This is a genomic window from Streptomyces sp. NPDC025618 (assembly GCF_055558795.1).
The window spans coordinates 1-50,495 of record NZ_JBVHLW010000041.1 but is presented as its reverse complement, the minus strand read 5'-3'; the positions used below and the strand labels follow the sequence as shown (position 1 = coordinate 50,495).

Sequence of the window (50,495 nt, the reverse complement as noted above, 5' to 3'; positions counted from 1 at the left end):
CCCCCCCCCCCCCCCCCCCCCCCCCCCCCCCCCCCCCCCCCCCCCCCCCCCCCCCCCCCCCCCCCCCCCCCCCCCCCCCCCCCCCCCCGCGCCCGGCCCCGAGGTCTCGCAGCTCCAGCAGTCCCGCGACCTGCTCCGCACGGAGTACGCCGACCCGTCCGTGCGGGCCGCCGCCGAACTCATCATCGACCGGCTCGGACTCGGGCTCGCCGGGCTGGTCAACATCCTCAACCCCGACCGCGTCATCCTCGGCGGACTCCACCGCGACCTGCTCGAGGCCGACCCGGACCGGCTCCGCGCCGTCGTCGCCGACCGCAGTCTGTGGGGCCGCAGCGGCAGCGTGCCCATCCTGCCCTGCACCCTCGACCACAACAGCCTCATCGGCGCGGCGGAGGCGGCCTGGCAGCCCGTACTGGACGACCCCTTGGCCGCCCTCGGCTGACGGCGCGCACGCGCGGTCGGCCGCCCCCGCCGCCTGCGCGCACGCGCGTAGAGAGCCGAAAACACCCGTGGGGAGTACGCCGCACGCTCCTCGTACTCCCCACGAGGCAGGTGTGCGGCCGTCGGCCGTACGACGACGTGGGCACCCGCGGCGACCAGGCTCGGAGATGACGAGAAACCGTCACTACCGAGGAGCTGGAACCCCATGAACACTCTCGCGCAACCCTGGGCCCACGGCGGGCCCGGCCCCTGGATCCTCTTCTTGCCGCTGATCTGGGCCGCCGTCGTAGTCGGCGTCGTCACCCTGCTGCGCCGCACCGTATGGCGCGGCCGTCGCGGCCCCTGGCACGTCCGGCCGGCAGCGGCCGAGAACTCGCCGACGGCCGTTCTGGGCCGCCGGTTCGCCGCCGGTGACATCGACGAGGACGAATACTGGCGCCGGATGTCCGTCCTGGAGGAGCACTTCGGCACCGGAGGGAAACGCGGCACGCCGTGATCTTCCCGAGAACGCCCCCTGCCGCACGGGTTCGTCGGCGCCGTCGAGGCGCGGGCACCTGTGCGCTGAGGCGTCCGGTATGGCCGTTGAGTACGGGCTCGGCCCGCCCGGCGGGCGGCGCGCTCACAGGTGCCGCGCGCCGCTCCCGCTGGAATGGCTGCCCCTGCCGAGCAGCCGGGAACGCTGGATCAGACAGGGGAACGGTCGCGCAGCGGCGCCGTCCGGACCGTCACCAGGGATTCGTCGAAGACGGGTTCCTGGAGCACCGGCGGCTGGAGCGCGGGCAGTTCGAGAGCGGGCTGTTCGAAGGCGATCGTCGTCCGGTCCGACTGCACCGGCCGGGCCTTGGGGGCGCCGGGTACGGAGAGCGTGAACCACACGACCTTGCCGCCGTCATGACGTTCCTGCACCCCCCAGCTGGCGCTGACCGCGGCGATCAGGGCGAGGCCCCGGCCGTGGGTGCTGGCGGGGTCGGCGCTGCCGAGGCGCGGCAGGCGGGGGTCGTGGTCGCGTACGGAGACGGTCAGTTGGTCCAGCACGAGGTCGATCTCGACCGTGCAGCGCTTGTCCGGTTCCGCGTGCTGGTGCACATTGGTGAGCAGTTCGGTGACGCCGAGGGCGGCCGGGTCGATGAGCGGATCGAGATGCCAGTAGCGCAATTGCGCAGATACGATTCTGCGGACCTGGCCGATCCGCGGCGGGAGAGCCTGTAGCTCTACGGTGCAGTGCTTGTTCGGTCGGCTGATCACGGCTGCGACTCCCTGAAGAAGTAGGGCTAGCCTGATGCAGATAGGCGTTCTTGCACGCGCTGGGTCCGGGTCGGCGGAGGCGGCTGCCGACCCGGTCGACGTCGCGGATCCACAGCGTAGCGGGCCATGAACCCTCGGTGATGCCGGTACGGTCCAGGGTCGGCCCTGATGGTCGCTCGCGCAACTTCTGGGCCGTCAGTCCCCCGCGTCACTGCCCCGGGCGGAGCGGACCGCCTCCAGGAAGCGCCGGACGGCGGACGGGCCCGACTCCTCGGCGGACGGGTCCTCGCCGCCCAGCGTCAGGACGTAGCGGGTCCCGTTCACCCGCGCCCGGGCCCGGTCCCGGGCGGCGAACCACGGGCGGCCCGCCTGGACGGAGTCCACGGGCGCGCTGTCGATCTCCCTGCCGTAGCTCGTCAGCAACTCGAGCCTGCCGTCCTTGATCTTCACCTGGCCGGCCCGGGTGAGAGAGCGCAACGAACGCTCGATTCGCACCCCGGTCGCGTTGAACTCCGGCTCCGCCACGGCAACCGCCTCCCCGGCTGAATCGTGTGCCCAGTGCGCAGTCTGCCTGTGAGGCGGCTCACGCACCAGTGCCCATTTATGATCGAAACGTCCGAGTGCTCCGCATGGGCCCGGATGAACTGCGTGAGGAGCGCCGTGAACAGCACCGTGCAACCCGGGGCGGCGGGCGCGGATCCCGGTGCCGCCGTCCCCACCCTCGACGTGGACCGCAGCGATCCCGCTCACCGCGCCTGGCTCAACGAGGCCGTCCGCAAGGTCCAGGCCGACGCGAACCGCTCCGCCGACACCCACCTCCTGCGCTTCCCGCTGCCGCCCGAATGGGGGATCGACCTCTATCTGAAGGATGAATCCACCCACCCCACCGGCAGCCTCAAACACCGCCTCGCCCGCTCCCTCTTCCTCTACGGGCTGTGCAACGGCTGGATCCGCCCGGAAGCCCCCGTCATCGAGGCGTCCAGCGGCTCCACCGCCGTGTCCGAGGCGTACTTCGCCGGGCTCATCGGCGTCCCCTTCATCGCCGTCATGCCCCGCACCACCAGCCGCGAGAAGTGCCGGCTGATCGAATTCCACGGCGCGCGGTGCCACTTCGTCGACGACCCGCGCAGGATGTACGAGGAAGCGGCCGCCCTCGCCGCGCGGACCGGCGGCCACTACATGGACCAGTTCACCTACGCCGAACGGGCCACCGACTGGCGCGGGAACAACAACATCGCCGAGTCCGTCTACAGCCAGCTCCGCCTCGAACGCCACCCCGTGCCCACCTGGATCGTCGCCACCGCGGGCACCGGCGGCACCTCCGCGACCATCGCCCGCTATGTGCGCTACATGCAGCACGACACCCGCGTATGCGTCGCCGACCCCGAGAACTCCTGCTTCTTCGACGGCTGGCGGAACCACGACCCCCACGCCACCAGCGACTGCGGCTCCCGCATCGAGGGAATCGGCCGGCCGCGCATGGAACCGAGCTTCGTGACCGGAGCCATCGACCGGATGATGAAGGTCCCCGACGCCGCCAGCGTCGCCGCCGTACGCGCCCTCGACCGGACCGTCGGCCGCAAGGCGGGAGGCTCCACCGGCACCGGGCTGTGGAGCGCGCTCAAGATCGTCGCCGAGATGACGGACCAGGGGCGCCAGGGCAGCGTCGTCACCCTCATCTGCGACCCCGGCGAGCGCTACCTCGACAAGTACTACTCCGACAGCTGGCTCGCAGAACAGGGCCTGGACATCGCCCCGTACGCGCGGGCCATCGACACCTTCCTGAGCTCCGGCCACTGGCCCGGCTGAAGGCCCGCAGCCGTTCAGGAAGGACGGCCGTGCATCGCCATGAGACGCCGGTCGAGGCAGTGCACCGCGTCACGGAACGCGTGCCCGAGGCCGGGCCTCGCCAGCGCGGCCGCCAGACGCACCGGCGCGGAGCCGTCGACCGCCACCGTCCACCGGACGACCGTGCCCGTGCCGACGGCGAGCAACTGCCAGTCCTCGGCCATGGCCCGCACACCCGGCGCGTTCGTCACGTCGACACGGTACGTGTAGCGCCGGGGCGGCTCCTCGGCGAGGACCGTCTCCAGGAAGCGCGCGCCACCCAGCAGCCGGATCTCCCGGCCCTTGCCGGCGGCCCGCTCCACGGGACAGGCCGCCGTCACCGCACGGAACCACCGCGCCCAGCCCGGCACATCCTCCGCCAGCGCGGCATAGACCCGCCGGGGCGCCGCCGCCATGTGCGCGACGAACACCAGCCGCAGCGGTGCCGCCTCCACGAAGTCCAGCCCCACAGGGCGGAGTCTGCGCGCCATCGTGCACCCTCTCCGATCGGACGGCCAACGGCGCCGCACACCCTAACCCCTGAGGCCCCGGATGTCTGCGCCGCCTCAGCCCTCGGCGCTGCCCCGCGAACTCTCCGCCACCACCAGCTCCGGCAGCCGCTCCGCGATGTCCAGGCGCGCCCCCGCCGACAGCCCCGCGTCCGTGACCAGCGCGTCCACTTCGTCCAGGGCGGCGAAGGAACTCAGGCCCACCGTCCCCCACTTGGTGTGGTCCGCCACCACCACGACCCGCCGGGCGGACCGCACGAAGTGCCGGTTCGTCTCCGCCTCCGCGAGATTGGGCGTCGACAGCCCCGCCTCCACGGAGATGCCGTGCACCCCGATGAACAGCACATCGAAGTGCAGCGAGCGGATCGCCGCGTCCGCCACCGGCCCCACCAGCGTGTCCGACGGCGTACGCACCCCGCCCGTCAGCACCACCATCGCCGCACCCGGACGTGGCGAGGGCCCCGCGGCCGTCATCGTGCGCTGAGCGCTGTGGAACACATCGGCCGCGCGCACCGAATTCGTCACCACCGTCAGATCCGGGACATCCACCAGCTGCTGGGCCAGGGCGAACACCGTCGTCCCGCCGGCCAGGGCTATCGCACTGCCGTGCGCGGCCATCTTCGCCGCGGCCCGCGCGATGTCCTCCTTGGCGATGAGCTCCAGCGCCGACTTGGCCTCGAAGCCGGGCTCGTGCGCCGTCGCCTCGGCGACCGGCACCGCGCCCCCGTGCACCTTCTCCACGGCACCCTGCCGGGCCAGCGCGTCCAGATCGCGGCGGACCGTCATGTCCGAGACATTGAGCTTGCGCGTCAGCTCGTTGACCCGCACACCACCACGCCGCCGCACCTCGTCGAGGATCAGGGCGCGCCGTTGTTCCGCCAGGAGATTCTGGTTGTCGCTCACCGGCCGGTCCCTCCGCTCAGCACTGCCGAATCCGCGTGTTCATCCTCCCACGCACCTGTGACAACGCCCGTGCCTCACTCCGGCCATCGGATATCCGTAATGCCTCACGGCAGCGCCGGCAGATCCTGCGGATACAGCAGCGTCAGGTCGTCGGTGCTCGGATCGACGAGCTGCGCCACCCGGCCCGCGTGCCGCTCGACCATCGCCTCGAACGTCTGCCGCGCCGTGCGGCCGTTACCGAACGCGGGTCCCTTCGGGATCGCCGTGAAATACGCCAACAGGGCCTCCGTGGCCCCTTCCCCGATCCGGTACTCGTGCTCCTCCGCCTGCTGCTCCACGATGCGCAGCAGCTCGTCCGGGGCGTAGTCCCCGAAGGGGATCGTGCGGGAGAACCGCGACGCCACCCCGGGGTTGATCGTCAGGAAGCGCCGCATCTCCTCGGTGTACCCCGCGACGATCACCACCACCTCGTCACGGTGGTCCTCCATCAGCTTCACCAGGGTGTCGATCGCCTCGCGGCCGAAGTCCCGCCCCGAGTCCTCCGGGCACAGCGCGTACGCCTCGTCGATGAACAGCACCCCGCCACGCGCCCGGTCGAACGCCTCCTGCGTCCGGATCGCCGTGGAGCCGATGTGCTCGCCCACCAGGTCCACGCGCGACACCTCCACCAGATGACCGCGCTCCAGCACCCCCAGCGACGCGAGGATCTCGCCGTAGAGCCGGGCCACCGTGGTCTTGCCCGTACCCGGCGAACCGGTGAACACCAGATGCCGGCGGACGGATGCGGCCTTCAGTCCCGCCTCCTGGCGGCGCCGCCCCACCTCGATCATGTCGGTGAGCGCCCGCACCTCCCGCTTGACGCTCTCCAGGCCCACCAGCGCGTCCAGTTCGCCCAGCACCGTCGCCGCCGGACGGCCGTCCGCCACCGGGGAGGGCACCGCGCCCTCGGGCACCCGCTGGGTGGGCACCGCGACCGGCGGCACCGACAGCAGCGGCACGGTCCGCTCCACGACCGGGACACCGGCCGTCCGCAACGACCCCGCCGAGGACGCCCCCAGCGTGAACGCCGCGCTCTCGTCGCTCGTGCAGCCCTCGCTGACCGTGCCTTCCTCGGCGAATTCGTAACCACCGCGCGCGCACCGCTCCGTACGGCAGCGCGTCAGCGTCGTGCGGCAGCCGTCGATGACGTGGAAGCCGTATCCGCTGCTCCCCGTCACCCGGCAGTCGTGGAAGGAGCCCCGGCCGCCCGCCGACACATAGAAGCCCGCCTCCACCGGCGAACTCACCGTGCACCGCTCGATGACCGGATCCGCGCCCTTGGTGACGATGACCCCCGTGGCCGTCGCGTCGATGGTGCACCCGGCCAGCGAACCCCCGCTCCCGTGGTCCCGGAACCAGGCACCCGTCGCCGCCGCCCGGATCCGGCAGTCGTCCAGCCGCGCGGTCGCGCCGTCGCTCACCGACACCGCGGTGTTACGGACCTGCGCGAGATCGCTGTCGACCACGTCCACCCGCGACCCGCGGTCCAGCACGAACAGCGCGTCCGGCACATCGCGCACCCGGCAGGAGCCGAGCGCGGCGCTCGCCCCGTCACTGACCCACACCGCCGGATAGTCACCCGTGCTGTCGTGGATGTCGCACCGGTCCGCGTCCACCCGCGTCCCCGGATCCCACACGGACAGACCGTTGCGCCCGAACTTGCGCACCGCTGTGCGCGTCATCGACAGCACCGAACGGGACCGCAGGTCCACACCGTTCTCCGGCACGTCGTGGATGTCGCAGTCCACCAGCGTCAGCACGGCATCGGTGTCCAGGGTCACGCCGTCACCGGACGTCCGGTGCACCTGGCAGTCGGACAGATATCCGGCCGCCCGCGACGCCACCTGCACGCCCGCGCCACGGATCTCGTACACCTCGCAGCCGACCGCTTCCAGCGCGCTGCCCTCGCCCGACAGCGACAGCCCCGCGCCCGAGGCATGATGCACCCGGCAGCGCTCCAGGCGCGGATGCGCGCCTCCGTTCACCGTCACGCCCGACCGGCCCGCCGCCACGACCTCGCACTCCTCGAAGACACCGGTCGCGCCGTCCAGCACACTGATGCCGACCCCGCCCGGATTCTCCACCGTGCACCGGCGCACCGTCGGACGCGAGCCGCCGCGCACCTCGATCCCGGCCGCCGAACGCGTCACGATCCGCAGGTCCGCGAGCTCCGGCGCGCCGTCCTCGACCAGCAGGGCGGGCGCCGCCGCGTCCTGACCCTCGATGTGCAGATCCAGCAGCGCCGCGGAGGACCGCACGGTCAGCGCCACCCCCTCGGCCGGCGCGATCCGCACCGCCCCCGGCGAACCCTCGCTGCCGCGCAGCGTGATCGAACGGGTCACGACCAGGTTCTCCCGGTACGTGCCCGGCGCGACGGACAGCACGTCCCCGTCCGCCGCCGCCTCCAGAGCCGATGCGAGGGAGTCGTATTCGCCGGTGCGCCGCCGCCATCGCGCCGTACCGGTGTGCGTCACCTGGACCGAGCCCTGTGCCATCGTGCTGCTGCGCCCCCACCTCGTGCTCTGTTCACCCGGGACGGATGCGTACCGGCCGGTCCACCGTAGCGCGCGTGGGCCAGGGAAGTTGACCGGTCAGCTGCCCGCGCCCGCCCGGCCCCAGGTGTGCCCGGCCTGTTCCCATGCGCGGTCCCACTGGGCGTACCGCCGCTGCACGATCCGCCATACGACCAGCCGGCGGCCCACCTCCACCAGGCCCGCCGCTCCGGCGGCCGCGGCGGCACCGGCGAGCACCGCGTGGACGGTGGCCGTGTCGTTGTCCATGGGGCGGCCCGCGATCCGGCCGCGGTCGTCCGTCCACAGCGGGAACCGCTGCCCCGCGCGGGTCTGTTGCCGGACGGCGACCACGCCGGAGAACTGCCGGTGGCCGTCCGGGGAGGGCCACCGGGCGACCACCCGGTGGTGGCCCTCGCGGCCGGCGGCCGTCTCACGGTCGGTCTCGGTGGCCCTGACCGGAAGATTGCGCAGGGCCGTGGCGGTCACCTGGTGCCGGTGCAGGCGCTGTTCACGGACGGTCTGGCGCAGTGCCTGGTGGGCGAGCGAGCCGGTCACCCAGCCGATGGCCGATCCGGTCAGCAGCATCAGCACCACCGCGACCGCCCCCACCCACGCTTCGAGGACATCGGTGCGGCGGCGCAGCGGATTGAGCCGCCACCGCCGGGCGAAGATCGTCGCGCGCACAGCGCTCACCCCCTTCCGCGTCCGTAAATACCTCACACAGGGCATCGCATGCGGAGGAAGGCGGCGGAGAGAGCAAAATCACCCCCTCCGGAGACCCTTCCTGGCGGCGCGTTGACGGGTGGCGTGCGGAGCGCGCCCCGGGCGGAACGGCGCGCGGCCTGCTCAGTCGAGGATCTCCACGTCGTCACCGACGCGCACCACTCCGGTGTGCTCCGGGATGAGGTTCGTCCCGAACACCAGCGACTTGTCTATCCGGTGGTGCCGCGCGAGCGTCCGCAGCGGCTCCTTGCCGCGCTCCGCCGTGTGCTGGTCGGTGGTGGTCACGATGCACCGTCCGCACAGCTTCACGGCGCGGAAGGTCACCTCGCCGATGCGGACGCGCCGCCAGTCGTCCTCGGCCCAGGGCGCGGTGTTGCCGACGACCACGTTCGGCCGGAAGCGGGTCATGGGCAGCGGGCCCTCGTCCGGGTGGTCGCCCTGGGCGATCAGGGCGTTGAGGGCGTCGAGCGAGGCGAGGGTGGTGGCGAGCAGCGGATAGCCGTCGGCGAAGCTCACGGTCTCGCCGGGATCCGCGTACTCGGGGTCGATCAGGCGGCGCGTCGCCGGGTCGTCCATGTGCAGCAGCCGCGCCGGGGTACCGAGGTACGCGCTGAGCCACGCGTCCGCGGCCTCCCCGGCGGGAACCCCCTCGACCTTGTCCCGGAACAGCTGCACCGTGACCGTGCCCCGCTCGGCGGGGTCGGGCACGGCGACGTCCAGCGGCGCGCGCCCCGGGGCGCTGAGCCGCACCCCGCCGCCGGGCAGCGGCTCGGCGGCGGCCAACGCCACCCGCGGCTGCTGCCGTTGGGTGATCATGTGACCGCTGTCGTCGGCCAGCATCCAGCGGCGGTCCCCGGCGAGCCCCCACGGCTCCACGGTCGCCTCATCGACGGCACGACCCGTCAGCGACTTGACGGGATAGAAGTGGACCGCAGTCAACAATGGCGTGGACATGCGGCCATCTTGCCATCCGGGGCGGGCGGTTGACCGAAGCCCCCCGGTCGGCTCCGCCCGAATCGGAAGTTGTGTCAGTAACCACCCTGATTCGGGTACTGGCGGTTGTTGTACTGGTCGTCGTACGGCGCGGGGGCCGGGCGGGGCGCCACGGGGCGCATCGCCTCGTACCCGGCGGGACTCGCCGAAGCCGCCGCGGGCCGCTGCTGGTACTGCTGCGGGCCCGGATAGCCGCGCGGCGCCGCCTGCTGCGGGATGTAGGGCGCGGGCGCCTGCTGGAGGCCCGAGGGCTGCGGCGCGGGCTGCTGGTACCCGTACTGCGGGGCCTGCCCTGCATAGCCGGTCTGCGGCGACTGCGGGGCCGGTGCCGCGGACGGCCCCGACGGCAGCGCGGGGAGGGCGGGCAGCTGGCTCCCGCCGTCGTACGGCGACGACACCCGGATGGGCGCGATCTGCGGGGTGCCCCGCTCGGCGACGAGGCTGTCGTAGATGGGGGTGTCCGGGAACGACGGCGAGGCGTAGTAGCCGCCACCGTAGGTGCTGCGGGGGGAGGTCATAGCCCATAAGTTAAGCCCACGCCCCTGGCCGGGTCTATGCCAAGGTCCCCGCAACCCCTTTCTGACCTGCAAAGACGCAGGTCAGGACAGAAGCGGCAGGGTGGGACACTCTTATCGGACCGGACGGCCCCGATCCACCCTCCCGGTGGCCCGGGGCCGTTGGCCGTCCGCAGGTCACGCGGCCTTTCTCAGGCCGTGCGCTCCTCGCCGCGGCCGGCGGACCACAGCGTGTGGAACGTCCCCTCGCGGTCCGTGCGCCGGTAGGTGTGGGCGCCGAAGAAGTCGCGCTGACCCTGGGTCAGCGCGGCCGGCAGGCGCTCCGCGCGCAGGGCGTCGTAGTACGCGAGCGCGGCGGAGAAGCCCGGGGTGGGCACCCCGCGGCCGACTGCGGTCGCGACGACCGAGCGCCAGGCGTCCTGGGTCCGGCCCACCTCGTCCGCGAACCCCTTGTCGGCCAGCAGGGTCGGCAGAGCGGGGTCGGCCGCGAACGCGCTGCGGATCCGGTCCAGGAACGCGGCCCTGATGATGCATCCGCCCCGCCAGATGGCGGCCACCGCACCGAGGTCGATGTCCCAGCCGTACTCGGCGCTCGCCGCACTGATCATGTTCCAGCCCTGGGCGTACGAGACGACCTTGGACGCGTACAGCGCCTCCTCGACCCGCGCCGCGAACTCCTCGGCCTCGGCGGGGGAGAGGGTCTCGCGCGCGGGTCCGGGCAGCCCGCGCGCGGCCTTGCGCAGATCGCCGTGCCCGGACACGGAACGGGCGAAGACGGCCTCCGCGATGCCCGACACCGGGGTCCCGAGGTCCAGCGCCGTCTGCACCGTCCACCGGCCGGTGCCCTTCTGCTCGGCCTCGTCGGCCACCACGTCCACGAAGGGCTGCCCGGTGGCGGCGTCGGTGTGGGAGAGCACCTCGGCGGTGATCTCGATGAGGTACGAGTCCAGGCGGCCGGTGTTCCAGGTGCGGAACGTCTCCGCGATCCGCGCGGGTTCGTAGCCGGCGACGTTGCGGAGCAGGTCGTACGCCTCCGCGATGAGCTGCATGTCGGCGTACTCGATGCCGTTGTGCACCATCTTGACGAAGTGTCCGGCGGCGTCGGGGCCGATGTGGGTGCAACAGGGGCTGCCGTCGGGGGCCTTGGCGGCGATGGATTCGAGGAGGGGGCCGAGGGCTTTGTAGGATTCGGTGGATCCGCCGGGCATGATGGCGGGTCCGTTGAGGGCGCCTTCCTCGCCGCCGCTGATGCCGGTGCCGACGAAGTGGATGCCGCGGTCGCGGAGTTTCTTCTCGCGGCGGCGGGTGTCGGCGAAGTGGGCGTTGCCGCCGTCGATGATCATGTCGCCCTTGTCGAGGAGGGGTGCGAACTCGTCGATGACGGCGTCGGTGGGGTCGCCGGCCTTGACCATAATGATCAGGCGGCGGGGCTTTTCGAGGGCGGCGACGAACTCTTCGGCGGTCTCGGCAGGGACGAAGTTTCCTTCGTGTCCGTGCTCGTCGATGAGGGCCGTGGTCTTGGCGTACGTGCGGTTGTGGACGGCGACGGTGTGGCCGTGGCGTGCGAAGTTGCGGGCCAGGTTGCTGCCCATGACGGCGAGTCCGGTGACGCCGATCTGCGCGGTGGCCTTGGGGGAGGGGGTGCTGGGCATGGCGGTGGTCCACTCCTGTCACGTGCGTCGGTGGGGCTGGTGCGAGCGCCGGCGCCGCGGGGTTCGAGGATCTTCCCCGTGGGCGTCCGGGCACTGCCTGGCCATCGTGGCACGCGGTGGTGGAGAGTGGCTGGGTGCGCGCTGGAGATGGCTTCGGCTCTGTCAGTTTTTTCGCGCACGACAGACTCCGCTCTCGCGGTTCGGTTGTGTGATGTGGACAAGGTGCGGTCTGCCCACTGAACGGCCCTCATCGGCGCTCTCCGCCGTGGACTTCGCCAACTCCAGTACCGCAGCGTTGTCATCGAGAGCTGCCTCGCCGCAACAGGACTCACCTTCATGACACCACCCCGACAAAGTCGGTAACGCCTCGGGGGTGCTGGCTCCACCCCTGCGGACAGCGAATGGCGGTCGCAGGTCTATAAATCGGGCGGTGCGCGTGATGAGCTTGCGTCGAACGCATGTGTCCTCAAGGGGAGGATTGTTGAGACGCATACGCACTTTGCTGGCGCTGCGGCACGTGGCCGTCGGCGCTGTCCTGGCTGTTCTCGCGGGTGTGGGGACAGCATCAGCCACCGAGTTACCCTCGGGTCCCAACCCGTCGGCAGCTCCGGTGTCGCGCCCGGCAGCCGGACCGGAGAACGCGGCGGCGGCCGGGGCGCGGCCCGTGTCCGGCAAGAGCCCGTCGGCCGGCCCGCAGTACACCAAGTCCGGCAGCACCTGGCGCGTCATCACCCCGGAGACCGTGCTGCGGAACACGGTCACTGACGCCGACGGCGACACGGTCAATCTCACGTTCGAGGTGTGGACGACAGACGCTGACGGCAAGCCGAAGACGCAGGTCAAACTGACCGACGCCAACCCGTACGGCGTCCTGGTGTCGCCCTTCGTGGCATCGGGGAAAACTGCGCAGGTCACCGTCCCGTACGGCAAGCTGAAGCCGGGCGTGGCGTGACCTATACCTTCCATACCTCCGCCTACGACGGAAGCCTGTATGAGAACGCCTGGTCGCCGTGGGCGAACTTCCGCATCGAGCCCTATGTGACCTTCCCCGCGCCGCAGGCGTCTTCGGCGATCGACCCGGTCGCGCAGAAGGTCACCGAGTTCACGCGCACCGACCCGGGTCCGGCGCTGCCGACCCTGCGCAAGGACGGCACGACCCTCAAGGCCCCCACGAAGAAGCGCACCTGCGGCAAGCCTGATGCACAGGGTAACGAGTTGTGCATCGAGCTGGACCCGCCCTCCAAAAAGGCTCGCCGTGCGGCGGCGCCCGTGGGGCCGGCTGTCGACTTGGTCGGCTGGTGCTACGACAAGCCGTCCGGCCTGGACTACATGACCCGGACCGAAGCCTGCATGAAGAGCATCGGCACCGGCACGCTGATCTTCACCAGCACCGACCCCAAGAAGCCCGCACTGGGCACGGCTACCTTCAACATCGAGCAGCGCATCAAGACCTACCCGAAGAAGGGTCACAGCGGCTCCGACTTCGCCGAGTTCGATCAGCAGATCGTGCTGGTGCCCCAGCACATCGACTCCGAGCTCAAGGGCGTCCGCATGAAGTGGAACGCCGGGTCGACGTGCAAGTCCTGCGTGACGTCGAACATCCGGTGGGCGGACAACCAGAACAATGATGCGGGCGACGCGTACTGGGACGCCGCGACGGCCGACCAGTACAGCGGGCGCTGGGGAACCCTCCAGACCACCTGGTCCGGAACAGGCAAGGAGACCATCGACCTCGGATGGTCGGTCACCGCCACCGTGGACGCCGGCGGCAACCCCGCCACGGCCAACTTCGGCACCAGCGGCGTGCAGTCCGTCCGGGAGCTGGCTCCACGCTGCGACGACATCCTCAAGAGGCCCGCGCCCGGCTGCGTTCTGCCGTTCTTCAAACCCACGTACACCGTCGACACCAACTTGTACCCGGCGGCCGGCGCGTACTACTGGCTGATGCAGGAGAAGGTGCCCGACCACGCCGGTTCGGCGAAATGGGACTCCCTCGCACACTACCTCGGTACGGACACCACGGTGAAGAACAGCAGCGGCCAGCCGTGGTCGTCCAGCGACAGCCGCGGACTGGTATGCCCGAGCGGTTGGACCAAGCACCCGGCCGACGCGTCGCTGGGAACCCTGTCCTGCGACGAATACGCCATGGCCACCACCCACGAGAGCGGCGGCTTCCCCGGCGGCGTCAACAAGGTGACCTCCGGCGACCAGTGCGCCCAGCTCTTCGCCGACAAGATGGGTGACGGCAGCAACAACTTCGGCCTGCTCGCCGACACCAGGACCGCCAAGGACGGGCCCAGCGGCAAGGAACGCTGCGGCAGGGCCTCGATCCCCGACGTCCAGAACTCGGGCGCGTTCCACGATTTCCCGGCCCCGTCCTGGCGGATGCTCGACAATGACGGGTTCGTCGTCAGCAACCCCGGCTTCGAGCACTGCGCGAACGCCAACACCACCTGTGCCTGGCGCAAGGTATAACAGCGCCGTCTGAACACGCCTGTGGGGACCAGCCTCAGGCTGGCCCCCACACCTCGTCCATCGCCGGACAGCTCAGCTGGCTCTGCCACTCGGCGGCGCGCGGATCCCCCGGGGCGCGGGCCGCCCGCGCGAGCTCCGCGGCGCCGAGTTCCAGGTCGTCCTGCCACGCCTCCTCGGAGTAGAACGCGGCCGGGTACGCGGTGACCAGGCGGCCCTTGGGCGCGGTATCGGCCCGGCCGTAGACCTCGGCGGCCTCGTCGAACCGGCGGCGGGCGGACGCGGGGTCGGGGTCCGCCTGGGCGGCGAGCGCGAAGGCAGCCGCGACCCGCCCGGCCAGGTTGGGGCTGATCGGCGCACCGGGCTCGTTGACGCGGAAGACCGGGCGGTTCTTGAGGAGGTGGTCCCGGTGGCCGGGCGTGACGCGAAGGGCGTCATCGGCCTCCGGCAGCCGCCACAGATCGTGGTCGCCGCGAAGGCGGTCGTTGCCCACGCCGAGGCCGACCTGCGCATACAGCGTGCCCGACCGGCCGTCCCACATCCGGTCCAGCCAGCGCACCCCGTACTGAGCCTCGGCCGGCAGTCCCGCGGTGCCGGGCAACTCCCGTGCGGCCAGGAACATCTGGATCACCGAGTAGGAGGCCGTGTGCGTGAACTTCAGGAAGTCCCCGGCATCGAACCAGCCACCCGTCACGTCGACCGGCCCGCCGGCCTGCCTCGGGCGGTCGTCCTCCAGCGAGGCGCCGTCGGAGCTGAAACGGGGCGTGGCGTACACAGTCGCCGTCCGGTCACTCAGGTGCGAGGGTCTGCGGTGCAGGACGCCCGCCGGCGCCTCCGCGCCGTCGCGCTGGGCCCGGAAGAACCGGACGTTCTGCTCGGCCAGGGAAGCCATCAGCTCCCGGGCCGGGGCCACCCGGAAGCGGCGCGAGGTGCCGCTCGCGGTGCCGGTGAGGGCCAGACGGTAGCTGCCGGGTGTGGTGAGCGCGGACAGGTCCACCGTGCGCACGGACTCGAAGTGATGGTTCCAGCTCCCCGTGCGGGGGCCGACCCGGCCGGTCAGCACGGTACGGCCCTGACCGTCGAGCACCACGAAGCCCGCACGGGCCAGTGCGTCGTCCGCTCCCATCACGAAGGCGGCTTTGGACTCGGCCGCGACATAGCCGGCCTGGTTGACCCGGACGGTCACCTCGCTCGCCCCGTGTGCGTCCGGGGCGGCGGTCGGACCACAGCCGACGACGGTGGCCACGGCGAGCGCGGCGGCAACAGGGAGGGCCACCGCGCGGACACGACGAATGAGCATGCGCTCAACTCTGGCAGCCGCAGCGCGAGAAGACGCTGAACGCCGCCCCGGCAGCCGTACGCCGCGTTGACGGGCGGATCGCATGGGAGCCCTGGACGTCGGATCACTCGTCGCACAGTCCCGCAGACTGCATGACATAGGCGTGCAGTCAGCACGACCGCGTCCAGGTGGCGGTCCGTATCCGTAGCGTGGTCCGGGGCGTCACATGGCACCGGCGATCCGCTGCGTTCGTCAGGAATTACCTGGTGGGGCCCGTGGCAAGAGTTTCCACCGGGCCGCGGGGTGTCGTGACGCGGTCCCGGGGCGGGAGCCCGGGGGGAGTGAAATCCGATTGCCGGCCTTGCGATCAGGTGCGTAGTCTGAGGCCGGTCCTGGAGCTGTCCGCTCCGTTCGTTTGTGTCACGAGGTGATGACCTATCTCCCAGGCTTGAGAGCCGCTCGCCATGAGGCTTGACCCCCTGCTCTGTGCAGCAGCGTGCGGTCGTCTCTCGGCAGCGGTCTGCCCTTCGGCCTGGGCGTTGCCGTACCCGGATTCTCCTGTCGCGCAGTAAGCGGGACGGGCATGCCTGGCCTGCCCCTTTTCCCCTTTCTGTCCGCCAGAACAGGAATCGCGTCGTGTCCGCTGACACCAAAGCCCTCCCCTCCCGCTCCGCCCCCACGGGCCACCGTCCCGGCAGTGGTCGCACTGTCATGCTGGTCGTCGTCCTGGTCGCGGAGCTGATGAATGCCCTCGACGGCTCCGTCGTCTACACGGCTCTGCCCGCCATTCAGCAGGACACCGGTGCCTCGGGCGCCGCGGTGCAGTGGATCCACGCCGCCTACGCGCTGACCTTCGCCCTCGGGCTGATCACCGGTGGCCGGCTCGGCGATCTCTACGGCCGCAAGCTGCTCTTTCTCCTGGGTACCGGCGTCTTCACCGCGGCGTCGCTGCTCTGTGGTCTGGCCGGTTCGCCCGCTCTGCTGATCGCCGCCCGCGTCGTCCAGGGGTGCGCCGCGGCGGTCATGGTTCCTCAGGTCCTGGCCACCTTGCACGTCAGCTTCGACGAAGGCTCCCGTGCCAGGGCGTTCAGCCTCTACGGCACCGTCATGTCGCTGGGCAGCGTCGCCGGACCGGTCCTGGGCGGGGTGCTCACCAGCGCCGATGTCTTCGGCCTCGGGTGGCGCCCGATCTTCTTGATCAATGTGCCCATCGGTCTGGCGACCGTGCTTCTCGGCCTGCGGTACCTCCCCGAGTCCCGTGACCTCGCCGCCCGGCGCCTGGACCTTACGGGGATGGCCATGGCCGGCCTCGGCCTCCTGCTGATCGCCTACCCGCTGACCGTCGGTGGTGCGCGTCAGTGGCCGGCCTGGAGCCTTTTCATGATGGCCGGGGGCTTGCTGACGCTGGCGGTCTTCGTGGTGCAGCAGCGGGCCAGGACCGCGCGCGGCCGCGACCCGCTCGTCGTCCTGGCGCTGTTCAAGAGCAGGTCGTTCACCGCGGGTCTGTCCGCGCAACTCGTCTTCGGGCTGCTGTCCGGTGTGTTCTTCCTGGCGTGGACCCTGTTCATGCAGGACGGGCTCGGGCTCTCTCCGCGCCAGGCCGCGACAGGCTTTGTGGCGGCCTCGGTGGGTGAAATGGCCGGCGCCTGGCTGGCGATGAGCCCGGCCGCCCGGCACGGCAGGCGCGCCCCTCAGGCCGGCGCGTTGCTGGCCGCGGCCAGCCTGGCCGGGTACGCGTGGCTGATCGCGGAGCAGAACACCGGGCTTTCCCCGGCGTTGACGGTTCTGCCCATGCCGGCGGTCGGCCTCGGCCTCGGCATGATGGGAGCGGCCTTGGCCGACATGACGCTGAGCCAGGTCGGCCACGAGCACGCCGGGTCGGCGTCGGGGCTCTTCAACACCGCGACCCAGCTCGGCATCGCGCTGGGCACGGCATCGACCGCCGTGGTGTTCTTCGCCCACTCCCCGGCCGGCAGCCACGGCACCACCGTCACTGCCGCGTTCACCGGAACCCTGTGGTACGTCATCGCCGCCCTGCTCGCGATGTGGGCGCTCATGTTCTGGTTGCCCAAGCGCCACGCCACGCACTAGAAGCAGCCCTCTCCGGGGCCCGGACAGCGACGTCCGGGCCCCGGGTGTGCCGCACGGCAGCCGCCTGGACGGCAAGGTCCGCGACCACCGGTCCCGGCCGCTGCTCTCACCCGCCGATGAGTCCGTCAACGAGGAACAACCGCCCCCCCATGATCCGACTGTTGATCGCCGATGGCCTGCGACTGACGCGCGAAGCGCTGTCCGTCGTCCTTGCGTCCGAACCCGGCATGCAGGTGGTCGCGCAGGTGCCACGAGGTGACGAGATCGTGCCGAACGCCCTGCGCACCCGCCCGACGGTGGCGCTGCTCGACACCCACCTCCCCGGCCTGGACGGGCTCTCGGCCGCGGCGCAGCTCAAAGCCGCCCTGCCCTCCTGCCGCGTCGTCATCCTGACCACCCTGGAACGCGCCAGCGCCCTGCGAACCGCTCTGGAGGTGGGGGTCGACGGGTTCATGAGCAAAGGCGTATCGGTCAACGACCTGACCGACTCCGTCCGCAGGGTCGCACGCGGCGACCGCGTCCTGGACCCACGGCTCGTCACTGACGCTCTGCACACCCCCGTCAACCCGCTCAGCGAACGCGAGACCGACCTTCTCCGCCTGGCCGCGCACGGCCACACGCCCCCGGAGATCGCCGAGATCCTGCATCTCGCACCTGGAACGGTCCGCAACAATCTGGCCGCCGTCAACCGCAAAGTCGGGGCACGCAACCGCATCGAGGCGATACGCACCGCCTCCGCCCACGGCTGGATCTGACCGTACTCACCTCCGCCACCGCGCCGCCCGAATGCGATCTGCACGAAGACCCATGCTTTTCACCTTCACCGCGCCCCCGCGACACCTCATCAAGCGTCTATATCCGCTGGTCAGCGCGGTGGCAGCGAAAAATATCGGATCCGGAACCGGTTCGGGGGCCGTCGTGATCTTGGAAGAATCCGAACCGGTCGGCCTTCGGACAAGCCGTTGCCCGCCGTGATCTGAACGAGAAGGAGACATAGTGTCCAGCCGGTGTGATGTGTGCAGCAAGCAGCCCAGCTTCGGCAAGCGCGTGGCCCGCTCCGGGTCCCGCGCCCAGAGCCGGCACGTCCGGGGCCGGTCGAGCCGCCGCTTCAACCCGAATATCCAGTCCGTCCGGGCCGTCAAGGACGGAAGGCCCCTGCGCATGAACGTGTGCACCTCTTGCATCAAGGCGGGCAAGGTGGACCGTCGCGTCTCCGCTTGAACATGAGGAAGAAACTGGCCCCCAGGCTCCTCAGCCGCATCCGCGCTGCGGTGCCTGGTGCCCGGTGCCGGCCGCCGAGGAACGAATTCCCTTGCGATGACTGCGGATTGCCGACCGCCCCCGTCGACGGCCCCGATGAGTGGTACACCGTACTCGACGGAGTGTGGGAACGCGCTGGTGCCGCCGAGGACAATGTCCTTTGCGTCGGTTGCCTCGAAGTACGCCTGAAACGCCGTCTGGAGCACACCGACTTCATCTCGGCAGCCCTCAATGACCCAAACTACGGACACCACAGTGAGCGTCTGCTGAGCCGTCTGCGGCCCGCATCCGAGGATTGATATGTACCGGCCCCGGCCCTCAGCCGCGTTGAACGGAAAGGCGCGCCCCGGGGCCGGAAAGGGGGCGGTGAATCAATGACGCACTCGACGCGGCGAGACGCCGCACCGCCTCGGGCGCAAGCGGAGTTTATTCCGTTGCATGGGGCCGGCCGCCGTCTTAGTCTGTTGTGGTTCCATTGCATTTCCGTCGGCCCGTTCCGGGGTCCGACGCCCTATTCCGAGGTGATGACGTATCCCCCAGGTCAAGTAGCCGCTCGTTCTTGAGGCGCTCTTCCGGTGGTCCGCGATGGCGGACCGCTGACGCATGCCTCGACGGCGGTGTTCCTTGATGGCCTGGGTCCGTAGCACCCTGCTTTCCCCTGTCGCGCTGAACAGTGTGCGGGGGCATGCCCAGGCTGCCCCCGCCCCTTTCCCTTCCGCACACGAACAGGAATCCTCACCGTGTCGACCGACACTCGTACCACCGGCCGCCCACGCCCCGCAGGGGCTGCCCGTGCTGCCACGATCACGCTCGTCGTGATCCTGATCGCCGAGCTGATGAACGCGCTCGACGGTTCCATCGTCCACACCGCGCTGCCGTCCATTCAGGCGGACACCGGTGCCTCCAGCGCCGCCGTGCAGTGGATCCCCGCCGCCTACACCCTCACCTTCGCCCTCGCCCTGATCACCGGCGGGCGCCTGGGTGACCTCCTCGGGCGCAAGCGGGTCTTCATCGCCGGCACCACGCTGTTCACGCTGGCCTCGCTGCTGTGCGGGATTGCGACCGGCCCGGAGTTCCTGGTCGCCGCCCGGGCCCTCCAGGGCGTCGGCGCGGCGGTGATGGTGCCGCAGGTCATGGCCACCATCGCGGTCACCTTCCAGGGTGAGTCGCAGGCCAAGGCGTTCGGCATGTACGGGATGGTCATGTCGCTCGGCGGCGTCCTCGGGCCTGTCCTGGGGGCTGTCCTGACCTCCGCCGACATCGCCGGTCTGGGCTGGCGGGCGATCTTCCTGATCAACTTGCCCATCGGCCTGGCCACCGTGCTGTTCGCCCTCCGGTTCATCCCGGAGTCCCGAGAGCGGCAGGCCAGGCGTCTTGACCCGCTGGGCATGCTGTTCTCCTCCGCAGGTCTCCTGCTGATCGCGTACCCGCTCACCGTGGGCGGCGAGAAGCACTGGCCGACGTGGAGCTTCCTCATGATCGCCGCAGGCGTGGCCGTGCTGGCCGTGTTCGTGGCCCAGCAGCGCGCCAAGGCGGCCAAGGACGGTTCGGCGCTGGTGGCACTGTCTCTCTTCAAGAGCAAGGCGTTCGCCGGCGGGCTCTGCGCGCAGCTGGTCTTCGGTCTGGTCTCCGGTGTCTTCCTGTTGACGTGGGTGCTGTTCATGCAGTCCGGCCTCGGCCTGACGCCAGGGCAGTTCGCCCCGGCGTCCGTCGCCATCTCCCTCGGCGGTGTGGCCGGCGCCATGCTGGCCTCCAGGTGGGCGGGCCGCCACATGCGGCGCGTGCCGCAGGCCGGAGCCGTACTGATCGCTCTCACGCTGGCGGGCTACCAGCTGCTGGTCTCCGCCCAGCAGACCGAGACGCCATTCGTGGCCGCTGTCGCTCCGATGATCCTCGTCGGGGCCGGTTTCGGCATGGTCGGCGCGGGTCTCGCCGGTCTCACCCTCAGCCAGGTCGGCCACGAGGACGCAGGCTCCGCGGCGGGACTGTTCAACACCGCCATGCAGCTCGGTACCGCACTCGGTATCGCGACGGCCTCCGTGGTGTTCTTCGGCCACGCCCCCGCGGGCAGTCACGGCACCACTGTGACCAGCGCCTTCGCGGGTAGCCTCTGGTACGTCGTGGCCGCTCTCGCGGTGATGTGGGCGTTGATGTTCCGGCTGCCCAAGCCGGTCAAGGCCGCCTGACCCGTCGCCGGGGCCCGCCCTCACCGGGCGGGCCCCGGCTCCTTTTCCGCACGTGAGCCGAAGCCAGGGCGGCCACCGGACGGGCGGGCGGCGGAGGTTCGGCGTGATCGGGACCTCTTCGCGGCGAACGCCCGCGGCAGGCGAGGTCGCCCGATCGGTTATGACACGCGTCCGAGGGCCTGGTTTCCACCCAGGCACTGGAGTGGCCCGACCTGCGCCGGCCCCTGCGCGCCCCCTCACCGGCACCGGCCCGGTGCAGATGGTCCCGCGCCTCGGATACGGACCGTGAGGCCCCTTACGCCGCGACGCCCCGTGCGCGACGTCCTCGTCGTCGAGGACTGATCCGGGCCCGGCCGACTCCGGTGGCCGTTCCGCCGAGCTGGACTCAGGCTGGAGACGACACGAGTCACGCAGCGGGCCCGCAGGGGCGTACGTCGATCGCACGGAGGTGACCGTCCATGGAGCCGGCACCCATCACCGTCGGGCTCGACGGTTCCGCGGAGAGCCTTGAGGCCGCCCTCTGGGCGGCGGACGAGGCGGACCGGCGTGGGCTGGGCCTGCGCCTTCTGCACGCGTGGGTTCTGCTGGCCGGCGAACCGGCCACCGGCCTTTCACCCGACCAGGACCAGAACTACTGGGCGAAGCGCATCGTGCGGGCTGCCGCGACAGCCGTGCGCGAGCGGCACCGCCACCTCTCCGTCACTGAGGACCTCGTGGCGGAGGGACCTGAGGCCGCGCTTCTGAACGCCGCTGTGAGCTCGACGATGGTCGTGCTGGGTTCACGGGGCCTGGAACGCCTGGAGAGCTTCTTCCTGGGCGACATCAGCCTCCAGGTGGCGGGCAGAGCCGCACGGCCAGTGGTACTCGTACGGGCATCGGCCGGCAGGGCCCGACCGCTCGCCGGTACCGACGAGGGCGGTGTGGTCGTCGGCGTCAGCCTGCATGGCCCGTGCGACAGCGTGCTGCGGTTCGCCTTCGAGACAGCCGCGGCACGCGGTGTGCCCCTGCGCGTCGTGCACGGCTGCCCCTTGCCGGTCCAGGCCTACGCGCCGTGGGGTGTCGACCCCGACGTGGCGGGCGAGATCAGCGAAGAGGCCGCGGAGAGACTGTCCCGTGCCGTGCAGCCGTGGAGCGAGCGCAATCCCGGCGTCATGATGACCAGCACCGTCCGGCTGGGAAGCCCCGCCCGCGCCGTTCTCGGGGCGGCTGAGGGCGCCGGCCTTCTGGTGGTCGGTCGGCGCAAGCATCACCCGCCGGTGGCGCCACGCCTGGGCAATGTCGCACAGGCGTGCGTGCACCACGCTCAGTGCCCGGTCGCCGTGGTGCCCCACGACTGAGGCACCACTGCGGACGGAGGGCCGGGCAATGAAAGTGTCGGCGCCGATGACCATGCCCCCGGTCGACGACCTCTTCGCCGATGCCCTCCAACGCCTGGCGGACCTCCTCGGGCCCGTCTCCTGGAGCGCGCCGCGCGAGCAGGCGGACAGCCGCCCGCGCCGGCGTTCGGCCCCCTGAGCGCGGAGCGGGAAGCGAGGCCGGTCATGGGGGAGTGGAGCTGGGAGTACGAGGGCTACGACCCCGCCGCGGAGCGCTTGCGCGAGGCGCTCCACACACTCGGGAACGGCTACTTCGCCACCCGGGGAGCGGCCCCCGAGTGCCGGGGCGGACCGGTGCACTGTCCGGGCACCTACGTGGCCGGCTGCTACGACCGGCTCGTGTCGTCGGTGGCGGGCCGGCGGGTCGAGAACGAGGACATCGTCAACCTCCCGAACTGGCTGCTCCTGCGCTTCCGGCTGCTGTTCCCCGACGGCGCGCCCGGGCCCTGGTTCACGCCGGACGACTGCGAGGTCACGGACTACCGGCAGGTCCTCGATCTGCGTGAGGGCACGCTGACCAGGACCTTCCGGTATCTGTCAGGCGACGGCCGGGCGTTGCGGGTGGAGCAGTGCCGGCTGGTCCACATGGGTGACCCGCACCTCGGAGCCCTGCGCACGGTCTTTGTCGCCGAAGGGTGGGCCGGGCGGATCGAGGTGGAGGCCGGGCTGGACGGGGACGTCGTCAACGCCAATGTCCACCGCTATCGCGCTCTGGATCGCCGTCACCTCACCGGGGTGCGCGTCGGGGCCGTGGAGCCGGACACGGTCTGGCTCCGCTGTCGCACAAGGACGTCGGAAGTCGGCATCGGCATGGCCCAGCGCGCCGAAGTCGTCGGGCAGTCGACGGTGTCGGCCTCCCTGAACGCGGCGAAGCATCTGGCAGTCCACCGCTTCGACCTCGCCCTGTCCGACGGGCAGCCCGTCACCCTGGTGAAGACCGTGGCGGTGCACACGTCCCGCGACCGGGCGATCAGCGATCCTGTCAGCGCGGCTGTCGAACGGGTGGCCCGCGCACCGGATTTCACCGCGCTCCTCCGCTCGCACGCGGTCGCCTGGCGGCAGTTGTGGAGGCGGGCGGAACTGGAGGTGCCGGGCGAGGCGGGCCACGTATTGCGTCTGCACCTCTTCCACGTCCTGCAGACGCTTTCCCCGCACACCGCGGCCCTCGACGTCGGCGTGCCGGCGCGGGGGCTGCACGGGGAGGCGTACCGGGGACATGTCTTCTGGGACGAGCTGTTCGTGCTGCCCTACCTTGACCTGCACTTCCCCGAGGTGTCGCGTGCTCTGCTGAACTACCGTCACCGGCGACTGCCGCAGGCCCTGTGGGCGGCGCGGCAGGTGGGGCGGGCCGGTGCGATGTATCCGTGGCAGAGCGGCAGCGACGGCCGGGAGGAGAGCCAGCGGCTGCACCTCAATCCGCGCTCCGGCCGCTGGCTGCCCGACCGTAGCTCGCTCCAGCGGCACGTCGGCTCCGCGATCGCGTACAACGTGTGGCAGTACTGCCAGGCCACCGGAGACACCCGCTATCTGCACACCAAGGGCGCGGACATGGTGGTGCAGATCGCCCGGTTCTGGGCGAGCAGCGCGGTTCTCGACCCGGCGAGCGGGCGGTACCGCATCCGCGGTGTCGTCGGGCCCGATGAGTATCACGACGCCTACCCCGACGTCGGCCGGCCCGGGATCGACGACAACGCGTACACCAACGTCACCGCCGCCTGGGTCCTCGCCAAGGCTCTCGACCTGGTCCTGAGCCTGCCCGTCAGGCGCCGGCAGGAACTCGTCGAGCGCGGCGGGCTCGACGCCGGCGAACTCCCGCTGTGGGAGGAGATCTCCCGGCGTCTGACGGTGCCGTTCCACCAAGGGGTCATCAGCCAGTTCGACGGCTACGGGGAACTGGCCGAGCTGGACTGGGTCCGCTACCGGGAACGTTACGGTGACATCCGGCGGCTGGACCGCGTCCTGGAGGCCGAGGGTGACGCGGTCAACCGGTACCAGGTGTCGAAGCAGGCGGACGTGCTGATGCTCGGGTACCTCTTCTCGCCGGCCGAGCTCGCCTCGCTGTTCGAGCGCCTCGGGTACCGGCTCACCGACGAGCTGTGGCAGCGCACAGTGGACTACTACCTGCGGCGCACCAGCCATGGCTCCACGCTCAGCGAGGTCGTCCACGGCTGGGTCCTGGCCCGCGCCCGCCGTGCCGACGCCTGGCGGTACTGCCGCGAGGCCCTGGAGAGCGACGTCGCGGACCTCCAGGGCGGCACCACGCCGGAGGGCATCCACCTCGGTGCCATGGCCGGCACCCTGGACCTGGTCCAGCGCGGGCTGACGGGTCTGGAGACCCGGGAGGACGCCCTGTGGCTGGACCCGGTGGAGCTGCGGGAGCTCTCCGAGTTCGGCTTCACGCTGCGCTACCGGGGACACTGGGGCATCGGAGTGCGGGTACGCGGCGGCGAGTTGACGGTCAGCGTGCCGGACTCGGAGGAGTCGGCGCTCAGGATCGTCCTGCCCGATCGCACGCTCACCCTGTCGCCGGGCGAGGTGACCTCGGTGGAACTGCCGGGACGGCAGGAAGGCTGAGGATCACCGGATGTGAAGGGTGCGCCCAATCACCTGGCCGGGGCGCATCCGGATCCACAGGTCGCGCTTCCCGCCGGCCCAGGGCCCGGCTCCGGGGCGGGTGGCGAGGGCTTCGACCGTGCTCGGGCCGGTGATGTGCCCGGCCGCTCCGGTGATGAGGACGCTCCGGCCGCGGCTGACCTGCGCGTCGACGTGGCCCTCGATCCCAGGGGGCAGAACGCGAAGGCTCGTGCCGGCGCTGCGCGCCGACCGGGCCGGACGGCGTTCAGCCCGTTGGTCCGTCCAGGCGAAGGCCGACGTCGACGGTGGGCCGCGTGTCGTGCGTCTCCGTCTCCTCGTCAGGGCGCCCCGTGCGGTCATGAGGCGGGGAAGCCGCCGCCGGTGTCGTCCGTCGTGTAGGTCAGGCGCTGGTGGACCGAGACGACACCGTCCACGGACCGGCACAGGCGTTCGATGAGCGGGATCGTGCTGCGGGCCTCGACGTTGCCGGTGAGGGTGACCTGTCCTTCGGACACCTCGGCCCGCACGGCCGAGGGCACCAGGCCCATGGTGTGTGTCAGGAGGTCTCGTTCGATCTCGGAGCGGATGGCGGCGTCCTCGCGGAGGAAGACGCGCAGGATGTCGGCCCGGCTGATGATGCCGACGAGCTGGTCGGTCTCGTCGACCACGGGCAGGCGCTTGACGTTCTGGGCGGTCATCAGCCGGGCCGTCTCCACCACGTTCCACTCCGGCCGGGCACAGACCGCGGGAGCGGACATGATCTCCTCGGCCCGCGCGCCTTCCGCCCTGGCCCGCTCCCAGGCTTCGAGACTGGGCACGGGCACTCGGCCGAAGGGGTCGGGCTGGTCGGCCGATTTGCGCATCAGGTCCGCCTCGGAGACCACGCCGACCACGCGGCCGCTCGGGTCCACCACCGGCACGGCCGTGACGTCGTTCTCGGCGAGCTCTTTGACGATCTCCTTGAACGGTGTGTCCGGGCGTACCCGCACCACGTCGCGGGTCATGAGCTCGTCGACCGTGCGGTGCTGCAACATGACGTTCGTGCCCCTTCCGGAAGACCCCAGCTACTCCTGTTTATGTCAGCTGCGCGGTACGACCGCCACCGGGCATCTCACGTGGTGGACCGCGGCGTGGGCCACGGGTCCGATACGCACGCCGAGGGCCGGCCGGTGCGCCTGGCGGCCGACGACCAGCAGTCCGGCGTCCCTGGCCGCCTCGACCAGGCGCTGGGCGGTCGGCCCGGCCGTCAGCCACTCGTCCACCGTCACCTGCGGCCACTGCTCTCGCCGCGGGGCCAGGAGGCCCACGAGGAGACTGCCGCTCGGTTCCTCTCCGCCCCCGACGTCCACTGCCCCTTCCCGCTGCCGGACGTGGACGACTCGCAGCACCGACTGCCCGGCCGCCGCGGCCTGGAAGGCGAAGTCCAGCAAAGGGCCGTACGAACCGTCCCGTCCGATCCCCACGACGACCGGGCCGCCGCGTCCCCGTACGAGCGGCTCCGCTCCGGTGCGGACCAGCACCACCGGTTCGGTCGCGTGGGCGATCACCGCCAGGCTCACCGAGCCCAGCAGCCACCCTTCGAAGCCGCCGAGCCCTCGTGACCCCAGCGCGAGCAGCTCCGACTCCCGGGCCGCCTCGAGGAGCGCCTTCGCCGGCGGCTCGGAAACCTCGGCCACGTCGACGCGCAGGCCCGGACGCGTCGTGGCGAGCTCTCGCAGGGCTCTCTCGATCCGGCCCTCCGCCCATTCGCGCTGGGCGGAGAGACCGGGGGAGAACTGGAGGTTGCTCGTCCTCCACTCCAGCGCGTGCACGATACGCAGCCGCGCGCTCCGCATCACCGCCTCGTGCGCTGCCCACACCGCGGCGGCCAGGCTCTCCTGCGAGCCGTCGACGCCCACGGCGAGCGGTCGCGTCACGATGACCACCTCCACGGGTGGGCGCTGCCGGGACACCGCTCCCGCTCACTGTCGCTCGGCCGCCGCCACATGCTGTTTAACCGGGACGAAGCTGTCGGGTGCCACCGAGATGGAGTCGATCCCCGCGTTGACGAGGAAGGCCGCGAAGTCCGGGTCGTCGCTGGGCCGTTGCCCGCACAGCCCCACTGGCCGGCCCGCGTCGTGGGCGACGGAGATCAGGGATTCGATGCTCCGGGTCACCGCGGGATCCGTCTCGTCGAAGAGCCCGGACAGTTCCTCCGAGTCGCGGTCCACGCCCAGCGTGAGCTGGGTGAGGTCATTGCTGCCGATGGAGAAGCCGTCGAAACGCTCGGCGAACTCGCGGGCGAGGACGATGTTCGACGGGATCTCCGCCATGACGTACACCTGCAGCCCGTTGTCACCGCGCCGCAGTCCTTCCCGCGCCATGACCTCCAGGACCTGGTCCGCTTCCGCCGGAGTACGGCAGAAGGGGATCATCACCACGACGTTGGTCAGGCCGAAGCCCTCGCGCACCCGCCGGATCGCCCGGCATTCGAGGGCGAAGCCGTCGCGGTAGCCCTCGCTGTAGTAGCGGCTCGCGCCGCGCCACCCGATCATCGGGTTGGCCTCGGCCGGTTCGAAGGGACGGCCGCCCACCAGCTTGGCGTACTCGTTGGTCTTGAAGTCGCTGGTGCGCAGGATGACCGGGGCGGGCCGGCGGGAGGCGGCGATGGTGGCCACCCCGCGTGCCAGGCGGTCGACGAAGTACTCCGCGCGGTCGGCGTACCCCTCGGTCAGCTCATCGACGGCGCGTCGCTCCTCGGCGGAGAGCCGGTCGGGCCGGATCAGCGCCATGGGGTGGACTTTCACCTGGTGGGCCACCATGAACTCCATGCGGGCCAGGCCCACGCCGTCCGCCGGCAGCCGCCACCAGCGGAAGGCGGCGGACGGGTCGGCGAGGTTGAGCATGACCCGGGTACGCGTCGTGGGCAGCTCCGTGACGTCGATGTCCGTCTCCTCGTAACCGACCAGACCCGCGTAGACACGGCCCTCCGAGCCCTCGGCGCACGACACGGTGACCGGACGGCCGTCGGCCAGGACGGACGTCGCGTCGCCGGTGCCGACGACTGCCGGGACGCCGAGTTCCCGGCTGACGATGGCGGCGTGGGAGGTGCGTCCGCCGTGGTCGGTGACGATGGCCGCGGCCCGCTTCATCAGCGGCTCCCAGTCGGGGTCGGTCACCGACGTCACCAGCACCGAGCCGGTCGGGAAGCGCTCCAGCCCCACGGGAGTCGCGAGCGCGCACACCGGGCCGGCGCCCACCGCCTCGCCCACGGCCACACCGGTGGCCAGGCACTCGCCGGTGCCGGTGAGCTCGTAGCGCCGCAGGACGGCCGAGGCGCGCCGGGACTCCACCGTCTCGGGGCGGGCCTGGACCACGAACATCTCCCCGGTACGGCCGTCCTTGGCCCACTCCAGGTCCATCGGCGTCCCGTAGTGCCGCTCGACCGCCACGGCCCACTCGGCGAGGGATCGTGCTTCGCCGTCGTCGAGCACGCGCGCGGTACGCACCGCCGGGTCGGTGTCCACCGTGCGGGTGAGGCCGCCCTCGGCATAGACGACCTTGACGTGCTTGCCGCCGAGCGCGACGCGGATCACCGGGTTCAGGGCCGGATCCTTGAGCAGGGGCTTGAACACCACGTACTCGTCGGGATCGACCTGCCCGCTCACCACGCTCTCGCCCAGCCCCCACGCCGCGTCGACCACCACGACGTCCGGGAATCCCGTCTCGGTGTCCAGGGTGAACATCACCCCTGAGCAGCCCAGGTCGGAGCGGACCATCAGCTGCACGCCGACCGAGAGGGCCACGGAGAGCTGGTCGAAGCGCATCCGCTCCCGGTAGTCGATCGCCCGGTCGGTGAAGAGCGAGGCGTAGCACCGGTGGCACGCCTCCAGCACGGCCTCGGTTCCACGGACGTTGAGGTAGGTCTCCTGCTGCCCGGCGAAGCTCGCCTCCGGCAGGTCCTCCGCGGTGGCGCTGCTGCGTACGGCGACATCGGGATCGGTACGCCCGGCCTCGTGAGCGAGCCGGGCGTACGCCTGGGTGACCTCCTCCCGCAAGGCCGCGGGCAGGGGCGTGGCGAGGATGTCGGCGCGGATCGCCGCGCCCACCTCGGACAACGCCGCGCCCGTCGGCGGACGTGTCAGGTGCTCGGCGATCCGGTCGCCCAGGGCATCCGTCCGCAGGAACTCGCGGTAGGCGTCGGCGGTGGTGGCGAAGCCATCGGGCACATTCACCCCGGCGGGGGTCAGACGCTGGATGAGTTCGCCGAGCGAGGCGTTCTTGCCGCCCACCACGGGCACGTCCGAGCGGCCCAGCTCGGAGAAGGCGATGACGCGTCCGGCGAGGGACATCGCGCCTCCTTGACGGGCGTGCACCCGCCGACGGTCTCGGCCCCCCCGGATGCGTTTCCGGGGCGGCGTCACGGACAGGAGGGCCCATCCGCTTCTCGCGGATCCCGATTGCGCGGTGCACGGCCGCGAGCCGCTTCCCCGCGTCTCTTGCGGGTCCTCCCGCCACTTCCATCACACCACACTCAGGAAGGCGCTGCCACTGCTCTGACCAGGCATTTTCCATGCTCCGTGGAACTCCGCGCCCTTGCCGCCGGGTGCTCGGGCATACCGCCTGGTGGACGGTCCGGCTGGTGGCTCCGCCAGGACTGCCGGGATCATGGATGTGGACCGGCTACGGGAGTGCGGATCATGGTGAGAGTCGTCGCGTACGGGGTGACCGCGGATGAGCGGCCGCTGCTGGAACGGGCACTGGGCGAGGCATACGACGTGAGGTCTCTCGATCTGGTCCTCAACCGGGACACGGCCGCGACGGCGGCGGGCCGCCAGGTGGTGTGCAGCAGCGTCAACGACGTCCTGGACGAGGAAGTGCTGCGGATCCTCGCGGACGGGGGCACCGAGCTGGTCACCCAGCGTGCCACCGGCTACAACAACATCGACCTGACAGCGGCGCGAGCGCTGGGGGTCACGGTGGCCCGGGTGTCGTGGTACTCGCCGTACGCGGTGGCGGAGTTCGCCTGGGCGCTGGCCCTGGCGGTCAACCGCAGGATCCCGCGGGCGGTGACCCGCACACGCGACTTCGACTTCCGGCTGGACGGGCTGATGGGCCGGGACTTCCACGGGCGGACCGCCGGCGTCCTGGGCACCGGGAAGATCGGCGCGGCGTTCGCCCGCATCGCCGCCGGCTTCGGCATGCGGCTGCTGGGCCACGATGTCGCGCCGAGCGACGAGTGCCGTGCGCTGGGCATGGAGTACGTCGAACGGGACCAGTTGTTCGCGGAGTCCGATCTGTTGAGCCTTCACGCACCTCTGGTGCCGGCGACCCACCATGTGGTGGACGCGGCGGCCCTGGCGCTGATGAAGGACGACGCCATCCTGATCAACACCAGCAGAGGCGGACTCGTGGACGCCCACGCGCTGGTCGAGACCCTGCTCGCCGGACGGCTCCTGGGAGTGGGCCTCGACGTGTACGAGGAAGAGGTCGGCGTCTTCTTCTTCGACAAGTCGCTGGAGGTGATGGCGGACGACACCCTCGCCCGCCTCATGACCTTCGGCAACGTCCTGGTCACCTCGCACCAGGGCTACTTCAGCCAGGATGCCGTCCGGCAGATCATCGACACCACCGCCCGGAACATCGCCGACCATCTCGCCGGCCGGACCAGCGACAACACACTCGTCCCGCCAGGCGGCGGGTGAAGGAGGCAGGACAGGGCGGTAGCTGCGCCGGATCACTGTTCGGCAGGGCCGGGCGGCGAGCCCCTCAGGGTGGCCAGGCGTCGCGCGTACTCCTCCTCGCCGATCTCGCCGCGGGCATACCGCTCGGCGAGGATCTGCTCGGCGTGGCCGGGCTCGGGGCCTTTCTGCCAGCCGGTGTGCTGACCGCCGTGCGGCGGGCGGGAGAGCGCTCGGAAGAGCAGGACCGCGACGGTGATGATCAGCGCCCAGAACAGGACCATGCTCACCGTCATCGCGAACAGGCCCCAGCCGCCGCCATGGCCGTACCAGAACATCATCGATTCACTTCCCCAGGTCATCCGGGGTCCGGGGCGTGTGCGCCCCGGTGCCTCACCTCCATGGTCCCTCGGTGCGCTTCTCAGCAGATACGGGACAGCCGCTCGCCGAGCGGTATGTCCACCACGTGACGCGCGTCCACGGCCGGCTCGGCGCCCTCCCACGGCCCGATCGGCCGGCGTGGCTCCCCGTCGCGGCACACCGGCCGGGTTCCGGCCGCTGAACGGGGCTGTCCCGGCCCGGCCGGGCAGCGTGCGTCTTGGGCTGGATGGGCGGAGTCTGGTCTTGGAGGCACGGCAAGGAAGCGGTGACGACATGCACGCGCGACTAGGTGACCACTTGATCGTCGAGAGCCCGAGCACAGGCGCGACCAAACGCGACGGAGAGATCATCGGCCTCCACCACGCCGACGGCACACCGCCGTACGACGTGCGCTGGTCGGACACCGAAAGGGTGACCCTGGTCTACCCGGGGCCGGACGCCCACGTGCACCACCCGGAACACGACCCGAAGGCGGCACGCCCCCGCTGAGGGAGGAGGCGTCGGCGATGTCGGACGCCACGACGACCGACCTCTACGAGGTCACCATGGCCCTGTCGTACCTGCGCGAGGGGCTGACCCGACCGGCGACGTTCAGCCTGTTCGTACGGGATGTCCCGCCCGACCGCGGGTTCCTCGTGGCCGCCGGGCCGGAGTCCGTTCTGGCCTATCTCGCCGGATTCCGTGTGGACGCCGACGACGTCGAGGTCTTCGCCTCCGTGCTGAACCGGCCCCCGGACGAGGTGAAGCCGTTGCTCGGCCTCACCTTCACCGGTGACGTACGGGCCGTGCCCGAAGGGCGCGTCGTCCTGGCCGGCGAACCCCTGGTGGAGATCACCGCACCCCTGCCACAGGCCCAGCTGGTGGAGAGCTACGTCCTCAACCAGGTCAACCACCAGACCACCGTCGTCTCCAAGTGCGCCCGCTGCGTGCTGGCCGCCGCCGGGCATCCGGTGGTGGACTTCTCCCTGCGTCGTACACACGGTACGGAGGCCGCCTACCAGGCGGCCCGGCTGGGTGCCATGGCCGGATTCGCCGGGACCAGCAACGTGGCGGCTGCCCACGCCGAGGGGGTGCCCGCGGCCGGGACGATGGCCCACTCCTACATCGAGGTCTTCGGAAGCGAGGAGGAGGCTTTCCGCGCATTCGCCCGCACCCACCCGGGCCCGGTGACCTTCCTGGTGGATACCTACGACACCGAGAACGGCGTCGCGACCGCCGCACGCGTACTGAAGGACCTGGGGCTCGGGCCGGGATGCGCGATCCGGCTGGACAGCGGTGACCTGGGCGCGCTGGCGGTGCGCTCCCGGCGGATCCTCGACGCCGCCGGGCTCCACGAGGTGCGTATCGTCGCCAGCGGCGGCCTCGACGAATTCGCCGTGGACCGGCTCGTCCGCTCCGGGGCGCCCATCGACACATACGCGGTCGGCACGAAGGCCGGCGTCTCCGCCGACGCCCCTTATCTGGACTCCGCCTACAAGCTGGTCGAGTACGACGGACGGCCCGTCATGAAGCTGTCCTCGGCCAAAGTGACGGCGCCGGGCCGCAAGCAGGTCTTCCGGAGGCCCGGGTACGCCGATGTCATCGGCCTGAACGACGAGCCCCCACCGCCGGACGGGGAACCGCTGCTGCAGACGGTCATGCGGCACGGAGCGTGGGACCGGCCGGGCACCCGGCACTCCCGGCTGGACGAGGCCCGGGGACGCCTCGCCGCGGACCTTGCCGCGCTGCCTGCCGACGCGCGGCGCATCACATCGCCCGTGGCCCCCAAGGCCGTTCGCTCACAGCCGCTCACCGAGCTCGCTGCGCGCGTACGTCACCGTGTGGAGCGGGAGATCCTGGCCGGTACGGGGTGAACGGCCGTGTGCTTCACCGGTGCGGCACCACCGCGACGGGGCAGGCCGCCCGGTGCAGGGCGGTGTGGCTGACCCGGCCGAGCTGCAGTCCGAACCCGCCCTGCCGCCGGGTGGCGCCGAGCACCAGCAGGTCGGCGTCGGCCGCCGGCCCGAGCAGCACCCGGTGCGCGGGCCCTTCCAGCACCGTGCGCGTGACGGACACCTTCGGGTGCTCGGCCACGGCCTCTTCCAGCACCTCGTCCAGGACGGCGGTTGCCTGGTCCGCGGAGGCTTGCGCGGCCATGTCGACCTCGGACAGGAGCTCCGTCGGCTGCTGGGGGCTGCGCCAGGCCCGTACGGCTTGCAGTGCGCATCCACGGGCCTCGGCCTCGCGGAGGGCGAACCGCACGGCGGTGGCGGCCTCGTCCGCCTCGCCCACGCCGACGACGACCCGGCCGCTCATGCCCTTGATGTTGCGCTCCTCGCCGCGTACGACGACGACCGGGCAGTCGGCGCGGCCCGCCACCGCGAGGCTCACGGAGCCCAGCAGAAACCCCTTGACGGCTCCCCGCCCGGACGAGCCGGTCACCACGGTGGCCGCGCCGCGCGACTCCTCCACCAGCGCCTCCACCGCGTCCTCCGGCACGGTCACGGCAGTCACCCGCAGGTCCGGGGAGAGCTGCCGGGCTCGCTGTTCGGAGGAGGCGACGATGTGCTGGGCCGCGATCTGCTCGGCCGGTTGCTGACCGGTGAACGAGGGCACCGCCCCTTCGTACCGCTCCCACAGCGACGCGTAGACCACGCGCAAGGGGAGCCCGAGGTGCGCCGCTTCCTCAACGGCCCAGTCCAGGGCGGCGAGGCTGCCGTCGGACCCGTCGACGCCCACGACCACGGGACGTTCCATCACGCTCACCGCCTCACCGGCATCCCGGACCGGGCGTCGGTCCGCGTCTTTCGCCTCTTCCACCATCTCTCGCCGTCGCCGTCGCGGCATGTCATGGCTCGAAAGCCTCTGTGGCGCGCAGGCGCGTCCCGCTGGGAAGATGGGACAGTGCTTGCGGAGCAGAGCGCGGAAGACGGACAGGACACGGCGACGGGCATGGGACCAGGAGACGAGTCCGGCTCCCGCCAGGCTCGTAGCGGCCTGTAGAGCCGGAGAAACGACCGAGTCAGTGGCGACGCGACCGCAGGAGACCCAGGGCCTGACCCAGGCCGAAGCAGAGCGTCGTCTGGCTTGTCACGGTCCCAACATCGTCAGCCCCGGCTGCCCCACACCGGTGTGGCGCCGGATCCTCGCCCAGCTGCGCGATCCGTTGATCCTGGTGCTGCTGGGGGCCATGGTGCTCACCCTCGCGACCGGTGATCTGGTCGACACAGCGATCATCGCCATCGTCGTCGTGGCCAACAGCGCGGTCGGCGTGGCCCAGGAAGTCCGTGCCGAACGGGCCGTGGCGGCTCTGCGGGCGCTGAGCGCCCCGGTCGTGCGCGTGCTGCGTGACGGCGCCGAGCGGGAGGTGAACGCTGCGGACGTCGTATCCGGTGACATCGTCCTCCTGGGCGAGGGCGACATCGTTCCCGCCGACGGCCGCGTCATCGAGGCGGCCACGTTGCTGGTGGACGAGTCCTCCCTGACCGGTGAGTCGGTGCCCGTGGCCAAGGAGCCTTCGCCGGACGACCCGGGCCCGGGGGCGGTCTCAGCGGGCACCACGGTCCTGCGGGGACGCGGACGCGTCGAGGTGACGGCGACCGGAGCGGCGAGCGCCACGGGCAGGATCGCCGCCCTGATGGCGGAGCCGCCCGGCCTCACCCCGCTCCAGCACCGGCTGGCGCGCTTCGGCCGCGCTCTCGCCCTGATCGCCGTGGTGCTCTCCGGCGTGGTACTGCTTGCCGGGATCGTCCGCGGGGAGCCCGTGGAGCTGATGGTGGTCGCGGCGATCAGCCTGGTCGTCGCGGCCGTCCCCGAGTCACTGCCGGCCGTGGTGACGCTCGCCCTGGCTCTGGGCGCGCACCGGATGGCCCAGCGGCACGCCATCGTCCGCCGCTTGCCCGCTGTCGAGACCTTGGGCTCGATCACCGTACTGGCCACGGACAAGACCGGCACCCTCACCGAGGGGCGGATGGCCGCGCAGCGGCTGTGGACCCCCAGCGGCGGCGAGGCCACGGTCTCCGGCATCGGCTACGTGCCTCAAGGGTGTGTCGAGCGGGAGGGCCGCGTGCTCAGCGCCGATCAGGCAGCGGACCTGTCGGAATTGCTGGCTGCCGCGGTGCTGTGCAACGACGCGGCACTGCAACCGCCCGGAGCCGGGAACGGGATGTGGACGGCCCTGGGCGATCCCACGGAAGCCGCCCTCCTGACCGCGGCGGCGCGACTCGGTCTGGACACCGACGAGTTGCGTCAGCGCATGCCGCGCGTGGACGAGATCCCGTTCAGCAGCGAGCGCAAGCGCATGACCACCGTGCACCGTCGCCCTGGGGGAGCCCTGCGCGTCGTCTGCAAGGGCGCTCCCGAAACCGTTCTCGGCACGGGGATCCTGACCGACAGCGGTCCGGAGCCGCGTGACCGGGCGCTGGAGCGGGCGCGGCAGTGGGCACAGCAGGGGTACCGGGTCCTGGCCGTGGCCGCGGCCGACAGAACGGCGCCCGCACCGGAGAACTGGGAGGCCGGCCTGACCCCGCTCGGGCTGGTCGCGATTCTCGACCCGCCCCGGGAGGCCGCCGCCGGCACCGTCACGGCGTGCCGGGCGGCCGGCATCACTCCCGTGCTCGTCACTGGTGACCATCCGCTGACCGCAGGAGCCGTGGCCCGGCGACTGGGCATCGCCTCCGCCCAGGACGCGGCCGTCACCGGCGAGGAGATTCAGCGCGGGACGGCGAGGGACCTCATGGCGGTGCGCGTGTTCGCCCGTACGACGCCGGAGCAGAAGGTCGGCATCGTCGAGTCCTGGCGACGGGCAGGACACGTGGTGGCCATGACGGGCGACGGGGTCAACGACGGTCCGGCACTGCGCCGGGCCGACATCGGGGTGGCCATGGGGCGGCGGGGGACGGAGGTCGCCCGGCAGGCCGCCGATCTCGTCCTGGCCGACGACGACATCGGCACGGTCGTGGCCGCGGTCGAGGAGGGCCGCCGGGTCTACGCCAACGTACGGCGCTTCCTCCTGTACGCCCTCGCGGGCGGCAGCGCGGAGATCCTGGTCATGCTCACGGGCCCGGCCCTGGGCATGGCCCTGCCGCTGCTCCCGGCCCAGATCCTGTGGATCAACCTCCTTACCCACGGCCTGCCGGGCGTGGCGCTCGGCGCCGAACCCACCGCCGGCGACTCCATGCACCGGCCGCCGAGGCCACCGGAGGAGAGCGTGCTGGGGCAGGGGCTGTGGGCACGCATCCTCGTACTGGGCGTGCTCATCACGGCGCTGACCCTGGCCGTCGGCTGCTGGGCCCACGGCACGGGCCGCCCCTGGCAGACGCTGGTCTTCCTGGTCCTGGGCGCCACCCAGCTCGGCGTCGGCCTGGGCTCGCGTGCCCGGCCCGGAACCCTGGCCAACCCCTTCCTCCTGCTGGCGCTGGCGGGCGCGTTGACCCTGCAGATCGCCGGAGCGTACGTGCCCGTGCTGCGCGACCTGCTCGGCACCCGGCCGCCGGAGTGGGGGGATCTGGGCACCGTGGGCGCCGCGTTCCTCCTCGGGTATCTGGCGATGCGCCTTCAGGCGTGGCTGGTGCCCGAGGGCGGCGGAGTCCGGCGGGTGCGGACGCGGTGAGGACTCGGCTCCGGCGCGGGGGAGGGACGACAGGGCCGGGAGCGTCGCCCGGTCGCGGCAGGCCAAACTCGCGGGAGCTCGCGGGAGCGGTTCAACGGACCAGCACCCGCTCGCCGGACCGGGGAACCACCGCGGTCCACCCCAGGCTCCGGTCGATGCGGGTCCGTAGCGCCTCGGCCGAATCCGGTTCGCCGTGCACGAGGTACGTCGCGTTCGGCGCGGGTGCGTCGCGGAGCCAGCTCAGGAGCTCGCCCGCGTCGGCGTGGGCCGACAGCCCTGGCACGTTCACGACTTCCGCCCGTACGGGCACATAGCCGCCGAGCATCTTGAGCGTGCGCGCGCCGTTGACCAGATCGCGGGCCCGGGTGCCCGCGGCGGCGAAGCCCACGATGACGACGGTGTTTCGCGAACCGGGCAACAGACGGGCCAGGTGGCGCAGGATGCGGCCGCCCGTCGCCATTCCCGAGGCGGAGACGATGACGGCAGGGCCCCGGACGTTCTGGACAGCTATCGACTCCTCGACCGAGCGCGCGGCGGAGAAGGGTGCGGGATCGAGGACGGACGCTCCGGCCTCCAGCACCTCCGGCCGTACCTCCGGTGCCCGCGCGGCCAGCGCATCCTCGTAGACGCGCAGCGCTGCCAGTGCCATGGGACTGTCCACGTACACGGGCACCGATCGCGGGAGCTCGCCGGCCCCTCGGAGCCGGGCCAGCTCGTGCAGCACGACCTCGGTGCGGTCCACGGCGAACGCCGGGATCACCACGGTCCCGCCACGCGCGAACGTCCTGTTCAGAGCGTCCCTGAACACCGCTCGGCTGCCGTCGCTGTCGTGGTGCCGGTTGCCGTACGTGGACTCGAGCAGCAGCACGTCGGCTCCCGTGAAGGGATCCGGCGGGCGCAGCAGCGGGTGTGCCGGTCTGCCGAGGTCGCCGCTGGAGGCCAGGGTGTGTCCGTCCTCCAGGGTGAGCCGGGCCCAGGTGGAGCCCAGGATGTGTCCCGCGTGGTGCAGGGTGAGCCGGGTGTCGCGGGCGATCTCCGTCTCCGTGCCGGGTTCGACGGTCCGGACCAGCCGCATCGTGTGATCGACGTCCATCTCGTCGTAGAGGGGCTCGGCGGGGCGGTGCTTGGAGTGGCCGTAGCGGTTGCAGTGCTCGGCCTGCTCCACTTGGAGCCGGGCGCTATCGCGCAGCACGATCTCGGCGAGCCGGGCCGTGTTCGGGCTGCAGAACACGTCGCCGTGGAAGCCCTGCCTGACCAGTCTGGGCAGGTACCCGCAGTGATCGAGGTGGGCGTGGGTGAGGACGACGGCGTGGACGGCCGAGGCCTCGGCAGGGAAGCGCCGCCAGTTGAGACGGCGCAGGTCGGCCAGTCCCTGGAAGAGCCCGCAGTCCGCCAGCAGCCGGACGTGATCGGTCTCGATCATGAACTTGCTGCCCGTCACGGTGCCCACGCCACCGAGGAAGGACAGCAGCCCCGGCCGCATCCTCGCCGTCGGCTGTGCGGCGCCGATCATGCTCACCTCCCGGATGCCGAGAGCGGGCGGGCCCGGAGGACTGTCAGGCCCGTCCTTCCACCGTGGCCCCGATCCGCCGTACTCGCACGGCGGACCGGGAGCTGGTCCATGGGGCGGAGCGTGCCGCGCCGTGGCGCGGCGTCGGGGGAGGTAGCACGCTGGAAGCAGGGCGTAGGCAAAGCGGAAGGCCACGGGCCGGGGATGTCCGGCCGGGGACTCGGGGAAGAGCCGGGGGAGTCGGGCGATGGCAGCGCGCGGAAAACTGCGGATCTACCTTGGTGCCGCCCCTGGCGTGGGCAAGACCTACGCCATGCTCGAGGAGGGGCAGCGGCTGCGTGCCCAGGGCGCCGATGTGATCATCGGTTTCGTCGAACCGCACGGGCGGCGGCCGACCGCCGCCATGGCCGAGGGGATCGAGACGGTCCCGCGCCGGGCCATGGCACACCGTGGGGCGGAGTTCACCGAGATGGACGTCGACGCCGTCCTGGCCCGTGACCCGCAGGTCGCCCTGGTGGACGAGCTGGCCCATACCAACGTGCCCGGCAGCCGCAACGCCAAGCGGTGGGGGGACGTCGAGGAACTCCTGGACGCCGGCATCGACGTCGTCACCACGCTCAACGTCCAGCACCTGGAATCCCTCAACGACGTCGTCGCGCAGATCACCGGGGTGCGGCAGCGCGAGCGGCTCCCGGACGAGGTGGCACGCCGGGCCGACCAGATCGAACTGGTCGACCTGCCGCCCGAAGCCGTGCGCCGCCGCATGACGCACGGCGACATCTACCCGCCCGACCGCATCGAGGCGGCCCTCACCCACTACTTCCGCGTCGGCAACCTCACCGCCCTCCGTGAGCTCGCCCTCCTGTGGCTCGCCGACCGGGTGGAGGAGGGCCTCCAGCGCTATCGCACCGAGCACGGGATCGCCGCGCCGTGGGAGACCCGGGAACGCATCCTGGTCGGGCTGACCGGCGGCCGGGAGGGCGAGACGCTCATCCGCCGGGCAGCCCGCATCACCGCCCGGACCCCGGGCAGCGAACTGCTTGCCCTGCACATCACCCCGGGCGACGCGCTCGCCGGCGCCGACCCCGCGGTCCTCGCCGAACAGCGTGCGCTGGTGGAGTCCCTGGGCGGCAGTTACCACCAGACCACCGCCGACGACGTCGTCCAAGGGCTGCTCGACTTCGCCCGCGCCGAGAACGTCACCCAGATCGTCCTCGGCGCCGGCCGCCGGGGCCTGCTCGGATCCCTGCTGCGGGGCGACGTGGGGCGGCGGACGATCCGGGAGTCCGGCCCCGTCGACGTCCACGTCGTCACCCATGAGGAAGCTGCCGGAGCCGCCGGCCTTGCTCTGCCACGCCCCGGCCGGGGAACCGGCCGTAAGCGATTCCTGCTGGCCATGGCCGGTGCGGCCGTACTCCTGCCGACGCTGACCACCGTGCTCACCGCGCTGCGTGGCCGTCTCGATCTCTCCAGCGATCTCGTGCTGTACCTGCTGGCGGTCGTCGTGGTGGCGCTTGTCGGCGGCCTGGGCCCGGCCCTGCTCGCGGCGATGGCCGCCGGACTGCTGGCCACCTACTACTTCACCGTGCCCGTGCGCACCTTCGGCGTGGAACGCGGCAACGACATCGTCGCCCTGGCGGCCTTCGTCGCCGTGGCGGTGCTGGTGGGCACGGCGGCGGGCGCGGTCACCCGGCGCACGTATCAGGCCGCACGGGCCACCGCCGAGGCGGCGGCGCTGAGCCGGCTGGCGACCGCCATGATGCACGGCCAGGATCTCCCCGCCCTGGTCGAGCAGTTGCGTGAGAACTTCGGCCTCGCCGCCGTCAGTCTGCTCGAACGGGCCCCCGGCCCGGCGGCCCCGCCCCGCTGGTTCGTCGTCGCGAGTGCCGGTGAACGACCGCCCGAGCGCCCTTACGACGCCGACTTGGAGAGCCCCATCGACGAGTACCTGACCTTGGCCGCCCGCGGCCGTGGCCTGAGCACGGACGACCAGGACATCTTCGCGGCATGCGCCACTCAGCTGGGCATCGCCCACACCCAGGGCCGGGTCGCGCTCCAGGCCGCGGAGACCGGGACCCGGGAAGCCGCGGAGCGAAACCGCGCGATGGCGCTCGCCATGGCCGTCCGGGACCTGCGGGCATCGCTGACCGAGACCGATACGGTGCTCAGCCGGCTGACGGACGAAACGAGGGACCGGCCGCCGCGCGAGCGGCGTCTGCTGGCGGAGGCACGGGAGTCGGCGAGACGTGCCGAGCAGCTTGCCGGCGACCTCGAGGACCTCGGCCGGCTCCACGCGGGCGCCCTGGAGCTGCACCTCCGCCCGGTCGACGTCGGCGAGGTGTTCACCACCGTGCTGGACGACCTCGGGCCAGGCGGCCGCACGATCTCCGTCTCGCTCCCGGAGGAACTGCCGGACGCCATCGCCGATGCCGCGGTCCTTGCCCGCGTCCTCACGAGTGTCGCGGCGGAGGCCCTGAGCCGTGGCGGCTCCGCCACCTCGCCCGCTCTCACGGCCGAGGTGGCGGACGACCGGCTGGTCATGCGGATGACCGGCGTCGGAGCCGAGGCGGACGCCGGAAGTCTCTCCGTCCGGCTGGCCCGTGATTTCGTCGAAGCGATGGGCGGCACACTGGAGGTCCGGGCCGGCCACCACCGGGGAAGGGGGGCGGCGGTCACCCTCGCCCTGCCGGTGGTGGCACGGCACCCTGGGCCTGCCGGACGCTGAGCGGCAGACACATGCGCGCCGGGGCCCCGGCCTTGCTGACGAGGCCGGACCTGGAACCCGAGGACCGGCGGCAGAACTGCCGCCGGCCCTTGTACGCGGTTTCGGAGTGCCTCGGCTATTCCGACGGGCTTCCTGGGGTTCGTTCTCACGACCTGACCGGGGACTACGCGGGGAGATGACTCAAAGCGTGGTTGAGCTCGATCACGTTGACCCGTCCCTGTCCGAGGAAGCCCAGTTCGCGATCGTGTACGTGATCGCCCACGAGCGTCCGTAGCCGCTCGGCCCGCAGACCACGGGCACGGGCGACCCTGGCCACCTGTTCGTAGGCGTACGCCGGGGAGATGTCGGGGTCGAGGCCCGAGCCGGAGGCGGTGAGCGCGTCGGCCGGGACGGACGCGGGGGCGACGCCGTCGAAGGCGGCCACGGCCGCGCGCCGTTGGGCGATCGACGAGATGAGCCGGGGGTTGTTCGGGCCCAGGTTGGAGGCGCCCGAGTAGGCGGGGTCGTACGGGCCGGCGCCCTGGCCGGCATCGGCGGCGGAGGGGCGGGGCTGGAACCACTTGGGGTCGGGCCGGAGGGCTTCCGAGCTGTCGTCCGGGTCCTTTTTCGGCAGGGCGAAGTCCTGGCCGAGGAGGCTGGAAGCCACGGGTTCGCCGTGTTCCTTGATCAGGGAGCCGTTGGCCTGGTGCTCGAAGGCCAGTTGGCCGATGCCGGTGACCGCGAGCGGATAGGCGATGCCCGTGACGACGATGAACGCCATGAGCATGCGCAGGGCTGACACATGCTGCCGCAGCGTCGGCGGGAGGTGCAGGAACATGGGGTGACGCCTCTTCTCTGCTCTTCTGCTTCTGCTCTTCTGCGCGGTCGGTCAGCGGAGGCCGGGGACGAACTGCGTGCCGAGATCGATCAGCTTGATGCCGAGGAACGGCAGGACGAGCCCGCCCAGCCCGTAGACCCAGATGTTGCGACTGAGCAGCGCCGCCGCGGACGTGGGCCGGTAGCGGACTCCGCGCAGGGCGAGCGGGATCAGCGCCACGATGATCAGCGCGTTGAAGACGATCGCGGAGGTGATGGCCGAGGTCGGGCTGTGCAGACGCATGATGTTGAGCCTGTCCAGGCCCGGGTGGACCGCGGCGAACATCGCCGGGATGATCGCGAAGTACTTCGCCACGTCGTTGGCGATGGAGAACGTGGTCAACGCGCCCCGGGTGATGAGCAGTTGCTTGCCGATCTCGACGATCTCGATGAGCTTGGTGGGGTTCGAGTCGAGGTCGACCATGTTCCCGGCCTCCTTGGCGGCGGAGGTGCCGGTGTTCATCGCGACGCCGACGTCGGCCTGGGCCAGTGCGGGCGCGTCGTTCGTACCGTCACCGGTCATCGCCACGAGCTTGCCGCCGGCCTGCTCGCGCCTGATGAGGGCCATCTTGTCCTCGGGCGTGGCCTCGGCGAGGAAGTCGTCGACGCCGGCTTCCTCGGCGATGGCCCGGGCTGTCAGCGGGTTGTCACCCGTGATCATGACCGTCTTGATGCCCATGGCACGCAGCTCGTCGAACCGCTCCCGGATGCCTTCCTTGACGACGTCCTTGAGGTGCACCAGTCCCAGGACCCGCGCGCCGTCCACGTCCCGGACCGCGACCACGAGCGGGGTGCCCCCGCTCTGCGAGATCCGTTCGACGCCTTCGTGGACCTCCTCGCCGACCGTGCCGCCTGCCTCGGTGACCCAGGTGCCAACGGCGGCTGCCGCGCCCTTGCGGATACGGCGGCCGTCCACGTCCACTCCGCTCATCCGGGTCTGCGCGGTGAACGGCACGAACGTGGCGTGCGCCAGCTCGCCCTCCGTACGGGCACGCAGCGCGTGCCGCTGCTTGGCGAGGACGACGATCGAGCGGCCCTCGGGCGTCTCGTCGGCGAGCGAGGACAGCTGGGCGGCGTCCGCGAGTTCGTCCGCGCCGACGCCGCCGACCGGCAGGAACTCGGCGGCCTGACGGTTCCCCAGCGTGATGGTGCCCGTCTTGTCGAGCAGGAGGGTGCCCACGTCCCCGGCGGCCTCGACGGCGCGCCCTGACATGGCGAGAACGTTGCGCTGGACGAGCCGGTCCATGCCGGCGATGCCGATGGCCGAGAGCAGCGCGCCGATCGTGGTCGGGATGAGGGCCACGACGAGCGCGACGAGGACGACGATGCTCTGTTCCGCGCCCGCGAACACCGCGAACGGCTGGAGGGTGACCACCGCGACGAGGAAGACGACGGTGAGCGAGGCCAGCAGGATGTTCAGCGCGATCTCGTTCGGTGTCTTCTGTCGCGCCGCGCCCTCCACCAGCGCGATCATCCGGTCGATGAAGGTCTCGCCGGGCTTGGAAGTGATCTTGACGACGATGCGGTCCGACAGCACTTTCGTGCCGCCCGTGACCGCCGAGCGGTCGCCGCCGGACTCCCGGATGACCGGGGCGGACTCGCCGGTGATCGCTGATTCGTCCACGCTGGCGACGCCCTCGACCACGTCGCCGTCACCGGGGATGATCTGCCCGGCCTCGACGACGACGTGGTCGCCCAGGCACAGGTCCGCGGCCGGCACCTCCTCCTCCACGGGGGTCGCTGTCCGGGGCCGCCAGTCGGCGAGGCGGCGTGCCGTGGTCCGGGTCCGGGTCCGGCGCAGCGTCTCCGCCTGGGCCTTGCCCCGCCCCTCGGCCACCGCCTCGGCGAGGTTGGCGAAGACGACGGTGAGCCACAGCCACGCCGTGATCACCCAGGGGAAGACGCCCGGGTCCTTGAGCGCCGACAAGGTGGTGAGGACCGCTCCGACCCCGACGACGAACATGACCGGGTTGTGGACCATCAGCCGGGGATCCAGCTTGCGTACGGCGCCGGGGAAGGAGGAGGCGAGCTGCCGGGGGTCCAGCAGGCCGCCCGAGATCCGGTGCGGCTGATGCGACGGGGTCGGTGCCGGAGAGGTGGACATCAGTGGAGTCCTTCCGCGAGGGGGCCCAGCGCCAGCGCGGGGAAGAAGGTCAGGCCCACGACGATGAGGATCACGCCGGTGAGCAGGCCCACGAACAGCGGCCGGTGCGTGGGCAGCGTGCCCGCCGTCACCGGCACGGGACGCTGCCCGGCCAGGGCACCGGCGAGTGCCAGGACGAACACCATCGGCAGGAAGCGGCCGAAGACCATGGCCAGGCCGAGGGCGCTGTTGTACCAGAGGGTGTTGGCCTGGAGGCCGGCGAAGGCGGAGCCGTTGTTGTTGGCCGCCGAGGTGAAGGCGTAGAGCACCTCGGAGAAGCCGTGCGCCCCGGGGTTCGTCATCGCCGCCCGCTCACCGGGCAACGCCATGGCGACGCCCGCCCCGATCAGGACGATGACGGGGGTGGTGAGGATGTAGAGGGAGGCGAACTTCATCTCCCGGCTGCGGATCTTCTTGCCCAGGAACTCGGGGGTCCGGCCCACCATCAGGCCGGCCACGAAGACGGCGACGACGGCGAGGACCAGGATCCCGTAGAGGCCGGAGCCCGTGCCGCCGGGGGCGATCTCGCCCAGCATCATGTTGAAGATCAGCAGACCGCCGCCGCCCGGCGTGTACGAGTCGTGGAAGGAGTCGACCGCGCCGCAGGAGGTGAGGGTGGTCGACACGGCGAAGAGCACCGATGCCCAGACGCCGAAGCGCTGCTCCTTGCCCTCCATCATGCCGCCCGCGGCATGGCCCGCCGAACTGCTCACGGAGTGCAGCTCGTTGACCGTCACCACGGCGACGGACGCTGCCCAGATGACCCCCATCACGGCGAGGACGGCGTACCCCTGCCGCCGGTCGCCGACCATCGTGCCGAAGGTCCGGGGGAGGGAGAAGGAGATCACCAGCAGCAGGTAGATCTCCAGGAGGTTGGTGAAGGCGGTGGGGTTCTCGAAGGGGTGGGCGGAGTTGGCGTTGTAGAAGCCGCCGCCGTTGGTGCCCAGCTCCTTGATGGCCTCCTGCGAGGCGACCGGCCCGCCGGTGATGCTCTGGTGGCCGCCGTCGATGGTCGTCACCGTCTGGACGCCGTGGAAGTTCTGGATCACTCCGGCCGCGAGGAGCGCGATCGCGAAGACGAGGGCGATCGGCAGCAGCACACGCAGGACGATCCGGGTGAGGTCGGCCCAGAAGTTGCCGACCCGGCTGGTCTGCTTGCGGGTGAAACCGCGGATGAGGGCGGCGACGACGGCGATGCCGACCGCCGCGGAGACGAAGTTCTGTACCGCGAGGCCGGCCATCTGCACCAGATGGCCCATCGTCGACTCGCCCGAGTACGACTGCCAGTTGGTGTTGGTGACGAACGAGGCCGCGGTGTTGAATGCCTGGTCCGCGGGGACGGGCTTCATGCCCAGCGACAGCGGCAGGTGGTCCTGCAGCCGCTGAAAGCCGTAGAGGAACAGCAGCGACACCAGCGAGAACGCCAGGACGCTGCGCAGATAGGCCGCCCAGGTCTGATCGGTGTCCGGGTTCACCCCGCCCGCCCGGTACACGACGCGCTCGGCGCGCAGATGCCGGGAGGTGGTCAGGCAGCGGGCGATGTGGTCACCGAGCGGCCGGTAGGACAGGGCGAGCGCGGCCACCAAGGCGAGGATCTGCAGCCAGCCCGCGAGGGTGTCGTTCATCAGAACCTCTCCGGGAAGAGCAGGCAGAACACCAGGTAGACCAGCAGGGCCACGGCCGTGACCAGCCCCACGGCGTTGTCGGCACTCACAGCTTCTCGACCCCCTTCACCAGGAGGTGGAGGAGGACGAACGAGCAGACGATGAGGCCGGGGAAAGCCAGATCCGCCATAGACGATGCACCTCGTTGAGTGGTGAGGAGCGGAAGGAGGACGGGACCCGCCGGTCGCACGGGGGACGAGAGGACCGCTGTGGCCGGGAGTCGACAGACCGATCTGTTTGAGCCATCCGAGAGAAGCGCTGAAGATCTGGGTGTGACCAGTCCCCTTATCGCGATACTTACGCTGAACCAGAGCCTCTTGACGGGGTGTTTATTGCCTTCGATGGCTTGTTCTGGTCAATGGGGGCTGTTCGATGATGGCGCGTCAAGGGTTGATACACGGGCAAAGACGGTAATGCCGGGCGTCATGGGTGAGGCTGTGAACACGCCCGTCCGCCCCAGTGGCCGATGTCCGGCCACCGCCGCCACGTCCGGTACGGCACGCCGCCCTGCTGTCGACGTCAGCCGTCGACGCCGTATCAGGAAGGTCTCGTTCCTCTTCGGATGGGCGAGGCGCGTCACGCCAGGAGGGCGCGCCAGCGGTCGGCCGACTCCATCATGTCCAGGGTGACCCGCTCCAGGAACGCCCCTGCCTTGGCCAGCCGCTGCGCCGCGGGCCTGTCGAGCCCGACCGTCTCCGCCCCCGTCATCGCGGCCCGCGCCGCCTCGAGCGTCTGCCGTGCGCTGATCACGACCGAGTGGTACCAGGCCTCGTCGTCGACCACGTAGATATCGCGTCGGCGCCGCGGATCGCGCTCGCGCCGGACGTAACCCTGCTGGACCAGGAAGTTCACGGCCGCGGAGACGGAGGCCGGGCTGACCTTCAGCCTGCCGGCCAGCTCGGCCGCGGTGCGTCTGCCGTCCTCGGACAGCAGCAGGTCGACGTGCACCCGCGCCGTCATCCTCGGCATGCCCGACCTGACCGCCAGCTCGACGATCTCCTCTTCCACCGCGCCGCCCGGCGGTCCGGCCGTGTGCGGGGGTGCCGGTGTGTCACGCCGTGCCCGCTGGACCGTCGCCTGGTGCGCCTGCTGGGGCCGGTAGCCGCCGGGGCCGCCGTTGCGTCCGACCTCCCGGCTGATCGTCGAGGTCGGCCGGCCGAGCCGCCTGGCGATCTCGGCGTAGGAGAGCCCGTCGGCCAGTCCGGCCGCGATGCGCTGGCGGTCCTGCTGGTTCAAACGTCCTCCTGGCATGCCGTCAGTATTGCCTTCGCCGTCATTCATTGCAACGCTGCGTTGCGTTCGATCTCAGCGTCATTGCATCAATTTACCGCCTCTGACCTGGGAAATCTTTTTTCAGTAGATTGACGTGATTCTGAATGCAACATAGCTTTCACGAAGTACCGAACACGTACTATCGCGAGATGAGGAATGGTCATGGGTGAATCCCTTCACACCATCACGGCTCTGCCGACGGCGCGGCGGTCCGGTTGCCCCTTCGACCCGCCGGCAGAGCTGATCGACGCTCGCGGGCACGGCCCCATCAGCCGCTGCACCCACCCCGGCGGAAAGCCCGGCTGGCTGATCACCGGGTACGACCTGGTCAGGTCGGTCCTGGCCGACCCACGGTTCAGCGCGCGCAAAGAGCTCATGAATGTCGTGGACTTCGAGCTTCCTCCGGCGCCGCCCGGCGAGTTCCTCCTCATGGACGACCCGCAGCACCGCCGCTACCGCAAGCCGCTCGCGGGCAAGTTCACGGTGCGGCGGATGCGGCTTCTCACCGAGCGCGTCGAGCAGATCACCGCCGACTGCCTGGACGCCATGGAGGAGGCCGGGCCGTCGGCGGACCTGGTGACCGCGTTCGCCAAGCCCATCCCCACCATCATCATCTGCGAGCTGCTGGGGGTGCCGTACGAGGACCGGAGCTCCTTCCAGGAGCAGATCGACGCGTTCATGGGTGGGGAGACGAGCGACGAGGAGCTGATAGCGGCCTATACCGCGACCCAGGACTACCTGGCGGAGCTGGTGGCCGCCAAGCGCGCGAAGCCCACCGACGACGTGCTCAGCGAACTCACCGACAGCGATCTGACCGATGAGGAGCTGAAGGGGATCAGCCTCATTCTGCTGGCAGCCGGGTTCGACACCACCGCGAACATGCTCTCCCTCGGCACCTTCGCGCTGCTGCAGCACCCGGAGCAACTGGCCGCGCTGCGCGCCGATCCCGCGCTCGCCGACGGGGCCGTGGAGGAGCTGCTGCGGTATCTGACCGTCGCCAAGTCGTTCATGAGGACGGCGCTGGAGGACGTCGAGGTGGGTGGCCGGACCATCGAGGCCGGCACGACGGTCGTCCTGTCGTACAACACCGCCAACCGTGACCCCGAGCGCTTCGCCGATCCCCACGTGCTCGACATCCGGAGGCAGTACAGCGGGCACCTGGCATTCGGCCACGGTATCCACCAGTGCCTGGGCCAGCAGCTGGCCCGCGTCGAGATGCGGGTCGCGCTCCCCGCGCTGCTCGACCGCTTCCCCACTGCGCCTGGCCGTACCGGCCGAAGAGGTTGCCCTGCGCCCGGAGACCGCGGACGTCTACGGGGTGAAGAGCCTCCCGGTCACCTGGGGCGAGTAGGAGGCGTGAGGACGCCGCGCCCGCGTGCCGACCGTGAGTGCCGCATCGGTGCCGGGATGTGCGCCCTGCCCGTCCGGAGGTCTTCGACCAGGGCCCCGACGACGGCCGCGTGCTCCTGCCGCACATCAAGCCGCCCACCGCCCATCGTGCGGCGGCACAGGTGCCGATTCGCGCCTGGTGAGCGAATCGGTCGAGGGCCTTGAGCACATGGGCCCGTGTGGTGGCACTGTCCAAGTGGCCCGCGTCGCCGACGACGATCAGTTCCGCGTCGGACCAGGCGCGGGTGAGCTCCCAGGCGGTGTCGAGCGGGCTGCCCATATCGATCCTGCCGTGGACCAGAACGCCGTGGACGACGACCGCCGGCTTGCCGTCCGGGTTCCCGCAGACCTCCCAGTACGCGAGATTGCCGTCGCCGACGTCGAGCATCCCCTTCTCGTACGGCTCCAACGTACGGGTACGGTCCCCAGCGCGGCGGCCGTCACCGGGTAGATGTGTGCGCCCGGCCCTTCTGGCCGGACTCGAGGCTGTCGAGGGTCTGCCGCAGCCAGCCCAGTTCGGCCTGGGACGTGGCTTTGGCGATGGTCAGGACGCCGCGCCGGAAGGGGTCGTCGACGTCGGCGGCGCTCAGTGGCCGGTCGCCCTCGTAGAAGAAGCTGCTCGGCTCCTGGAGGAAGGTCAGCCGACGCCGGAGAACTGCCGCCTGCGCGCCCGGATCCGGGAGGTGGCGGAGGAAGGCGAGCAGCGTGAACCAGCGGTTCTCGTCGGTGATGAAGGGATCCGCCGGCTCGCGCAGCCGATCCAGCAGCGCCTTCCTCCCCTCGTCGGTCAGGGTGAGCACGTGCCGGGGCGCCGCCGCCGCGCCGGGCTGGGACTCCCGTGCCAGCAGCCCCGCCTTCTCCATGCGTTTGATCGCCGGGTACAGCGTGCCGTGGCTGATCGTGCTCACGTGCCCCGTCAGACGGGCGATCCGGGTGCGCAACTCGTAACCGTGCAGCGGCTCCTCGTAGAGGAAACCAAGGAGGGCGAGATCCAACATGCTTGACATGAACTCAGGTCGGTTCGCCATCCGGTCCGCCGGGCATCGCCGCACATCCTCATCGCCGTACGTCTCTCGCCGCCGGAACGGCGGGCCTCGGCCATCGCCTGGGTCGCCGGCGGCCTGGGACTGGCCACGGTGCTGGGTGGCCCGATCGGCACGGCCATCGGCGAACAGTGGGGATGGCGCGCCACCTTCTGGTGCGTCGCCGGCGCCACCCTCGCGGGATTCCTGGCCTTGCTCCTGCTGCTCCCGAAGGGCCTCAGCCGCGGCGAGAGCGAATCCATGCGCGACGAGACGGGAATCCTCCGGCGCCCCCAGGTGCTGTCCGGGCTGGCCATCACCGCCGTCTCCCAGGCCGGGTGGTTCCTGCTGTACAGCTACATCTCACCCCTGCTCCAGCAAGTCACCGGCTTCGGACCGGCGGCCGCCACGACGCTTCTCTTCGTCTTCGGAGCCGGCGGCTTCGCCGGCAACGCCCTCGGCGGCAAGCTGGCCGACCGCACCCTGCGCGGAACCCTGATGTGGATGCTCGCCCTGCTGGCCGCCGCCCTCCTGTTGACCGGCTTCGCCGCGGAATCCAAGACGGTCACGCCCGCGGCGATCTTCTTGATCGGCCTGGCCTCCGGCGCCCTCGTGCCACCGCTCCAGACCTGGGTGCTGGGCGCGGCGGGCGGCGGCTCGGCGCTGGCCCTGGCGGCCAACACCTCCGCCTTCAACCTCGGCAACGCCCTGGGCTCCTGGTCCGGCTCACAACTCCTGGACATGGGAACACGGGTCACCACACTCGCCTGGGCCGGCGCCGCCGTCGTGGTGGCCGCCCTCATCGGTGCCGCGGCGGCACTGCGCCGCGGCGCGAAGCCGGAGCCGCCCACTGAGTGTGGGCGGACCCTGGGATTTCCCCAGTGGCGGACATGGGGCGATGCGGGTTCGGACACAGCAGTTCCCCGTGGGCGGACGCATGATGACGCACGGTGGTGATCTATGGGCAGTCGCGGCGTCAAGGGGCTGCCTCCCTGCCCTCCCTGATGCCAAAAGAGGCGTGTGCGTCGGACTGGGCCTGCAGGTGAGTGGATGGCCGCGTTCGCTGGCGGTGGCCTTCGGGGTTCGGCATCGCTTCGTCGGCGGCCGGCGGCTCGTGGATGACGGTTGCGTGGACGGGGTGGGTATGGTCCGGCAGGCCGGGCGGGTGTGGCGGGGAGCTGTGTCCCGCTGCACCCGCCCGGTGGGATGGGTCATCCCTCGGAGATGTGATGGGTACCGGGTGGGTCAGGCCCTGACCGGATCCTGGTATGCCGCATCGTGTCCGGGCAGATCGTGTCCAGTGTCCGAAGGGCCTGGTGACTGGGCTTCGTCCGTCACTGTCCGGACAGTCTCAAGGACGCTGTCGAGCAAGAAGGCTGGTGATGCGTGCCGATGGTGACGGCTTCACGCACCAGGCGATGGTGCCACGCCGTCGACGTCGTCGATCCGGACCGCGTCGCCCCCTGCTAGTGACCTGAGTCGTTGATGCGTCGGCAGTAGCTGGCGAGGCTGTTGAGGATCTGGTCGGCGGTCTTGTGCCATACGTAGGGGCGGGGGTTGGTATTCCAGTCCTTGATCCAGGCACGGATGTCGCGTTCAAGTGCCTGGACGGAGCGGTGCACGCTGCGCTGGAGCTTCTTGCAGGTCAGCTCGGCGAACCATCGCTCGACCAGGTTCAGCCAGGAC

General features: G+C 71.2%; 39 protein-coding genes and 5 pseudogenes. 20 read left to right on the top strand and 24 right to left on the bottom strand.

The features are described 5' to 3' along the window. Positions 1 to 88: 88 nt before the first annotated feature. A pseudogene (locus ACZ4A5_RS26425) lies at positions 89 to 442 on the top strand (ROK family protein); the annotation flags it as partial. A gap of 204 nt (positions 443 to 646) precedes the next feature. Continuing rightward, the gene (locus ACZ4A5_RS26420; protein ID WP_467589230.1) at positions 647 to 937 is read left to right on the top strand and encodes an SHOCT domain-containing protein; all 291 of its coding nucleotides are present in this window, start codon (positions 647 to 649) and stop codon (positions 935 to 937) included. Between the two features lie 188 nt (positions 938 to 1,125). On the opposite strand, the gene ACZ4A5_RS26415 is transcribed toward ACZ4A5_RS26420, so the two are convergent. Both ACZ4A5_RS26415 and ACZ4A5_RS26410 read right to left on the bottom strand, forming a co-directional pair. Then, entirely contained in the window at positions 1,126 to 1,686 is a 561-nt protein-coding gene (locus ACZ4A5_RS26415; protein ID WP_467589228.1) for an ATP-binding protein, read from the bottom strand. Between the two features lie 195 nt (positions 1,687 to 1,881). Then, positions 1,882 to 2,211 (bottom strand): hypothetical protein, encoded by a 330-nt coding sequence (locus tag ACZ4A5_RS26410; protein ID WP_467589224.1) that lies wholly within the window; start codon positions 2,209 to 2,211, stop codon positions 1,882 to 1,884. A gap of 135 nt (positions 2,212 to 2,346) precedes the next feature. On the opposite strand from ACZ4A5_RS26410, the gene cds1 reads away from it, so the two are divergent. Beyond that, positions 2,347 to 3,495, top strand: a complete 1,149-nt coding sequence (cds1, locus tag ACZ4A5_RS26405) for an L-cysteine desulfhydrase Cds1 (RefSeq protein ID WP_467589221.1) — start codon at positions 2,347 to 2,349, stop codon at positions 3,493 to 3,495. Positions 3,496 to 3,509: 14 nt separating this feature from the next. Here the strand turns inward: cds1 and ACZ4A5_RS26400 are convergent, their stop codons facing one another. The 7 genes from ACZ4A5_RS26400 to gndA all read right to left on the bottom strand — a co-directional run bounded on the left by ACZ4A5_RS26400 (position 3,510) and on the right by gndA (position 11,360). Continuing rightward, positions 3,510 to 4,004 carry an SRPBCC family protein gene (locus ACZ4A5_RS26400; RefSeq protein ID WP_467589218.1) on the bottom strand — a complete coding sequence of 165 codons (495 nt, stop codon included), beginning with the start codon at positions 4,002 to 4,004 and terminating at the stop codon, positions 3,510 to 3,512. A gap of 75 nt (positions 4,005 to 4,079) precedes the next feature. Continuing rightward, entirely contained in the window at positions 4,080 to 4,925 is an 846-nt protein-coding gene (locus tag ACZ4A5_RS26395) for a DeoR/GlpR family DNA-binding transcription regulator (protein WP_467589215.1), read from the bottom strand. 104 nt (positions 4,926 to 5,029) lie between these two features. Continuing rightward, the gene (locus ACZ4A5_RS26390; RefSeq protein WP_467589212.1) at positions 5,030 to 7,459 is read right to left on the bottom strand and encodes a right-handed parallel beta-helix repeat-containing protein; all 2,430 of its coding nucleotides are present in this window, start codon (positions 7,457 to 7,459) and stop codon (positions 5,030 to 5,032) included. 96 nt (positions 7,460 to 7,555) lie between these two features. After that, positions 7,556 to 8,161, bottom strand: a complete 606-nt coding sequence (locus ACZ4A5_RS26385) for an Rv1733c family protein (protein ID WP_467589209.1) — start codon at positions 8,159 to 8,161, stop codon at positions 7,556 to 7,558. Between the two features lie 162 nt (positions 8,162 to 8,323). Further along, positions 8,324 to 9,154, bottom strand: coding sequence for an MOSC domain-containing protein (locus tag ACZ4A5_RS26380; RefSeq protein WP_467589204.1), 831 nt, complete (start codon positions 9,152 to 9,154; stop codon positions 8,324 to 8,326). 74 nt (positions 9,155 to 9,228) lie between these two features. After that, positions 9,229 to 9,711: a DUF6643 family protein gene (locus ACZ4A5_RS26375; RefSeq protein ID WP_467589201.1), complete on the bottom strand. Its 483-nt coding sequence runs from the start codon at positions 9,709 to 9,711 to the stop codon at positions 9,229 to 9,231. A 188-nt stretch (positions 9,712 to 9,899) separates the two neighbouring features. Next, on the bottom strand, positions 9,900 to 11,360 hold the full coding sequence (gene gndA, locus ACZ4A5_RS26370; RefSeq protein ID WP_467589197.1) for an NADP-dependent phosphogluconate dehydrogenase: 1,461 nt from the start codon (positions 11,358 to 11,360) through the stop codon (positions 9,900 to 9,902). A 610-nt stretch (positions 11,361 to 11,970) separates the two neighbouring features. Between gndA and ACZ4A5_RS26365 the strand changes: the two genes are divergently transcribed. Together ACZ4A5_RS26365 and ACZ4A5_RS26360 are read left to right on the top strand one after the other, a co-directional pair. Then, a complete protein-coding gene (locus ACZ4A5_RS26365; protein WP_467589194.1) occupies positions 11,971 to 12,312 on the top strand; it encodes a hypothetical protein in 342 nt (113 codons plus the stop codon). Next, positions 12,309 to 13,835, top strand: a complete 1,527-nt coding sequence (locus ACZ4A5_RS26360) for a hypothetical protein (RefSeq protein ID WP_467589192.1) — start codon at positions 12,309 to 12,311, stop codon at positions 13,833 to 13,835. Before ACZ4A5_RS26365 ends, ACZ4A5_RS26360 begins: the two co-directional genes overlap by 4 nt. A 34-nt stretch (positions 13,836 to 13,869) precedes the next feature. Here ACZ4A5_RS26360 and ACZ4A5_RS26355 read toward each other — a convergent pair whose 3' ends face one another. Continuing rightward, positions 13,870 to 15,132, bottom strand: coding sequence for a glycoside hydrolase family 9 protein (locus ACZ4A5_RS26355; RefSeq protein ID WP_467589189.1), 1,263 nt, complete (start codon positions 15,130 to 15,132; stop codon positions 13,870 to 13,872). Positions 15,133 to 15,747: 615 nt separating this feature from the next. On the opposite strand from ACZ4A5_RS26355, the gene ACZ4A5_RS26350 reads away from it, so the two are divergent. The 7 genes from ACZ4A5_RS26350 (at position 15,748) to ACZ4A5_RS26320 (ending at position 24,598) form a co-directional block, all read left to right on the top strand. Next, on the top strand, positions 15,748 to 17,202 hold the full coding sequence (locus tag ACZ4A5_RS26350) for an MFS transporter (protein ID WP_467589185.1): 1,455 nt from the start codon (positions 15,748 to 15,750) through the stop codon (positions 17,200 to 17,202). 149 nt (positions 17,203 to 17,351) lie between these two features. Further along, positions 17,352 to 17,957: a response regulator transcription factor gene (locus ACZ4A5_RS26345; protein WP_467589182.1), complete on the top strand. Its 606-nt coding sequence runs from the start codon at positions 17,352 to 17,354 to the stop codon at positions 17,955 to 17,957. Between the two features lie 241 nt (positions 17,958 to 18,198). Further along, entirely contained in the window at positions 18,199 to 18,423 is a 225-nt protein-coding gene (rpmB, locus tag ACZ4A5_RS26340; RefSeq protein WP_467589178.1) for a 50S ribosomal protein L28, read from the top strand. 779 nt (positions 18,424 to 19,202) lie between these two features. After that, the gene (locus tag ACZ4A5_RS26335; RefSeq protein WP_467589176.1) at positions 19,203 to 20,648 is read left to right on the top strand and encodes an MFS transporter; all 1,446 of its coding nucleotides are present in this window, start codon (positions 19,203 to 19,205) and stop codon (positions 20,646 to 20,648) included. 458 nt (positions 20,649 to 21,106) lie between these two features. Further along, positions 21,107 to 21,985 (top strand): universal stress protein, encoded by an 879-nt coding sequence (locus ACZ4A5_RS26330; protein ID WP_467589173.1) that lies wholly within the window; start codon positions 21,107 to 21,109, stop codon positions 21,983 to 21,985. Between the two features lie 46 nt (positions 21,986 to 22,031). Further along, positions 22,032 to 22,163, top strand: coding sequence for a hypothetical protein (locus tag ACZ4A5_RS26325; RefSeq protein WP_467589170.1), 132 nt, complete (start codon positions 22,032 to 22,034; stop codon positions 22,161 to 22,163). A 26-nt stretch (positions 22,164 to 22,189) separates the two neighbouring features. Beyond that, a complete protein-coding gene (locus tag ACZ4A5_RS26320) occupies positions 22,190 to 24,598 on the top strand; it encodes a glycoside hydrolase family 65 protein (protein WP_467589167.1) in 2,409 nt (802 codons plus the stop codon). 356 nt (positions 24,599 to 24,954) lie between these two features. Here the strand turns inward: ACZ4A5_RS26320 and ACZ4A5_RS26315 are convergent, their stop codons facing one another. The 3 genes from ACZ4A5_RS26315 to ppsA are packed head-to-tail and all read right to left on the bottom strand — an operon-like array spanning position 24,955 to position 28,929. Further along, positions 24,955 to 25,629: a CBS domain-containing protein gene (locus ACZ4A5_RS26315; protein WP_467589246.1), complete on the bottom strand. Its 675-nt coding sequence runs from the start codon at positions 25,627 to 25,629 to the stop codon at positions 24,955 to 24,957. Between the two features lie 48 nt (positions 25,630 to 25,677). Next, entirely contained in the window at positions 25,678 to 26,514 is an 837-nt protein-coding gene (locus tag ACZ4A5_RS26310; protein ID WP_467589164.1) for a universal stress protein, read from the bottom strand. A 45-nt stretch (positions 26,515 to 26,559) separates the two neighbouring features. Further along, on the bottom strand, positions 26,560 to 28,929 hold the full coding sequence (ppsA, locus tag ACZ4A5_RS26305; protein WP_467589161.1) for a phosphoenolpyruvate synthase: 2,370 nt from the start codon (positions 28,927 to 28,929) through the stop codon (positions 26,560 to 26,562). Between the two features lie 348 nt (positions 28,930 to 29,277). Here ppsA and ACZ4A5_RS26300 point away from each other — a divergent pair, with 348 nt between their 5' ends. Continuing rightward, positions 29,278 to 30,282 (top strand): 2-hydroxyacid dehydrogenase, encoded by a 1,005-nt coding sequence (locus ACZ4A5_RS26300; RefSeq protein ID WP_467589158.1) that lies wholly within the window; start codon positions 29,278 to 29,280, stop codon positions 30,280 to 30,282. A gap of 32 nt (positions 30,283 to 30,314) precedes the next feature. On the opposite strand, the gene ACZ4A5_RS26295 is transcribed toward ACZ4A5_RS26300, so the two are convergent. Next, complete coding sequence (locus ACZ4A5_RS26295) at positions 30,315 to 30,599, bottom strand: SHOCT domain-containing protein (protein WP_467589243.1); 285 nt, start codon at positions 30,597 to 30,599, stop codon at positions 30,315 to 30,317. A gap of 313 nt (positions 30,600 to 30,912) precedes the next feature. Between ACZ4A5_RS26295 and ACZ4A5_RS26290 the strand changes: the two are divergent. Together ACZ4A5_RS26290 and ACZ4A5_RS26285 are read left to right on the top strand one after the other, a co-directional pair. Further along, a pseudogene (locus tag ACZ4A5_RS26290) lies at positions 30,913 to 31,092 on the top strand (DUF1918 domain-containing protein); the annotation flags it as partial. A 53-nt stretch (positions 31,093 to 31,145) separates the two neighbouring features. Further along, positions 31,146 to 32,492, top strand: coding sequence for a nicotinate phosphoribosyltransferase (locus ACZ4A5_RS26285; protein ID WP_467589155.1), 1,347 nt, complete (start codon positions 31,146 to 31,148; stop codon positions 32,490 to 32,492). 13 nt (positions 32,493 to 32,505) lie between these two features. Here the strand turns inward: ACZ4A5_RS26285 and ACZ4A5_RS26280 are convergent, their stop codons facing one another. Beyond that, complete coding sequence (locus ACZ4A5_RS26280; protein ID WP_467589239.1) at positions 32,506 to 33,375, bottom strand: universal stress protein; 870 nt, start codon at positions 33,373 to 33,375, stop codon at positions 32,506 to 32,508. 268 nt (positions 33,376 to 33,643) lie between these two features. Here ACZ4A5_RS26280 and ACZ4A5_RS26275 point away from each other — a divergent pair, with 268 nt between their 5' ends. Then, on the top strand, positions 33,644 to 36,229 hold the full coding sequence (locus tag ACZ4A5_RS26275) for a cation-translocating P-type ATPase (RefSeq protein ID WP_467589152.1): 2,586 nt from the start codon (positions 33,644 to 33,646) through the stop codon (positions 36,227 to 36,229). A 91-nt stretch (positions 36,230 to 36,320) separates the two neighbouring features. Here ACZ4A5_RS26275 and ACZ4A5_RS26270 read toward each other — a convergent pair whose 3' ends face one another. Then, positions 36,321 to 37,742, bottom strand: coding sequence for an MBL fold metallo-hydrolase RNA specificity domain-containing protein (locus tag ACZ4A5_RS26270; protein ID WP_467589150.1), 1,422 nt, complete (start codon positions 37,740 to 37,742; stop codon positions 36,321 to 36,323). A gap of 244 nt (positions 37,743 to 37,986) precedes the next feature. Here ACZ4A5_RS26270 and ACZ4A5_RS26265 point away from each other — a divergent pair, with 244 nt between their 5' ends. Then, positions 37,987 to 40,464, top strand: coding sequence for a DUF4118 domain-containing protein (locus ACZ4A5_RS26265; protein WP_467589148.1), 2,478 nt, complete (start codon positions 37,987 to 37,989; stop codon positions 40,462 to 40,464). A gap of 163 nt (positions 40,465 to 40,627) precedes the next feature. Here the strand turns inward: ACZ4A5_RS26265 and kdpC are convergent, their stop codons facing one another. From kdpC to ACZ4A5_RS26240, 5 genes are all read right to left on the bottom strand, one after another. Next, positions 40,628 to 41,281 carry a potassium-transporting ATPase subunit KdpC gene (kdpC, locus tag ACZ4A5_RS26260; protein WP_467589146.1) on the bottom strand — a complete coding sequence of 218 codons (654 nt, stop codon included), beginning with the start codon at positions 41,279 to 41,281 and terminating at the stop codon, positions 40,628 to 40,630. Between the two features lie 51 nt (positions 41,282 to 41,332). Beyond that, positions 41,333 to 43,423 (bottom strand): potassium-transporting ATPase subunit KdpB, encoded by a 2,091-nt coding sequence (kdpB, locus tag ACZ4A5_RS26255; protein WP_467589142.1) that lies wholly within the window; start codon positions 43,421 to 43,423, stop codon positions 41,333 to 41,335. Next, positions 43,423 to 45,087 (bottom strand): potassium-transporting ATPase subunit KdpA, encoded by a 1,665-nt coding sequence (gene kdpA / locus ACZ4A5_RS26250; protein ID WP_467589140.1) that lies wholly within the window; start codon positions 45,085 to 45,087, stop codon positions 43,423 to 43,425. Before kdpA ends, kdpB begins: the two co-directional genes overlap by 1 nt. Next, complete coding sequence (gene kdpF / locus ACZ4A5_RS26245; RefSeq protein WP_398869265.1) at positions 45,087 to 45,176, bottom strand: K(+)-transporting ATPase subunit F; 90 nt, start codon at positions 45,174 to 45,176, stop codon at positions 45,087 to 45,089. Before kdpF ends, kdpA begins: the two co-directional genes overlap by 1 nt. Positions 45,177 to 45,702: 526 nt before the next feature. Continuing rightward, a complete protein-coding gene (locus ACZ4A5_RS26240; RefSeq protein ID WP_467589136.1) occupies positions 45,703 to 46,377 on the bottom strand; it encodes a helix-turn-helix domain-containing protein in 675 nt (224 codons plus the stop codon). A gap of 183 nt (positions 46,378 to 46,560) precedes the next feature. Between ACZ4A5_RS26240 and ACZ4A5_RS26235 the strand changes: the two are divergent. Together ACZ4A5_RS26235 and ACZ4A5_RS26230 are read left to right on the top strand one after the other, a co-directional pair. Further along, positions 46,561 to 47,749 (top strand): annotated as a pseudogene (locus tag ACZ4A5_RS26235) (cytochrome P450). A 58-nt stretch (positions 47,750 to 47,807) separates the two neighbouring features. Then, on the top strand, positions 47,808 to 47,930 hold the full coding sequence (locus tag ACZ4A5_RS26230) for a hypothetical protein (protein ID WP_467589133.1): 123 nt from the start codon (positions 47,808 to 47,810) through the stop codon (positions 47,928 to 47,930). A 161-nt stretch (positions 47,931 to 48,091) separates the two neighbouring features. Here the strand turns inward: ACZ4A5_RS26230 and ACZ4A5_RS26225 are convergent. Both ACZ4A5_RS26225 and ACZ4A5_RS26220 read right to left on the bottom strand, forming a co-directional pair. Further along, positions 48,092 to 48,196 (bottom strand): annotated as a pseudogene (locus ACZ4A5_RS26225) (prolyl aminopeptidase); the annotation flags it as partial. Positions 48,197 to 48,227: 31 nt separating this feature from the next. Further along, a complete protein-coding gene (locus ACZ4A5_RS26220) occupies positions 48,228 to 48,785 on the bottom strand; it encodes a PadR family transcriptional regulator (RefSeq protein ID WP_467589236.1) in 558 nt (185 codons plus the stop codon). Positions 48,786 to 48,839: 54 nt separating this feature from the next. Here ACZ4A5_RS26220 and ACZ4A5_RS26215 point away from each other — a divergent pair, with 54 nt between their 5' ends. Beyond that, positions 48,840 to 49,766 (top strand): MFS transporter, encoded by a 927-nt coding sequence (locus tag ACZ4A5_RS26215; RefSeq protein ID WP_467589233.1) that lies wholly within the window; start codon positions 48,840 to 48,842, stop codon positions 49,764 to 49,766. 509 nt (positions 49,767 to 50,275) lie between these two features. Here ACZ4A5_RS26215 and ACZ4A5_RS26210 read toward each other — a convergent pair. After that, positions 50,276 to 50,495: pseudogene (locus tag ACZ4A5_RS26210) on the bottom strand (IS630 family transposase); the annotation flags it as partial.

What these genes read in the sequence shown, in the direction of transcription:
- kdpA (WP_467589140.1), bottom strand. Translation starts at nt 45,087, where the DNA reads ATGAACGACACCCTCGCGGGCTGGCTGCAGATCCTCGCCTTGGTGGCC.
- ACZ4A5_RS26400 (WP_467589218.1), bottom strand. Translation starts at nt 4,004, where the DNA reads ATGGCGCGCAGACTCCGCCCTGTGGGGCTGGACTTCGTGGAGGCGGCA.
- ACZ4A5_RS26285 (WP_467589155.1), top strand. Translation starts at nt 31,146, where the DNA reads ATGTCGGACGCCACGACGACCGACCTCTACGAGGTCACCATGGCCCTG.
- ACZ4A5_RS26355 (WP_467589189.1), bottom strand. Translation starts at nt 15,132, where the DNA reads ATGCTCATTCGTCGTGTCCGCGCGGTGGCCCTCCCTGTTGCCGCCGCG.
- ACZ4A5_RS26280 (WP_467589239.1), bottom strand. Translation starts at nt 33,375, where the DNA reads ATGGAACGTCCCGTGGTCGTGGGCGTCGACGGGTCCGACGGCAGCCTC.
- ACZ4A5_RS26325 (WP_467589170.1), top strand. Translation starts at nt 22,032, where the DNA reads ATGACCATGCCCCCGGTCGACGACCTCTTCGCCGATGCCCTCCAACGC.
- kdpC (WP_467589146.1), bottom strand. Translation starts at nt 41,281, where the DNA reads ATGTTCCTGCACCTCCCGCCGACGCTGCGGCAGCATGTGTCAGCCCTG.
- ACZ4A5_RS26330 (WP_467589173.1), top strand. Translation starts at nt 21,107, where the DNA reads ATGGAGCCGGCACCCATCACCGTCGGGCTCGACGGTTCCGCGGAGAGC.
- ACZ4A5_RS26420 (WP_467589230.1), top strand. Translation starts at nt 647, where the DNA reads ATGAACACTCTCGCGCAACCCTGGGCCCACGGCGGGCCCGGCCCCTGG.
- ACZ4A5_RS26345 (WP_467589182.1), top strand. Translation starts at nt 17,352, where the DNA reads ATGATCCGACTGTTGATCGCCGATGGCCTGCGACTGACGCGCGAAGCG.
- ACZ4A5_RS26320 (WP_467589167.1), top strand. Translation starts at nt 22,190, where the DNA reads ATGGGGGAGTGGAGCTGGGAGTACGAGGGCTACGACCCCGCCGCGGAG.
- ACZ4A5_RS26295 (WP_467589243.1), bottom strand. Translation starts at nt 30,599, where the DNA reads ATGATGTTCTGGTACGGCCATGGCGGCGGCTGGGGCCTGTTCGCGATG.
- ACZ4A5_RS26240 (WP_467589136.1), bottom strand. Translation starts at nt 46,377, where the DNA reads ATGCCAGGAGGACGTTTGAACCAGCAGGACCGCCAGCGCATCGCGGCC.
- ACZ4A5_RS26375 (WP_467589201.1), bottom strand. Translation starts at nt 9,711, where the DNA reads ATGACCTCCCCCCGCAGCACCTACGGTGGCGGCTACTACGCCTCGCCG.
- ACZ4A5_RS26265 (WP_467589148.1), top strand. Translation starts at nt 37,987, where the DNA reads ATGGCAGCGCGCGGAAAACTGCGGATCTACCTTGGTGCCGCCCCTGGC.
- ppsA (WP_467589161.1), bottom strand. Translation starts at nt 28,929, where the DNA reads ATGTCCCTCGCCGGACGCGTCATCGCCTTCTCCGAGCTGGGCCGCTCG.
- gndA (WP_467589197.1), bottom strand. Translation starts at nt 11,360, where the DNA reads ATGCCCAGCACCCCCTCCCCCAAGGCCACCGCGCAGATCGGCGTCACC.
- ACZ4A5_RS26300 (WP_467589158.1), top strand. Translation starts at nt 29,278, where the DNA reads ATGGTGAGAGTCGTCGCGTACGGGGTGACCGCGGATGAGCGGCCGCTG.
- kdpB (WP_467589142.1), bottom strand. Translation starts at nt 43,423, where the DNA reads ATGTCCACCTCTCCGGCACCGACCCCGTCGCATCAGCCGCACCGGATC.
- ACZ4A5_RS26390 (WP_467589212.1), bottom strand. Translation starts at nt 7,459, where the DNA reads ATGGCACAGGGCTCGGTCCAGGTGACGCACACCGGTACGGCGCGATGG.
- ACZ4A5_RS26380 (WP_467589204.1), bottom strand. Translation starts at nt 9,154, where the DNA reads ATGTCCACGCCATTGTTGACTGCGGTCCACTTCTATCCCGTCAAGTCG.
- ACZ4A5_RS26220 (WP_467589236.1), bottom strand. Translation starts at nt 48,785, where the DNA reads ATGTTGGATCTCGCCCTCCTTGGTTTCCTCTACGAGGAGCCGCTGCAC.
- ACZ4A5_RS26270 (WP_467589150.1), bottom strand. Translation starts at nt 37,742, where the DNA reads ATGATCGGCGCCGCACAGCCGACGGCGAGGATGCGGCCGGGGCTGCTG.